The organism is Candidatus Accumulibacter sp. ACC003, from assembly GCF_907163085.1.
Classification (GTDB): Bacteria; Pseudomonadota; Gammaproteobacteria; order Burkholderiales; family Rhodocyclaceae; genus Accumulibacter.
In genome coordinates this window covers 114986-172656 of record NZ_CAJQTX010000002.1, presented here as the reverse complement: position 1 = coordinate 172656, position 57671 = coordinate 114986, and the positions used below count along the sequence as shown (strand labels likewise).

49 protein-coding genes, 2 tRNA genes, 4 pseudogenes and 2 CRISPR repeat arrays (2 of these 57 running past the window's edge) are annotated in these 57671 nt (G+C 59.9%); of the genes and pseudogenes, 32 read left to right on the top strand and 23 right to left on the bottom strand.

Annotated elements, in window-relative coordinates:
• Positions 1-1114: a CRISPR direct-repeat array (repeat unit 36 nt; unit sequence GTCAGTAACCAGCCCTGAAATCAAAGGGATTGAGAC) (it extends 40 nt beyond the left edge of the window).
• Positions 1115-1208: 94 nt separating this feature from the next.
• Positions 1209-2371: pseudogene (locus QZ656_RS04480) on the top strand (IS3 family transposase); the annotation flags it as partial.
• A 247-nt stretch (positions 2372-2618) separates the two neighbouring features.
• Positions 2619-3975: direct repeats of the CRISPR family, unit length 36 nt; unit sequence GTCAGTAACCAGCCCTGAAATCAAAGGGATTGAGAC.
• Positions 3976-3997: 22 nt separating this feature from the next.
• On the opposite strand, the gene QZ656_RS04475 reads toward QZ656_RS04480, so the two are convergent.
• Positions 3998-5095, bottom strand: coding sequence for an ISAs1 family transposase (locus QZ656_RS04475; protein ID WP_291991628.1), 1098 nt, complete (start codon positions 5093-5095; stop codon positions 3998-4000).
• A 412-nt stretch (positions 5096-5507) separates the two neighbouring features.
• Between QZ656_RS04475 and cas2 the strand changes: the two genes are divergently transcribed.
• Genes cas2 through QZ656_RS04460 form a run of 3 tightly spaced genes read left to right on the top strand, consistent with a single transcriptional unit; the run spans position 5508 to position 7142 of the window.
• Positions 5508-5795 (top strand): CRISPR-associated endonuclease Cas2, encoded by a 288-nt coding sequence (gene cas2 / locus QZ656_RS04470; RefSeq protein WP_291992255.1) that lies wholly within the window; start codon positions 5508-5510, stop codon positions 5793-5795.
• 14 nt (positions 5796-5809) lie between these two features.
• Entirely contained in the window at positions 5810-6856 is a 1047-nt protein-coding gene (gene cas1, locus QZ656_RS04465; protein WP_291992254.1) for a CRISPR-associated endonuclease Cas1, read from the top strand.
• The gene (locus QZ656_RS04460) at positions 6840-7142 is read left to right on the top strand and encodes a CRISPR-associated endonuclease Cas2 (protein WP_291992253.1); all 303 of its coding nucleotides are present in this window, start codon (positions 6840-6842) and stop codon (positions 7140-7142) included. Before cas1 ends, QZ656_RS04460 begins: the two co-directional genes overlap by 17 nt.
• 40 nt (positions 7143-7182) lie before the next feature.
• Here the strand turns inward: QZ656_RS04460 and QZ656_RS24050 are convergent.
• Positions 7183-7344, bottom strand: a pseudogene (locus QZ656_RS24050) (CRISPR-associated protein Csx16); the annotation flags it as partial.
• Positions 7345-7690: 346 nt separating this feature from the next.
• On the opposite strand from QZ656_RS24050, the gene QZ656_RS04455 reads away from it, so the two are divergent.
• Positions 7691-8422, top strand: a complete 732-nt coding sequence (locus QZ656_RS04455) for a hypothetical protein (RefSeq protein ID WP_291992252.1) — start codon at positions 7691-7693, stop codon at positions 8420-8422.
• 2 nt (positions 8423-8424) lie between these two features.
• Entirely contained in the window at positions 8425-8955 is a 531-nt protein-coding gene (locus QZ656_RS04450) for a PIN domain-containing protein (protein WP_291992251.1), read from the top strand.
• Between the two features lie 256 nt (positions 8956-9211).
• On the opposite strand, the gene csx16 is transcribed toward QZ656_RS04450, so the two are convergent.
• The 7 genes from csx16 to glnK form a co-directional block, all read right to left on the bottom strand.
• Positions 9212-9508 carry a CRISPR-associated protein Csx16 gene (gene csx16, locus QZ656_RS04445; RefSeq protein WP_291992250.1) on the bottom strand — a complete coding sequence of 99 codons (297 nt, stop codon included), beginning with the start codon at positions 9506-9508 and terminating at the stop codon, positions 9212-9214.
• Positions 9505-10767: a DUF1887 family CARF protein gene (locus QZ656_RS04440; RefSeq protein ID WP_291992249.1), complete on the bottom strand. Its 1263-nt coding sequence runs from the start codon at positions 10765-10767 to the stop codon at positions 9505-9507. Before QZ656_RS04440 ends, csx16 begins: the two co-directional genes overlap by 4 nt.
• Positions 10768-11009: 242 nt before the next feature.
• Positions 11010-11291, bottom strand: coding sequence for a type II toxin-antitoxin system RelE/ParE family toxin (locus QZ656_RS04435; RefSeq protein ID WP_291992248.1), 282 nt, complete (start codon positions 11289-11291; stop codon positions 11010-11012).
• On the bottom strand, positions 11288-11521 hold the full coding sequence (locus tag QZ656_RS04430; protein WP_291992247.1) for a ParD-like family protein: 234 nt from the start codon (positions 11519-11521) through the stop codon (positions 11288-11290). Before QZ656_RS04430 ends, QZ656_RS04435 begins: the two co-directional genes overlap by 4 nt.
• A 255-nt stretch (positions 11522-11776) precedes the next feature.
• Positions 11777-11852, bottom strand: a tRNA-Lys gene (locus QZ656_RS04425).
• 185 nt (positions 11853-12037) lie between these two features.
• A complete protein-coding gene (amt, locus tag QZ656_RS04420; protein WP_291992246.1) occupies positions 12038-13528 on the bottom strand; it encodes an ammonium transporter in 1491 nt (496 codons plus the stop codon).
• Positions 13529-13538: 10 nt separating this feature from the next.
• Positions 13539-13877, bottom strand: coding sequence for a P-II family nitrogen regulator (glnK, locus tag QZ656_RS04415; protein ID WP_291992245.1), 339 nt, complete (start codon positions 13875-13877; stop codon positions 13539-13541).
• Positions 13878-14153: 276 nt separating this feature from the next.
• Between glnK and QZ656_RS04410 the strand changes: the two genes are divergently transcribed.
• The 3 genes and pseudogenes from QZ656_RS04410 to QZ656_RS04400 all read left to right on the top strand — a co-directional run bounded on the left by QZ656_RS04410 (position 14154) and on the right by QZ656_RS04400 (position 16993).
• Positions 14154-14399: an accessory factor UbiK family protein gene (locus QZ656_RS04410; protein ID WP_291992244.1), complete on the top strand. Its 246-nt coding sequence runs from the start codon at positions 14154-14156 to the stop codon at positions 14397-14399.
• A gap of 82 nt (positions 14400-14481) precedes the next feature.
• Positions 14482-15141 (top strand): annotated as a pseudogene (locus QZ656_RS04405) (magnesium chelatase domain-containing protein); the annotation flags it as partial.
• Positions 15142-15169: 28 nt separating this feature from the next.
• The gene (locus tag QZ656_RS04400) at positions 15170-16993 is read left to right on the top strand and encodes a recombinase family protein (RefSeq protein ID WP_291992243.1); all 1824 of its coding nucleotides are present in this window, start codon (positions 15170-15172) and stop codon (positions 16991-16993) included.
• Between the two features lie 142 nt (positions 16994-17135).
• Here QZ656_RS04400 and QZ656_RS04395 read toward each other — a convergent pair whose 3' ends face one another.
• The 7 genes from QZ656_RS04395 to QZ656_RS04365 all read right to left on the bottom strand — a co-directional run bounded on the left by QZ656_RS04395 (position 17136) and on the right by QZ656_RS04365 (position 23884).
• Positions 17136-17711: a recombinase family protein gene (locus QZ656_RS04395; protein WP_291992242.1), complete on the bottom strand. Its 576-nt coding sequence runs from the start codon at positions 17709-17711 to the stop codon at positions 17136-17138.
• Positions 17712-18038: 327 nt separating this feature from the next.
• Positions 18039-18524, bottom strand: coding sequence for a hypothetical protein (locus QZ656_RS04390; protein ID WP_291992241.1), 486 nt, complete (start codon positions 18522-18524; stop codon positions 18039-18041).
• Entirely contained in the window at positions 18521-20167 is a 1647-nt protein-coding gene (locus QZ656_RS04385) for an N-6 DNA methylase (RefSeq protein ID WP_291992240.1), read from the bottom strand. Before QZ656_RS04385 ends, QZ656_RS04390 begins: the two co-directional genes overlap by 4 nt.
• A gap of 748 nt (positions 20168-20915) precedes the next feature.
• The gene (locus QZ656_RS04380; RefSeq protein ID WP_291992239.1) at positions 20916-21326 is read right to left on the bottom strand and encodes a hypothetical protein; all 411 of its coding nucleotides are present in this window, start codon (positions 21324-21326) and stop codon (positions 20916-20918) included.
• A 135-nt stretch (positions 21327-21461) separates the two neighbouring features.
• Entirely contained in the window at positions 21462-22103 is a 642-nt protein-coding gene (locus QZ656_RS04375) for a hypothetical protein (RefSeq protein WP_291992238.1), read from the bottom strand.
• A 522-nt stretch (positions 22104-22625) separates the two neighbouring features.
• Positions 22626-22892: a hypothetical protein gene (locus QZ656_RS04370; RefSeq protein ID WP_291992237.1), complete on the bottom strand. Its 267-nt coding sequence runs from the start codon at positions 22890-22892 to the stop codon at positions 22626-22628.
• A 470-nt stretch (positions 22893-23362) separates the two neighbouring features.
• Complete coding sequence (locus tag QZ656_RS04365) at positions 23363-23884, bottom strand: hypothetical protein (protein WP_291992236.1); 522 nt, start codon at positions 23882-23884, stop codon at positions 23363-23365.
• 553 nt (positions 23885-24437) lie between these two features.
• Here QZ656_RS04365 and QZ656_RS04360 point away from each other — a divergent pair.
• Together QZ656_RS04360 and QZ656_RS04355 are read left to right on the top strand one after the other, a co-directional pair.
• Positions 24438-25301 (top strand): annotated as a pseudogene (locus tag QZ656_RS04360) (YifB family Mg chelatase-like AAA ATPase); the annotation flags it as partial.
• Between the two features lies 1 nt (position 25302).
• The gene (locus QZ656_RS04355) at positions 25303-26556 is read left to right on the top strand and encodes a multidrug effflux MFS transporter (protein WP_366522099.1); all 1254 of its coding nucleotides are present in this window, start codon (positions 25303-25305) and stop codon (positions 26554-26556) included.
• Here the strand turns inward: QZ656_RS04355 and QZ656_RS04350 are convergent.
• Entirely contained in the window at positions 26506-27795 is a 1290-nt protein-coding gene (locus QZ656_RS04350; RefSeq protein ID WP_291992235.1) for an MFS transporter, read from the bottom strand. The two genes, QZ656_RS04355 and QZ656_RS04350, sit on opposite strands and share 51 nt — an antisense overlap.
• Before the next feature lie 225 nt (positions 27796-28020).
• On the opposite strand from QZ656_RS04350, the gene bamE reads away from it, so the two are divergent.
• The 8 genes from bamE (at position 28021) to QZ656_RS04310 (ending at position 34957) form a co-directional block, all read left to right on the top strand.
• A complete protein-coding gene (bamE, locus tag QZ656_RS04345) occupies positions 28021-28509 on the top strand; it encodes an outer membrane protein assembly factor BamE (RefSeq protein ID WP_291992234.1) in 489 nt (162 codons plus the stop codon).
• A gap of 84 nt (positions 28510-28593) precedes the next feature.
• Positions 28594-29004 carry an adenosylmethionine decarboxylase gene (speD, locus tag QZ656_RS04340; protein WP_291992233.1) on the top strand — a complete coding sequence of 137 codons (411 nt, stop codon included), beginning with the start codon at positions 28594-28596 and terminating at the stop codon, positions 29002-29004.
• Positions 29005-29062: 58 nt separating this feature from the next.
• Positions 29063-30427, top strand: coding sequence for a TrpB-like pyridoxal phosphate-dependent enzyme (locus QZ656_RS04335; protein ID WP_291992232.1), 1365 nt, complete (start codon positions 29063-29065; stop codon positions 30425-30427).
• A gap of 8 nt (positions 30428-30435) precedes the next feature.
• Entirely contained in the window at positions 30436-31143 is a 708-nt protein-coding gene (locus tag QZ656_RS04330) for an SPOR domain-containing protein (protein WP_291992231.1), read from the top strand.
• On the top strand, positions 31140-31763 hold the full coding sequence (gene coaE, locus QZ656_RS04325) for a dephospho-CoA kinase (RefSeq protein ID WP_291992230.1): 624 nt from the start codon (positions 31140-31142) through the stop codon (positions 31761-31763). Before QZ656_RS04330 ends, coaE begins: the two co-directional genes overlap by 4 nt.
• Positions 31764-31824: 61 nt before the next feature.
• Positions 31825-32571 (top strand): cell division protein ZapD, encoded by a 747-nt coding sequence (gene zapD / locus QZ656_RS04320; RefSeq protein ID WP_291992229.1) that lies wholly within the window; start codon positions 31825-31827, stop codon positions 32569-32571.
• 38 nt (positions 32572-32609) lie between these two features.
• Positions 32610-33818: an MFS transporter gene (locus tag QZ656_RS04315; protein WP_291992228.1), complete on the top strand. Its 1209-nt coding sequence runs from the start codon at positions 32610-32612 to the stop codon at positions 33816-33818.
• Between the two features lie 230 nt (positions 33819-34048).
• Complete coding sequence (locus QZ656_RS04310) at positions 34049-34957, top strand: flagellar brake protein (RefSeq protein WP_291992227.1); 909 nt, start codon at positions 34049-34051, stop codon at positions 34955-34957.
• A 112-nt stretch (positions 34958-35069) separates the two neighbouring features.
• Here QZ656_RS04310 and proB read toward each other — a convergent pair whose 3' ends face one another.
• The 4 genes from proB to rplU all read right to left on the bottom strand — a co-directional run bounded on the left by proB (position 35070) and on the right by rplU (position 38028).
• Entirely contained in the window at positions 35070-36191 is a 1122-nt protein-coding gene (gene proB / locus QZ656_RS04305) for a glutamate 5-kinase (protein WP_291992226.1), read from the bottom strand.
• Between the two features lie 2 nt (positions 36192-36193).
• The gene (gene cgtA / locus QZ656_RS04300) at positions 36194-37303 is read right to left on the bottom strand and encodes an Obg family GTPase CgtA (protein WP_291992225.1); all 1110 of its coding nucleotides are present in this window, start codon (positions 37301-37303) and stop codon (positions 36194-36196) included.
• 106 nt (positions 37304-37409) lie between these two features.
• Entirely contained in the window at positions 37410-37673 is a 264-nt protein-coding gene (gene rpmA / locus QZ656_RS04295) for a 50S ribosomal protein L27 (protein ID WP_291992224.1), read from the bottom strand.
• Between the two features lie 19 nt (positions 37674-37692).
• Positions 37693-38028: a 50S ribosomal protein L21 gene (gene rplU / locus QZ656_RS04290; RefSeq protein ID WP_291992223.1), complete on the bottom strand. Its 336-nt coding sequence runs from the start codon at positions 38026-38028 to the stop codon at positions 37693-37695.
• Between the two features lie 161 nt (positions 38029-38189).
• Here rplU and QZ656_RS04285 point away from each other — a divergent pair, with 161 nt between their 5' ends.
• The 6 genes from QZ656_RS04285 (at position 38190) to ampD (ending at position 43274) form a co-directional block, all read left to right on the top strand.
• Positions 38190-39158 carry a polyprenyl synthetase family protein gene (locus QZ656_RS04285; RefSeq protein WP_291992222.1) on the top strand — a complete coding sequence of 323 codons (969 nt, stop codon included), beginning with the start codon at positions 38190-38192 and terminating at the stop codon, positions 39156-39158.
• An 18-nt stretch (positions 39159-39176) separates the two neighbouring features.
• Positions 39177-39253, top strand: a tRNA-Pro gene (locus QZ656_RS04280).
• A gap of 246 nt (positions 39254-39499) precedes the next feature.
• The gene (locus QZ656_RS04275) at positions 39500-39736 is read left to right on the top strand and encodes a PP0621 family protein (RefSeq protein ID WP_291992221.1); all 237 of its coding nucleotides are present in this window, start codon (positions 39500-39502) and stop codon (positions 39734-39736) included.
• A gap of 6 nt (positions 39737-39742) precedes the next feature.
• On the top strand, positions 39743-41335 hold the full coding sequence (locus QZ656_RS04270) for an ATP-binding protein (protein WP_291992220.1): 1593 nt from the start codon (positions 39743-39745) through the stop codon (positions 41333-41335).
• Entirely contained in the window at positions 41326-42696 is a 1371-nt protein-coding gene (locus QZ656_RS04265) for a sigma-54 dependent transcriptional regulator (protein WP_291992219.1), read from the top strand. The genes QZ656_RS04270 and QZ656_RS04265 overlap by 10 nt, the downstream gene beginning before the upstream one ends.
• Complete coding sequence (gene ampD / locus QZ656_RS04260; protein WP_291992218.1) at positions 42693-43274, top strand: 1,6-anhydro-N-acetylmuramyl-L-alanine amidase AmpD; 582 nt, start codon at positions 42693-42695, stop codon at positions 43272-43274. The genes QZ656_RS04265 and ampD overlap by 4 nt, the downstream gene beginning before the upstream one ends.
• A 12-nt stretch (positions 43275-43286) precedes the next feature.
• Here the strand turns inward: ampD and QZ656_RS04255 are convergent, their stop codons facing one another.
• Positions 43287-44447, bottom strand: coding sequence for a pyridoxal phosphate-dependent aminotransferase (locus QZ656_RS04255; protein ID WP_291992217.1), 1161 nt, complete (start codon positions 44445-44447; stop codon positions 43287-43289).
• Between the two features lie 107 nt (positions 44448-44554).
• Positions 44555-46393 (bottom strand): phosphoenolpyruvate carboxykinase (GTP), encoded by a 1839-nt coding sequence (locus tag QZ656_RS04250; protein ID WP_291992216.1) that lies wholly within the window; start codon positions 46391-46393, stop codon positions 44555-44557.
• Between the two features lie 363 nt (positions 46394-46756).
• Here QZ656_RS04250 and QZ656_RS04245 point away from each other — a divergent pair, with 363 nt between their 5' ends.
• The 7 genes from QZ656_RS04245 to hemA all read left to right on the top strand — a co-directional run.
• Positions 46757-49057 (top strand): NADP-dependent malic enzyme, encoded by a 2301-nt coding sequence (locus tag QZ656_RS04245; RefSeq protein WP_291992215.1) that lies wholly within the window; start codon positions 46757-46759, stop codon positions 49055-49057.
• A 108-nt stretch (positions 49058-49165) separates the two neighbouring features.
• Positions 49166-50308, top strand: a complete 1143-nt coding sequence (locus QZ656_RS04240; protein WP_291992214.1) for a patatin-like phospholipase family protein — start codon at positions 49166-49168, stop codon at positions 50306-50308.
• A 125-nt stretch (positions 50309-50433) separates the two neighbouring features.
• Positions 50434-51549, top strand: a complete 1116-nt coding sequence (gene pbpG, locus QZ656_RS04235; protein WP_291992213.1) for a D-alanyl-D-alanine endopeptidase — start codon at positions 50434-50436, stop codon at positions 51547-51549.
• 298 nt (positions 51550-51847) lie between these two features.
• Positions 51848-52312, top strand: a complete 465-nt coding sequence (locus QZ656_RS04230; protein ID WP_291992625.1) for a hypothetical protein — start codon at positions 51848-51850, stop codon at positions 52310-52312.
• Complete coding sequence (locus QZ656_RS04225; RefSeq protein WP_291992212.1) at positions 52293-53498, top strand: hypothetical protein; 1206 nt, start codon at positions 52293-52295, stop codon at positions 53496-53498. The genes QZ656_RS04230 and QZ656_RS04225 overlap by 20 nt, the downstream gene beginning before the upstream one ends.
• A 9-nt stretch (positions 53499-53507) precedes the next feature.
• Positions 53508-56369 carry an EAL domain-containing protein gene (locus QZ656_RS04220; RefSeq protein WP_291992211.1) on the top strand — a complete coding sequence of 954 codons (2862 nt, stop codon included), beginning with the start codon at positions 53508-53510 and terminating at the stop codon, positions 56367-56369.
• A 143-nt stretch (positions 56370-56512) separates the two neighbouring features.
• Positions 56513-57671 carry the 5' portion of a glutamyl-tRNA reductase gene (hemA, locus tag QZ656_RS04215; protein ID WP_291992210.1) on the top strand. It continues 104 nt past the right edge of the window, so 1159 of the gene's 1263 nt are visible here — the first part of the coding sequence; the start codon lies at positions 56513-56515; its stop codon lies beyond the right edge, outside the window.

Below are 57671 nucleotides of genomic sequence, written 5' to 3'. Positions count from 1 at the left end.
GGCAGGCGCTGGCTCTCCTGAACCTTCTGTCAGTAACCAGCCCTGAAATCAAAGGGATTGAGACGTCGCACGAGCGACCGATTCCGCCGCGGAGTCGAAGAGTCAGTAACCAGCCCTGAAATCAAAGGGATTGAGACATGTTAGCCAGAACCTGCGTGTTGTTTGTACGTGGTCAGTAACCAGCCCTGAAATCAAAGGGATTGAGACTGGGCTTGTGTGCTCATGCGACCTCGGATTGGGTCAGTAACCAGCCCTGAAATCAAAGGGATTGAGACCCTCCGTCTGGGTGCTGGTGGAGGTCGTTGAAATGTCAGTAACCAGCCCTGAAATCAAAGGGATTGAGACCTATACGAATTAATCGGTACGCGATCGTCGAGGAGTCAGTAACCAGCCCTGAAATCAAAGGGATTGAGACCATTCGTCCCTGCTCGACTGCACGGCTCCGCGTAAGTCAGTAACCAGCCCTGAAATCAAAGGGATTGAGACCAAGCCGAGCGCCGCGGGGATTGGTGTGGTCAGTCAGTAACCAGCCCTGAAATCAAAGGGATTGAGACTTTGGGTCGCTGCTTCCATGTCGCTCTCCTATTGTCAGTAACCAGCCCTGAAATCAAAGGGATTGAGACGATTCTCGCCGCCGTACCAGTGCGGCGACAAGGAGTCAGTAACCAGCCCTGAAATCAAAGGGATTGAGACCTATTTTGGTTGAAGCATGCTTCTGCAAACGTCCGTCAGTAACCAGCCCTGAAATCAAAGGGATTGAGACGCGACGCTTCTGATTTTCAAGCCATCAACGATTTGTCAGTAACCAGCCCTGAAATCAAAGGGATTGAGACGGCGATGGCAAGGGCCTCTTGCGTGTAGCGAAGGGGTCAGTAACCAGCCCTGAAATCAAAGGGATTGAGACTCCAGCTCGATGTTCGCTGCCGTAAGCCGAGCCATGTCAGTAACCAGCCCTGAAATCAAAGGGATTGAGACGGCATCGCGGCGCCCATTACAGGACGCTCCACGTCAGTAACCAGCCCTGAAATCAAAGGGATTGAGACTCATGTCATCACTCCTATTTCGCGAATAATTTTCAGTCAGTAACCAGCCCTGAAATCAAAGGGATTGAGACGCGATCAGCTGCGCCTTTTCGCGAGACGGATTATAGTGGTCCCTGGAAATCAGACAGTGGTTTAAGCTGTGCTCCATCATAGGAGCGAGAAGCGATGAGTGAAGCAACGACGCGGAAGGTACATACGCCGGAGTTCAAGGCCAAGGTTGGTCTGGAGGCGGTGCGCGGGGTCAAGACGATCAACGAGATTGGGCGGGAATACGGCGTGCATCCTGTGCAGGTTGGGCAATGGAAGAAGGCCATCCAGGAGAATGCCAAGACGCTGTTCGAAGGCAAGCGCGGCCCCAAGCCGGCGGCGGCGCACCGGGAGCCGGAGCTGTTGTACAGCGAGATCGGCAAGTTGAAGATGGAACTGGACTGGCTCAAAAAAAAGTCTGGGATCAGCCTGCCGTGATACGGCATGCGTGGATTGACCCCGGCGAGGCCGTCGCCGTGGTGCAGCAATGCGCTCTGGCAGGCTTATGCCGAGCCACGGTCTACGCGCAGCGCCGGCCGACGGTGGTCGATGCCAACGATCTCCTCCACAGTCGGCTGATTGACGAGGAGTACACGCGGCACCCGTTTTACGGCACCCGCCGGATGGTGATCTTTCTTGAGAACGTGGGGCACACGGTCAATCGCAAGCGCGTGCAACGCCTGATGCGACTGATGGGGCTGTCGGGCATGGCGCCGGGGCCGAACACCAGCCGTCCGCGCCCAGAGCACCCGGTCTATCCGTACCTGCTGCGTGGCGTTCCTGTGGTCAGACCCAACCAGGTGTGGAGCACGGACATCACCTACATCCGGCTGGCCCACGGCTTCGCCTACCTGGTCGCCGTGATCGACTGGTATAGCCGCAAGGTGCTCAGCTGGCGGATCAGCAACAGCATGGAATCGGTGTTCTGTGTCGATTGTCTGGAGGAGGCCCTGCGTAGCCACGGCAAGCCAGAAATCTTCAACAGCGATCAAGGCGCGCAGTTCACCAGTGAAGCCTTCACCGGGGTGCTGAAACGGGAAGGCGTGGTCATCAGCATGGATGGGCGGGGGCGGGTATTCGACAACATCTTCGTCGAGCGCCTCTGGCGCAGCGTCAAGTACGAGGACGTGTATCTGAAGGGCTATGCCACGATGGGCGAATTGATGCTTGGCCTGAGCGAGTATTTCGCCTTCTACAACGCAGAACGTCCGCACCAGTCGCTGGGCAACACGGCACCCGCCGTCGTCTATCGAAACGGCATAGGTGGCGGGGCGTTGATCCTCGACAAGTTTGGCCGCGCGGGTGGGGCATCGCCTGTTCCGCTACGCTCCACAGGCGATGCCCCACCCGCAAAGGCAGAGTCAAAGGCAGAGTCAAAAGCAGAGTCAAAGGCAGAGTCAAAGGCAGAGTCAAAGGCAGAGTCAAAGGCAGAGTCAAAGGCAGAGTCAAAGGCAACACCGGGGCAGCGCCGTCCAGCTGCTAGCGAAGTCAAATGCACAACTTAAACTGGGTTGATATTTGTCTTGACTATGGGGACCACTTTAGATCGTCAGTAACCAGCCCTGAAATCAAAGGGATTGAGACTTGCACTGTTTCCGATTTCACCGGAAACACAGGGTCAGTAACCAGCCCTGAAATCAAAGGGATTGAGACTTGGTTACAGCTTCCACTCGACCCACTGCGACAGTCAGTAACCAGCCCTGAAATCAAAGGGATTGAGACCCACGTTCAGGTACTTACCCACGGTCAGGTACTCGGTCAGTAACCAGCCCTGAAATCAAAGGGATTGAGACAGGTAGCAAGGTCGCACAGCGCGCTTGCACGCATGTCAGTAACCAGCCCTGAAATCAAAGGGATTGAGACGTGTCCATGATTCGGACAAGGTGCGGAGTTAGGTCAGTAACCAGCCCTGAAATCAAAGGGATTGAGACGCCGTGTCGGCCGCCGTGTCGTCAATGCGCGTGGTCAGTAACCAGCCCTGAAATCAAAGGGATTGAGACCTACGGCCCATTGGCCGGTGTCGTTGGCGACCGCGAGTCAGTAACCAGCCCTGAAATCAAAGGGATTGAGACCCACAACTTCCGGCGACAGGTCTATCTGCATGGTCAGTAACCAGCCCTGAAATCAAAGGGATTGAGACGAAGGCAATACGCTCGTTGGCGATGGCCAGGGGGTCAGTAACCAGCCCTGAAATCAAAGGGATTGAGACGCTTGTTACGTGTCCCATGTCGTCCTCCGGTTCGGTGGTCAGTAACCAGCCCTGAAATCAAAGGGATTGAGACCCACCCCACTCTGTCCATGGCTCGTCGCCGTCCAGTCAGTAACCAGCCCTGAAATCAAAGGGATTGAGACCGCGGCATTTGCGGCCACTTCGGCCCCAGGATCGTCAGTAACCAGCCCTGAAATCAAAGGGATTGAGACGGCTTCTCGGCAGTCTTTTTCACGCGCTGGCGGGTCAGTAACCAGCCCTGAAATCAAAGGGATTGAGACTGGCCGGTCATGCCGATTTCCGGATCCCACGTCAGTAACCAGCCCTGAAATCAAAGGGATTGAAACCTTGCGCAAGAGCGCGTTTTCGTCATCGATGCGGTCAGTAACCAGCCCTGAAATCAAAGGGATTGAGACCGATCAAAACAGCCGACTTGGCGGTCATGTCGAGTCAGTAACCAGCCCTGAAATCAAAGGGATTGAGACTGACTGCAATCGCCCGGCTTGATGCCGCGATCTGTCAGTAACCAGCCCTGAAATCAAAGGGATTGAGACTGACCCTTGTCGAGCGATGCTAAGGCGCACAGAAGTCAGTAACCAGCCCTGAAATCAAAGGGATTGAGACGTAGCGTTAAGGGTTTCTTCTACTCGCGTCTGTCCTGTCAGTAACCAGCCCTGAAATCAAAGGGATTGAGACCCAGGGCCTCCGCACTCGGCTGTCATAGCGGTGTGAGGCCCAGCATCGTCATCCGGACATCGTCATCCCAAGCAGCTCCTTTGCGCTTCAAGCGTAAGCTGGCTTTAGTCTTGTCGGTCGTATCCAGACGAATCAGGTTGAGAACGATTTTCTTCAAGAGGGAGAGGTTCTGTGGGGCGTTGTCCTTGCGTACAGTGCTGGCATCTTCACGAAAGCTGACGTCGAGCACCCAGTGAAGGCGGTTTTCTACGCCCCAATGGCCTCGCACCGCGGCCGCCAGCTCTTCGGCGGTCAAGGCACGAGAACTGATGTAGTAGCGTCGCTCGAAGTTCGATTCCTTGTCGCCAACCTTGCGCAGGGAGTCGACCAGGCCGATCGTCTGGCACTTCGGCCAATCGGCCAGATCAACGAGTCCTTGCGCAGGCAAGACCGAGGCGATCTGTCCGACGATTCGACCATGGGACTTGCGGGCCTGACGGTGGCGATCAACGGCCTCGGATTGATACTGGTCGATGAACTCGGTCTCGATGGCTTCCAGCAACGTCGGCTGGTTGCCTTTGACCGCCAGCAGGTAGTCACCGCCTTGATCCGTGATCTGCCGAGCAATAGTTTTCTGGCAGCCCATGGCGTCGATGGTGACCAGCAACCCATTGATATACAGTGCCTTGAGGAGTTCCGGGATGGCGGTGATCTCATTACTCTTGCTGGCGACCTTTTCCTGGCCGAGGACAATACCCAATTCCGTAGCGAAGGCGCTGACCATGTGAATCGCGGTTTCGCCACCACTGCCGGAACCTCGCACCGTCTTGCCATCGAACGCGACGCTGCCTCGCAAGGCGCCGACCACCCCGGCCACCCAGCGGCGAAACGCGACCTCAAATTGCTTCGGGTCAAGCGCTCGGAACACCCGCAGAAACGTCTCCGTGGAGGGAACCCCGTTCTTGAGCACCAGGAATTCACGCAGCCATTTTTCTTTCCGGCGCCCCCAGTAGGCGATGTCTTCGATGGTGTCACAATCCGAGAGTACCCCTGCCATGGCAATCACCAAAATCTCCTGGAAGTCATGCAGCGTCCCGTTGCTGGGTCTGCGCGGGTCGTCCACTTCCCTCAAGCAGCACATCAGGCTCACTCCCGTCGTCACAGTCATTTCGTTCGTCCAAAAGACGAGAGTAGACCTGATTTCAACAGGGTTTACAAGTGGTTGTCATAAGCCCATGAATGTTAACGATTTTCCGCTGATCGAGTATGACAACAAGCACTATGCTATCCGAGTGCGGAGGCCCTGGATTGAGACCCAGGCGTTCTTCCCACATGCAGTCGTGGTTCTGTCAGTAACCAGCCCTGAAATCAAAGGGATTGAGACAGTGCCTTCCACACTTGTTTGCGCTGTGGGTTCGTCAGTAACCAGCCCTTAAATCAAACGGCTTGAGACAAAATCGTCAACGTCGAATCGCGGTGCCGGTGATTGTTTCTGGTTTTTCGGCAAGCTTGCCGCGCCTGACACGGCGGCCCTGGCCGTCTATCGTGGCGACATGAGTGATGTGGCGCGAACGCTGTTCCTGGTCTGCTACGACGTCTGCGAGGCGAAGCGGCGGCGGCAGGTGCAGCGCTACCTGATGGCTTACAAGATCGGCGGCCAGAAGTCTTTTTTCGAGTGTTGGCTGACCGCCGCCGACTTGCGCGACGTCCGCCGCACGTTGGCCGATCTGCTCGACCTGCGTGCGGACCGCGCGCACATCTTCCAGCTCGATCCGCGCATGCGGCGCGACCTGTTGGGGCGGGCGACGCAGCCGCCAACTGATCTGTTCCTGATCGTTTGACAAGGAGAAAGTCGATGACCAGTCTGTACGTGGACCGCCGATGCGTGACGCTGAAGGCCGACGGTGAGGCGCTGGTGTTCTACGAGAACGGCGAGCGCATTGGTACGGTGCCGCTGGCGCCGCTGTCGCGCGTCTTCATCCGCGGCGACGTGACGCTGTCGTCGTCCTTGCTCGGCAAGCTCGGCGAGCGTGGCATCGGGGTGGTCGTTCTTTCCGGCCGCAAGGCGCTGCCGACGATGCTGCTGGGCCGGCCGCACAACGACGCCGCGCGGCGCGTGGCGCAGTACCGGCTGTCGCTCGACGGTGATTTCTGTCTGCGCTTTTCGCGTGCCATCGTTGAGGCCAAGTTGCGCGCGCAGGCCGACTTCCTCGGCGTCCGCCGCGACAGCGAGCCGCATTCCCGCTACCTGCTGACGCTCAGCCTGAAGCGATTGGCGACGTGCATCGCGGCGGTCGACGAACAGCAGTCGACGGCCTCGCTGCGCGGCCTCGAGGGTGCCGGCGCGGCGGCGTATTTCGAAGGCTTCGCCGACCTCTTTCCCGAACGGCTGAAGTTCTCGGGGCGCAACCGCCGGCCGCCGCGCGATCCGGTCAATGCCGTGCTGTCGCTGGCGTACACCTTGCTGCACGCGGAGGCTGTGCTGGCCTTGTACGGTGCCGGGCTCGATCCCTTCGTCGGTTTCTACCACGCCCTGGATTTCGGTCGCGAGTCGCTGGCCTGCGACCTCGTTGAGCCGCTGCGCGTCGAGGTCGATCAGCACGCGCTGATGCTGTTCCGTTCGGAGAAGCTGCGCGCCGACGATTTTTCGCGGACCGACAGCGGCTGCCTGCTCGGCAAGGCCGGCCGCGCGCGCTTCTACGCCGAGTGGGAGCCGCTGGCGGCGCGCCTGCGCAAGCTGCTGACCGAGAGCGTCAGCGACGTCGCCGCGGCGATTGTGCAGGCCGGCGCGGTCGGCGCCGCGTGCGCCGAGGCGGGCGCCGCGCCGCTGCCGGCAGAGCTCGGCGACGAAGAGCGCGAGAGCGCCGCGGTCGAGGCCGACGACGATGACTTCGACGACTAGCTTGCTGGCCTTCGTCATCGGCTACGACATCAGCGATCCGGCGCGCCTGCAGCGCGTTCATCGCGAGATGTGCAAGCACGCGTCGCCGCTCGAATACAGTATTTTTCTGCTGGTCGGCAGCGACGCCGCCAAGGAGCGTTGCCTGGCCGAGATTGCGACGCTGATCGAGCCGGTCGACGATGTGCGCTGCTATGCCTTGCCCGAACGCGGCTTTCAGGGCCGCGTCGGGCGCGCGAGTCTGCCCGAGGGAATCGTCTGGACCGGGCTGCCGGCGGCGATCGCCTGAGCGGCTGCGAGTGGCAGGTCAGCGGCTTGCCAGTGGCAGTTCAGCGACACTTCAGCGCTCGAGCTGCTGGAGGAGCTAGGGCGCAGACTTCGGCGCCGAGGTCGATCGGCAGCGGGCCAATGACGGTGTCGCCGCTGGCGACCTGCGGCGGGTCAAGGCGCTCGATTTGGCGATCGAAGGCGATCCCTGGCTGAGTACGCCAATTGGCGCTGCGGTCGCTCCGGTGGCGTTCTGGACTGCCGCGTCGCTGCGCTCCTCGCCGTGACGGGGTGCGTTGCGACCGTCATTGCGAAGGTAGTGAAGCAATCCAGAGCGAGCGGAGGCCGCGGCCAGGCGCTGGCCAGCGCGGCATGCTTGAACAGGACGAACGCGTTGTGGGCGATGACGCCGATGCGGAAAAATGCGGCGTTGGCGGCAAACTGTCCGCAGGGCATGCGCTCCATGCCGAAGCCGATCTTCAGTCCATGGAGTCTGGCCACGCCACTGCTTGCCCCTCGGCCATAGAGGTTCTACCCTTGATGTTTCGCCGTAGATAGAGGGCCCTGATCATGGACGATTGCGCCGAATTTGAGTTTCGCATCACCGCGTACACGCCTGAAACGATCCCGATGGATCGTCTTGCGCGGTACATGCTCGAACTTGCTGCTCTCATGGGCAGCTCGACGCATGTCCACTTTTGCCGGCTGCTCAAGGGCAGCACTCGCCTCCGCGCGCGCGTTGAACCGGAAGATGTTTCGCATGTCAGCAGGCGCATCGCGGTTGCCACGCGTAGCGATGCGCCTGCTGACGTAGTGAAGGCTGTGCGAAGCATCAATGCCCTGCTGCGCGACGATGGAGCAACAGGGGTGCTCAAGCACGGTTCGGCGAGAATCCATACGTTTCCGGGGGCGAAAGAGTCGCTGCCTCAGCGCATTGGCCCGATCAAGGAAGCCTGCGTTCTGGATGGCGAGGTCCTTCGTGTTGGTGGCAAGGACAAGACGATTCACGTGACGCTCCTTGGGCCGGATGGCCAGGACTACAAGTTGGTGACGACCAGTCGTGATATGGCCAAGAGCATCGCCAGCCACCTCTATAGCCCGGTGCGCGTCACCGGTACCGGCACCTGGAATAGAACCGAAGACGGGAAGTGGGAGCTTGACAGCCTGGCTTTGGAGGGGTTTCAGCCTATCGACGATCGGAGCCTGATCGAGGCATTTGCAGCCCTGCAAGCGGTAGAAGGAAGTGACTGGAAGAAGATGGATGATCCGCTTGCCGCGTGGCAAAGGCTGCGGAGCCACTGAGCGTGACTGTTCTTTTCGATACCAGCACGCTCTTGCTGGCGCTCGATCCGGACGCCAGGCCGCCCATTGACCCCGCGACGAAACAGCCGCTTGAGCATGCCAAGCAGCGCGTTACCTATTTGATCAAGGTTTTGAGCAAGGCTCGGACCAAGGTGATCATCCCCGCTCCGGTACTCTGCGAGGTGCTCGCAGGGGCTGGCGCCGCGGCGAATGACTACATCAAAAACCTCACACAGAGCCCCTTTCGTGTCGCGCCGTTTGATACGCGCGCCGCGATCGAGTGCGCAAACGCCATTGCCCCAAATGGGATGAGAAAAAAAAGCCCAGCAAGCCCACGTGCCAAGATCAAGTTCGACCATCAGATCGTTGCAATAGCGATTGTTGAACAGGTGGCAGTGATCTACTCGGACGACGGCGATATTTTCAATCTGGCCAAACGGGTGGCGTTGAGAGTGGTTCGTTCGTTCGAGCTTGAGCTTGATCCTGGGGACAGGCAATTGCCTTTGGAGTTGCCGGAAGGCGACGATACCTAGCCGGCGGTGAGTCCGACAGGCTGCGAGCGGCGGCAGGAAAAATACGACCTGGACTGCCGCGTCGCTGTGCTCCTCGCAGTGACGGCGCGTGTTGCGGCCACCGTCATTGCGAACGTGGTCAAGCAATCCAGAGGGGTGGCGATGAGCATGGTCGATGATCGGGCGACTCTGCAAGCGGTCAGCCTCTTCCGGCATCGTCTCTCGGTCGGCGAGCAACGAGGCCGCGGCGATCTGCCGAGCGGCGACGAGCGGCAGGTCAGCGTTCGAGGTGCTGGACCAGATAGGGCTCCAGTCGGGCGCCGAGTTGTTCGAGCTGGTCGGCGCTGAGTTCGGCGCCGCGTAGTTGTCGCGGCACGCGCAGCACGAGGTGCTGGTAGCGGGCGCCGCGGGCGCAGACTGCGGCGGCGAGGTCGATCGGCAGGGTGCCAATGACGGTGTCGCCACTGGCGACCTGCTGCGGGTCAAGGTGGTCGATCTGGCGATCGACGGCGATGCCTTGCCGGGCGGCCCAAACGATGGCGCCAGCGTGGCGCGAGACGAACCAGGTGGTCATGTGCTGGTCGCTGCGCTGGTCGACTCTGGGCTTTCCTCGATGCGCATCCAGCGGCGGATTTCGGCGCGCAGATGGATCAGCTCCTGGGGTTCGATGAGGCGGATGCGGTAGGCGCGGGCGCGTTCGCGCGCCGCCGAGCCGGCACCCGGGTAGAGTTGCCTGGCGGTGAGCAGCCAGGTTTCGCCCATCGTGCCGCCGACGTGCCGGCGCAGGCTGTCGAGGCGGTTGAGAATCGCCTGGCTGCCGCCTTCGGTGCTGATCTGGACGCCGGTCTTGCATTCGAGCACCACCAGCTGGTTGCGCCAGACCAGCGCGGCGTCGAGTTCGTTGCCGGCCGCTTCTTCCTGCGTGCCCTGGCCGGAGTCGGTGCGCACGTTGGTGCCCCAGTGGCCGTCGGAGATCAGGCCGTCGGCCTGCAGCCCGGCCAGCGTCAGCCACGCCCATTCTTCGAGCCAGCCGCCGCCGGCGTAAGTGGCCGTCGCCTGGCTGGTGAATTCGAAGCGGTAATCGCCGTCCCAGCGCCAGATCTCGGCCTGCGCAAAGGCCTGCGCGAACGGGTGTTGGTTGGCGAACAGCGCTCGTTCGGCGAGCACTTCGCTCTGGAACGGCCGCAAGAGGCTGCCGTCCGGACGGTAAAGCGGCAGCGCCGCGCGGCTCAGGCGGTTGACGTAACCGAAGAAGCCGCCGAGCTGCGCGGCGGTGCGCGCCAGGTGTTCGGTGAGGCCGGCGCGTGCCGCGGCGGCGCGCGCGAAGTCGGGGTGCCAGGTTGGATCGGCGACGACGCGATAACCTTGCATTTGCAGCAGGGCGGTGAGCGTCAGCATGTCGGCGGGCAGTTCGAGCGCGCGGCCGCCACCGAGATGTTCGAGCAGGCCGTGCCGGGTGTCGCAGTACCAGGCGTCGCCGAGGCCGGCAAAGGCGCCGACGAAGCCGAAAGACATCACCTTGGTGCCGCCGCTGGCGTTCAGGTCGATCGGCAGGCCGGGATGATCGCGCTGCAGCGTCGCCGCCAGCTCGCGCGCGTAGGCGGTGATCAGGCCGAGGTCGTGATCGGGCGTGTGCGGGACGACGCGCACGGCGTCGGCCGGCCAGCCGGCTTCCTGAAGAACCTGGCAGAGGCGCAGCGCGCCCGCGCGAACGACCTCGGAATCGCTGCAGGCGATGACCACCTGCGCGGGTCGCAGGCGCAGGGCGGGCAGCGTGTTCTGCATGATCTGCTCGGACGCCAGGCAGACCAGCAGGCGATCTTGAAACGGCATGGTTTGATCCCGGGGTGGCGCAAAGCACCATTGTGCACCGCTTCGCGCGATCTTGTTGCGGCCGGCCAGGAGCGCGCGCGGCAGCGGCGAGGCGATGGGGGTGGCTACACAGCGCCGGCGAGCATCGAAGCAAAGATCGGCCAGGCTCATGGATTCGCACAATTGAGCCTGGCTGCTTGCTCTAATTTGCCCGCCTGCCGATTCCGGGAGAAGCAAGCCGTCAGGGGAGGCGACGAACGCGGCTACGAGCGTTTGAGATCTCGATAGAAATTCTCCTGGGGGCCTACGGCTTCGAGGTAGACCAGGCGAACGTCCTCGTCGATCGTATAACCGAGCAGGTAAAGCTGGTTCTGGCTGCGGAATTTGTAGACGATGAGGTCGGCCAGGTCGCCCTTCTTGCGCTCACCGATGGTCGGATCATCGGCCACGACCTGGGTCGCTGCATCGACATCGGCGGCAACCTTGTCGTGCAGCTTCTTGTAAGCGCGGGCGAAACGTCGGGTCTGCCTGAGCGAATAGCTCATGTCCGCCGAGAGCGCGGCACGAAGGCGGTGGCTTCTTCGCGAGGCTCGGCCATCGACGCCAGCGATTCGGCGATGAAGCTGGCCGGCAGATCGGGATTGTCCAGCGCGGCACGACCGACCTTGGCCCAGTACTCGACCTGACCGGCGATGCTGCGATGTTCGGCCATGGCTTCAGTGCGGGCCTGATCGTAAAGCGTCTGATCAATACGAATTGATGTCGATGCGGTCATGGAAGCTCTCCGAAAGATGTCCGCTCAATGGAGCGCAGAAATCTTGCCACAATTGTGGCGCCGCCGCCCAAGAGCTGATAGTGACAAGTGTGCGGCCAAGCCGGCCCGCGCCGCTCGCAAATACGCCGCCCAGCGCCGGGGTGTTCTCGGCACGGACTTGATCCGTAGCGCGCGAATCTGCCTACTTGCTGGCTACCCGAAAGCCAGACGACAAAAAGCCCGACCTTGTGAGCCGGGCTATCTGCTTGATTTTCATGGTGGGTCGGGTGAGGCTCGAACTCACGACCAATGGATTAAAAGTCCAGTGCTCTACCGACTGAGCTACCGACCCCCGAAAAACGCCGAATTATAGGGAAGGCACCGAGGTGTGTCAATGCGAATGACGAGAAAAGACGTTGTTTTCTGCGGATGAAGTGGCTGCTGCGGCCGCCGTCCTGGCTGCCGAGGATTGAAAAAAGTGGGCGCCACGTGGGCGCCCAAAGGGGAGAGTCTGGTTGCAGCCTGGTGCTGAATCGCTCAGTAGTGGTAGGCCGATTCGCCGTGCGAGGTGATGTCGAGGCCTTCGCGTTCTTCGTCTTCAGGTACCCGCAGACCGATCAGCATATCGACCAGTTTGAAGGCCACCAGGGAAACGACAGCCGACCAGACGACCACTGTGCCAACGCCCCACAACTGGCTGATGACCTGCGCACCCATGTCGTACTCGCCGACGGCGTTGGCGACGTAGTCATAGACGCCGCTGCCACCGAGCGCAGGGTCGGCGAAGACGCCGGTCAGGATGGCGCCCAGGATGCCGCCGACGCCATGCACGCCGAAGACGTCGAGCGAATCGTCAGCGCCGAGCACGTGCTTCAGGCCATTGACGCCCCACAGGCAGATCACGCCGGCGAGCAGGCCGATGACGATGGCGCCCATGACGCCGACGAAGCCGGCCGCCGGGGTGATCGCCACCAGACCGGCGACGGCTCCCGACGCTGCGCCGAGCATCGACGGCTTGCCCTTGAGCATCCATTCGGCGAGCATCCAGGACATCGTCGCACAGGCGGTTGCCAGCCAGGTATTGACCATTGCCAGCGCCGAGCCACCACTCGCTTCGAGTGCCGAGCCGGCGTTGAAGCCGAACCAGCCGAACCACAGCAGCGAGGCACCGATCATCGTGAAGGTCAGGCTGTGCGGCGCCATCGACTCGCGGCCGTAGCCGATTCGCTTGCCGATCATGAAGGCCCCGACCAGGCCGGCGACGGCGGCGTTGATGTGCACCACGGTGCCGCCGGCGAAGTCGAGCGCGCCTTTCTGGAACAGGAAGCCAGCCGTCTTGCCGGCCGCTTCGCCGGTGGCTGCGTCGAGATAGGCATCCGGACCCGCCCAGTACCACACCATGTGCGCCATCGGTGCGTACGAGAACGTAAACCAGATCACCATGAAGAGCAGAATGGCGGCGAACTTGGCGCGTTCGGCGAAGGCGCCGACGATCAGGCAGCAGGTGATCGCCGCGAAAGCGCCCTGGAAGATGACGAAGGTGAACTCGGAGATGAACACGCCCTTGGAGAAGGTGGCGCCCAGCGAATCGGCGGTGACTCCCTTCAGGAAGACCTTGTCGAGGACGCCGAAGAAGCTGCCGCCCTCGGTGAATGCCAGCGAGTAGCCGTAGACCACCCACAGGACGCTGATCAGCGAGAAGGTCACGAAGACCTGCATCAGGACCGAGAGCATGTTCTTGGTGCGCACCAGGCCGCCGTAGAACAGCGCCAGGCCGGGCAGCGACATCAGGATGACCAGCGCGGCGCAGACCATGATCCAGCCGTTGTCGGCCTTGCTCAGCGTCGGCGCTGCGCTGGCCGCAGCAGCGACCACTTCAGCGCTGACCGCCGCGGTGGCGGCTGCTGCCGGTGCCGTTACGGCGCTGCTGATCGTGGCGGTCGCGGCGGCGGGGGACTCGGCGGCCCAGGCCGGTGCGCCGAAACCGACGGCACCGAGCAGGGCGAGAGTGGCGAGGATGCTTTTCATCGATGGCTCCTTAAAGTGCTTCCTCACCGGTTTCGCCGGTGCGGATGCGAATGACTTCTTCGATGTTGGTGATGAAGATCTTGCCGTCGCCGATCTTGCCGGTGCTGGCGGACTTTTCGATGGCCTCGATGACCTGCTCCAGGAGGTCGTCGCGGATCGCTGCTTCGACTTTCACTTTTGGCAGGAAGTCGACGACGTACTCGGCGCCACGGTAGAGCTCGGTATGCCCCTTTTGCCGTCCGAAGCCCTTGACTTCGGTAACCGTGATGCCCTGGACGCCGATCGTCGACAGCGCTTCGCGTACTTCGTCAAGCTTGAAGGGCTTGATGATGGCGGTAACGAGTTTCATGTTGCACTCCATATCAGGGGAGCATGCGGCCTCCCCGGTTGAACGAATGAATGTCTGGTTTCTACTACTGAACTGTCTTGAGCACTTTCCGTGCCAGATTTTGTTTGTTGTTGATATACAGTGCCTTGATGAATTTGTCGGCTGCTGCGGCAGCCATGCTGCACTGCGATTGCGCAGCGCCGGCAGGTCATGCACCGCGATGGTGCGTGACCTGCCGGCGTGTGCGGCTGTGCTAGACTCGCTGCACCCAGAAACCATAGTGCCGCGGTGATTGCCATGCTCGACCCCAGAATTCTTGAAGACCTTGGCGCTCGATTGAGCGGCATCATTGCCGCCAGTCCGGCGGCGGACATCGAGAAGAACGCGCGCACGCTGCTCGCCAGCTTCTTCAGCAAGCTTGATCTCGTCAGCCGTGAAGAATTCGATATTCAGACGCAGGTTCTGCAGCGCACGCGGGAAAAGCTCAAGGCGCTCGAAGGACGCCTGGACGTCCTGGAAAACCCACCCGACAAGTCGCTCTGAGCGGCCGGCGCCGGCGCTGATCTGGCGGCCTTCGCTAGCCTGTCTGCGGCCCGCCTTGTGACGGCCTCGACGAGCACCGGCGATGCCCCTGGCGATCGTTCATAGCCGCGGACTCGACGGTCTGTCGGCCCCCGAAGTCGCCGTCGAGGTGCAACTGGCGCGCGGGCTACCGAGCGTTACCGTCGTTGGCCTGCCCGATACCGAGGTCAAGGAAGCGCGCGATCGGGTGAGGGCGGCGCTGCAGAACTCGGGCTTCGAGTTTCCCGGCAAACGGATCACGATCAACCTGGCGCCGGCCGATCTACCCAAGGAGTCGGGCCGCTTCGACCTGCCGATCGCCCTCGGCATCCTCGCCGCGTCGGGTCAGGTCGCCAACGCGGCGCTCGCCGACCATGAATTCGCCGGCGAACTGTCACTGTCGGGCGAGTTGCGACCGATTCGTGGCGCGCTGGCGATGGTTCTCGCCGCCGGTAGCCAGGGGCGTAGCTTCGTTCTGCCGGCGAGCAGTGCGCGCGAAGCGGCGCTGGCGGCGCAGGTCCGCGTCCTGGCCGCCAATAGCTTGCTCGAGGTCTGTGCGCATCTGAGCGGACAAACGCCGCTGAGCGCCTGCCTGGCCGGCGACGAGTGGGGCGACCCGGCCGGCGAGCGTGCCGACTACCCCGATCTCGCCGATGTGCGTGGCCAGGCGCAGGCCAAGCGCGCGCTGGAAATTGCCGCCGCCGGCGCGCATTCGATCCTCATGTCGTGTACAATTGTTGTATCGATCAACCGTGCAAGAAAGCTGGTTAGCAATGGTGCGCAAAGCATATTCCTATATCCGAATGTCTACAGCCGTTCAGCTAAAGGGAGATAGCCTTCGTCGGCAACTTGAACTTTCTGAAACATACGCTGCAGAAAACGGTCTCGAACTTGTTAAGAGCATCGAAGGAGTATCGCTGCAAGATATTGGGGTTTCTGCCTATAAAAGCAAAAATTCGGAAATCGGTGTACTAAGAATTTTTCTTGAAGCATTGAGAGAGAACAAAATTGAATCTAATAGTTCGCTACTCATCGAGAGCTTAGATAGATTATCCCGAGACAAAGTCTCTTCCGCTCTCTCGCAATTTCTCGAAATTCTTGCCTTTGGCATCGAAATTGTTACCTTAATCGACGGCCAAAAATACACTCAAAAATCCATCGATGAGAACATAGCGCCTCTCTATATCAGCCTTGCAATTATGCTGAGAGCCAACGAAGAGTCTGCGACTAAATCAAGAAGAATCAGAGCCGTATGGGAAAACAAACGAAGTAAAATTGAGACGAACAAACTCACCAAAGTCTGCCCTGGGTGGATGTCCTATGATGAGGACAAGAAAAAGTTTTTGCTAATCGATGATAAAGCCACCGTTGTAAAATTAATATTTGAAATGTGCAGCAAGACCTGCGGGGTGCTAGGTATCGTAAAATATCTTAATTCAAACAACGTTCCCGAATTTGGCCGCGGGAAAATGTGGTACAGGTCTTATCTGATCAAGATACTTAACAACAGAGCGGTTCTGGGAGAGTTTCAGCCGGGAACTCGTAAAGACGGAATTCAACTGCCTATTGGCGCCCCAATTAAAAACTATTACCCAGCGGTAGTCACAGAAGATGTTTTTCTAGCTGCTCAAGCAGCCATTAAACGTAGAACGCAAGCCACTAGAGGTCCGAAAGGTCCCACTTTTCAAAACATATTAACAGGGTTAGTGTTTTGCAAATCATGTGGCGTCACGATGGCATACCGCAACAGAGGACAATTGCCAAAGGGTGGCCAAACCCTACTGTGTACCAACCGAGCGAATGGAAAATCGTGCACAATGTCCGAATGGAAATACGAAGACACCGTAGAGATTATTCTCAAGCACCTGCATGAAATAGACTTCAGCAGTTTGACGACAGCAAATGATACTGAACAAAAGAACATAGAAGGACAACTAGAATCAATTCACTTAAAAATAGAAGACCTAATCAAACAAGAATTAAGACTCATACAAATGCTATCAACAGAAGATTGGAACGACCGCGCCAAAGCCCAATTTTCGCAACGACTAGACGAGATTGCTACGGAGATAGACGAAAAAACAAAGGAATCAAACAATTTAAAGTCGTTGAAAGTCGAGCAGGAGGAAGCTCAAGCAGTGCTGAGAACAACCGCCTTGAAGGAGCTCCTTGATAACTTTGAAAGCAAGAAAGCCGACTATTATTGGAGATCAGCCGTTAACGAACTACTCAGAAAAGCAATAACTAGAATTGATCTTCAAGAGTTACCTTATGTATTCCAACCATGGGACTTTACAAACAAAGACCCAGAGGTTACCAGCTATAGGAGATCGTCAGTAGAGAAAAGCACGTTACCGTTTGCAGAACTCATTGCCCAAAAAGCTTTCAAAGAACACTGCAAAAAATTTACGAAACGATTGTTTATCAAATATAAAAATGGGAGCACACGTATTGTCGGCTACGGCTATGGCACTGACTCATCCATGTACCAAAACTCAGTAAAATCGAAGAACAATATGGTGAATTGTGACATTCCGCCCAAGGGCAGCCCCCCACGCACACCTCATTCCAAATGAACGCCAATAGCTCCAACCATGGCGAATTACAAGCCACTCCATAAACATAGGAGAAAATAGCATAAATGCCAAAAGTTTAGCCACATTACCCATGTTACTTACAAATTAACCATGCCCAACGCATCGCGGATAAGAAAATGCCTTAAGCCTGTCTCAAGTAATTGTAAAGCGTCTCTCGACTGATCCCATATTCCAAAGCAACTTTAGTTTTAGAGACACCTTGAGAAACGCGATCTAGCATCTCTTTAGCCTTTGCTGCAGTAAGACAAGGCCTCCGGCCCTTATAGGTTCCCTTGTCCTTTGCAACTGCGATTCCTTCTCTTTGTCTTTCACGAATTAGTGCACGCTCAAACTCCGCAAATGCGCCCATAACAGAAAGCAACAACTGAGAGATTGGGGAATCTTCGCCAGTGAAAGTCAGTGACTCTTTCACGAATTGAACACGAACGCCACGCGTTGTCAGCTCTTTGACTAGCTTACGAAGGTCGTCAAGGTTACGTGCCAGTCTGTCCATGGAATGAACAATAAAGGTGTCACCTTCACGCAAATGAAGCAGTGCTGCTTGCAACTGTGGTCGTGATACATCTTTGCCGCTGGCATGGTCAATGAACACGCGGTCAAGCGAAAACTCACTCAACTGGTCCTCCTGCCTAGCAGTGTTTTGCTCCACAGTTGAAACACGGATATAGCCCACCAACTGGCCTTTGGAAATAGTCATGTGCTTTGCCCAATCGTGTGATTGTAAAGATAGCCTCTTTAACCCACAGGGCCTATTGTCAGACAATGCACAATCCCACCCTATCCTGACACATTTTAGCACACAACTTAATGTACACCTAGGGTGTAGCCTAATCTGACACTGAATGATCTTGGCCGCAGCATCGTCAATGCTTCCCGGCAGCCTGAATTTTTCGCTTACGAGACCTGCGTCGCACGGAGTCCAGAAAACCAACAGTTCGAAATGCTGGGCATTTATAATGCCTCACAGTTGGAAGTCAGGAGCACCGCGCGGCTCGATCGCCTAGGCCTAGTGAATTGATATAGGTTAGCCGTCTCGGAGCTGCGCTTCCTTCTCGGTGAGGAGGACGCTCATCATTTTGTTGTTCGCTTCAATCTCGACCAATAAATTGATTGGCGCTTCACTGAGTAGAGGTGTCATCACAAGGTTTTCAATACGCCTACGGCTTGTCTTCCGTCCAAAAGAGAAACGCCAACCGTGCAACGTGTTAAAGAGCGCCGCGTAGTACAGAAGCCCTGACTTCTTTACTGCTTCCATAGGCTTTAATATCGTGCAAGAGTCGCCACCGTTCCCCTTGGGTAAGAACTGCCCATAATGCACAGTTGCGTAGCCTAATCCAGAAATGCAAATTGCTGGACCTTCAAAGACTCGGTCGTCGTCAAATGGTTCGACATACCGAACAATCCCGTTATTGATCTCCGCGTTTGTGACGAATGGAACGTCGCCCGCAAGATAATCGTCAGTGCTCTTTGATTTTGCGACAGCAACGATAAATAGCTCTTTTACTTTCATTGCCGAAGCCCTTTGCGAATTTCCTGAAACACCAATTCGGATTGAATAGTACTAAGTGCCGATCGTAGCGCGTCAGAGCCTAGTTCAACGTTATCGAGATATTGTTGCGGTATAAGCTCCAGGTGTGGATCAGAAAGATCAACTGCTTTTTTCTGAATAAGACCATTAACTTCATGGCATTCTCCGCCGTGAATAAAGTTAAATATGTTGTCACGTAGCACCTGTAGTTCATTTTGGCCACCATGCGGCAACCGTCTTTTCTTTAGTTTTACAAAACCATCGTCAGATATTCTAACAAATAAGCAATTTCCATTTTGCTCATGCGGAACACCTTTCCGAATTACGACAATGACGGGTTCGACTGAGGCTTGGGGGTAAAACAGGTCATTCGGAAAGCCGATCACCGCAAGCAACGTATTCCGCTCGAGGAGCTGCCGTCTCCATACGAGTTCTCGCCCACCGGAGTACATGACAGAGACCGGGAGGACACTGAGAAGCAATCCCTCATCAAGCATCTGATCCAACGCGTGGTCAATGAATGTGAACTCTTGTTCATCATCGCGCCTCAGTGCGAAGGGTGGATTCATCAGAACTTTGCCCACAGCCCTTCTCTCGCTCGGCTCCCTCTGGTACTCCGCACTAGCCTCGCCATTTCTAAGCTTTCGATTCAAATTGATGGAGAGGCAATCCCCATTGATGATGTTGTTCTTACCATCGCCACGAAAAATCATATTAACTATAGCAAGTGCAGCGACGTTAGCTTGTTGCTCCACGCCGAAAATTCGATGCTTCTTAAACATCTCGACCTTTTCGGGCTCATTTCGACGAACGCGATCATATGCTGCAACCAAAAACCCACCCGTCCCGCATGCTGGATCGTAGACAAGGTCAGATGCTCTGATGTCAAGAATCTCAGCAGAAAACTCTGTAACATGTCTTGGAGTTAGGACGATTCCAATGTCTTTGGCACCGTTCCCGTACTTCAGGAAAACCTCGTAGAACTTTCCTAGCAAATCCTGACTGCCATCCATGGCAGCTTTAACGTTTATCTTTCGCAAGAGGAAGAACACGCGGACTACCGCAGCCTTGTATTTGCTCTTTGCGGCATCTTCTTGCGGCAATCTCAACTCAACATACTCCGCAAACTCCCGCTTTGAATGATGTATAAGGACATCTTCAGCGCGATTGTTTATATCTTTGACGAAGACATCTGGAGATCCGTTGAAGTTCGGAAGAGTGTCGGAGACCATTGACAGCAAAACCGCTGACATCACGGTGGCTCGAAGGTCCTTATTTATTGATGCCCGATGCAGTTCTTCGTTAATACTTTCGGCAATTGACAAGAGAAGAACTTCGCTTGTTACGAGTTCGTTTAAGTCTGACGTCTCGTTGTCAACTAGGTAACGCGCTTGGTCAGGCGAGAGAAAACCAGTTATCTTCCGATTGTTGAATTTAACTGGCGACACACTTCCATCTGACTGGATAAAAGAGGTGTTTACGAGGTATCCGTCTTCGTCGTTTCCAGCGACGCCAGTAATTAGGCGAGCCTTGATGAGTTTCGACTTGTTTATATCCTCAGCGTAGCCGATTGCCTCGCCGACTGCGATATCAATTTTTTCGTGCGCCCCTTTTGCTTCAATCACCCAAAATACGTCTTCGTGCACCTTTACGACGTACTCGGGTCGCTGGCGATTCAATCCGGCTGCGATTTCTGGATGATCGAGGCATTCCTGCTGCGTATAAAGCTGCCCGCTGTCCGATCGTGAAGGATTCCTTGTGTTCCAACCCATATTGACCAGGTCATTTTTAATAAACACGTAGGAAGAGAATTCTGATTTTCTTGGCATGTGGTATGAACGATCGCGCTAACTTAGTGAGATTAATGTTCCAGCACAATATCCGCTGGAGATTTAGTTGCATCTTAAGGAACCGCTGCACAATTGACTGCCGATGCCCCCTTACCTATGAGGCGCACCTTGGTCATCGAGCGCTAATAGTCGCCGCTTGGGCACGCTCTTGCTACCTCGGTTATCGAGGAGACGCGGAGAATCAGCGAAAACAGGCGTAATCCTACCACAACGTACAAGGGTACTCGCAAGAGGCTTCCAGCGCGCTTAAGCAGCGTTGCCGTGCGTTACAGCCCTGGTCTGTCGTGCAGGGAGCTCTGTTGATCTGTTCGACGCTGGTTGCTCTGTGTCCTTCGAGCGGAGCAACGTTCGCTTCATGGGCGTGGCCACCGTAAAGCGAGTTAAAAATATGGCACGTCATCAGTTATGGGAAACTGCCTTCCTACGATTTTTGGTGCTATGGAGTGACCGCTATTGAGTTGGCTGTCATCCAAACCACACATGTAGAGACCGTCTTCTAAGTTTCTGTGGCGGCTTTTTCACTTCACGCAAGAATTTTTCTCCCTGCACCACGAGGGTTGCTAATGTTGCCATTTTCGACAGCTAGTAAATATCCATTTTTTTCAATACTGGATTGTGCTGTCTGGTACACAGCATCTCCTCGAACATCCTTCTCTATCAGTTGACGGTATTCAGAATCGTCTAGATCCAATGCAATCGTCGAAACGCCGCCGTAATAGTACTCAGCAACCTGTTCTATTTTTTTTCGAACATTCGGATCTTCGTGCTGTCGATAGAGATGACGCAGTGCCAAACGGTAGGAAACGAATATTGCTCTGCGATCAATATCGTCCCTTTGTCTTTTCTCTTCATCCGCCCTTTCGCTATATACCAAGAAAATATATCCACCGATGGCAATCAAGCTAATCAGTCCAACTATTTCAAGGAAATTCATACTTGCTCCACCAAACAACAACTAACAGAGTGAAACAGAACGGCAAATGACTCACTCGCTTGCAGGGCAACGCTATTCGTTAGATCGTCACTGCACACAACCTAACCGAGCTAACCTTCTTCCTTAGAAGACAACCTACTCTGCTTCACGAACTATTACCCCTCTTTTGGAGAATTTTAACCCGATACTATTCAGCAGTAAGTGCGTAATATTTACGAAGGCCCTAGCGACTTCAAATGAGAGGTCAGAGGCGTCGCACGCGCAGGGCTTAGCTTGATGAAGTATGGCATTTCGCACCTCTTGGATATTGGCGTGCTCTACCAAAAGCGGAGTTCTGCTGCCATCACGACAGTAATTCTTAATTCCATTCGGGAACTCTATTTGATTATCCAATATTTGGAAAACTAAGCCCTTGAGACGATCGATTCCAACTTTGCGCACCAGACCGCTTGCAATTAGCTCTGCCAGCGATTCCGTATGCACCAGACCGTAAACGATCGGCTTTAGGATGACGGTCTTTAACAACACTTCTGTGGTTGTGCACGAAAACAGAAGTGACGCAACTGGATCGGCTTCCCGATAAAACTTAGCTTTTTTGAAAAAAACTAGTGCCTGTTCAGAAATATTTGGATGCTCTAGGTAGTACGAAGCAAGCCTGTCGCTTACGAACGCTTCGATTGCTCGTTGCCTGTGTTCCTCGTACAGCTCGGCGGCAAGTGAATCAACAAACTCTGAATACGCTTCTTCTTGCTCCGCCTCATACCAATCTGTGGACATCGTAGGAGTTTCCCAAAACTGTGTGTCGAGCCAAACCTTTTCAGCCCCTCTTCAACAGACTTGGGACCATGTTTGCTAACAAAGAACGGTACCCATCAAAGCGCTCATTGGGTCACATCGCAATGTGGGACGATGGCTTAAAACCCAGCGCGCCTCAACAGCCGCTATAGAGGAAACTCGCCACCGCCCGCTACTGGCGCTTAGCTGCCGCTTGGACATGCTCTTGCAACGTGGCTAAGGGGCTGGAGTCTGCCCCGCAGACGCACAGGGTCCCGCGTAAACAGGCGTAATCCTACCACAACGTACAAGGGTACTCGCAAGAGGCTTCCAGCGCGCTTAAGCAGCGTTGCCGTGCGTTACAGTGCTAGTCTGTCGTGCAGGGAATCTTGTTGATCTGTTCTACAGGTGCTGCTCTGTTTTCGTCGACCACATCGACCGCAGTTAGCGCTAAAGCGAGTCATCATTTGGCTTTGTTATTCGCAATAAACAGCCTTAAATACATGAGACTCCGCAGATGCCAGCTCAATCGATTGCCCAGCCAGCGGCGATCACCTCATCTACGGAAGCGTACTCGGTTGAAACGTTGGTATCTTTATCCTGAAGGATGTATTTCTCATTAATCAGATGTGACAAGCTCAATTGTGCATAACGGCCGTTGAAGTTTTTCATGTGTACAAAATTGCCAACTGGCGCAAAGTCTAAATTCAATACAGCACGGGTTTGTTCGATCAACGTATCTGACCAACCATTACTCATAATAAACGTACTCCCCATGAGAATCGGATGCATTTAAATAACATGCTCTTCAACTATTTTTTTACCAACCTGCTCCTGCACTGCCTTTCAATCACTTTACTGCTCTTGGTTACAAATAACAAGAATGACTTACGTTCAATAATTTGCTAGAACCATAATTAGTTGTCTATGACTTCAGCTAACCATACCGTGCAGCGTTAAAACGTTGCAGTTCGACTTTGTGCTTCTGTGCATTTGGTATCTGTTCATCTGATTGCCTGTCTGTTCCTTTTTCTTTTTTTCCTTTTTCTCTATAGACTAAATATTTATTTATTTATTTTTTGGAAGTATGCGTTTAGCATACGTATAGACGTAAGCGTTCACTGCAGCCTGTTTCGAACAAAAAAATTAGCATCATACGTACCAGCCTTATTGCAGTATAGCTTCGTATTCATCATGCTCCAATTGTAATGCTTTTTGACTTTAGCTTCTGTTGTCGCCAAACCGGAAAACAACCGCTTTGCTTAATAACACATATACGGACTAAAGTCGTTACAGGACATCTGCCAGTTGAATTCTTTACCGGCGTAGTCAATAGCACCTTCTAAACTGTGTATCGGTTTTACATCTGTACTGTGGTCACGTCTTCCGAACCCTACATATTTTTTACTCATAACTGAGCTTCCATATTTATTGGCCAGAAGGAGCGTCCATTTTTTATCAAAAAAGTCTGCTACCCATTCTAAGGTACGAGTAGGTTTATTCTTAAGCGCCAAAATCAGATGGGCGTGGACTATCCCACTGCTTGGTCCTTCTTCATAGAACGCAAATCCGCGACAGAGATCGTTACTGCGTTGCTGCCTGCTACCTAGTGTAGCTTTTCTTAACCAATCCACTGTTACTCCTGTTCTGCCTTGAATGCAAATCATACTTGTCTCTGTGAGACGATATGGTTTGGCGTCGTTAAGAGTAATAAAGTAGCTTGGGACGAAACCTTGTAAATATGTTTTTGCTTCAGACCTTATTTTGTTCAACGTAAGAACCATGTTAACACCTCTTCATTTGCCGTATAGTGGTTAGGGCCTCAACCTTTCCAATCTTGTCATATAGTTATTTATATGCAAGAGGAGTCAAATTTTGCTTAAAATAAATGTTTTTTGTAACTGTTTGTAATAGAAAAGAAGGGGCTGATCTTGTCTGCTAACAGAATCGACGAGATTTATATTGTTTATATCTTTTTACAAACCCCTCTCCTGATTGCAGCCGTTAGTTTACTGGGTCGATTGTGAATTCGCAAATTTTTGGGTTCTTAAATACTAATTCGGTTAGCTTTTAGATAGTGTTTCTAAAACAGGGGTATTGCTCTACCTTGTAGGTGATTATAGAAACAGTGATTTATTTTAGAGATTCCAGAAAAGAAATAGCCCACTTCTAAGGTGGGCTATTTGGTAATACTGGACTGTCTTGCATTGATTGTTCACACCTACTCCAGTCCGCATGTACGCCCAAGCAATGAGGGCGCCATGCGCGTCGTTGATCTACGTTGGACAGGAGAAAATTTGACGGATGCTAGAGCAGGCAAAGCGTCAAGTATTTGTACACAACATGCTGCTGGCCGGTCCGCCGGGCACCGGCAAGTCGATGCTCGCCAGCCGGCTGCCCGGATTGCTGCCGCCAATGACGCTCGCCGCCGCGCTCGAATCGGCCGCCGTGCTGTCGCTCGCCGGCCAGTTTCGCGCCGAGAACTTTCGCCGCTACCCCTACCGGGCGCCGCACCATACGGCTTCGTCGGCGGCGCTGGTTGGCGGCGGCAGCGTGCCGCGTCCCGGCGAGATCTCCCTGGCGCATCAGGGCGTCCTGTTTCTCGACGAGATCGCCGAGTTTGACCGGCGCGTGCTCGAGGCGCTGCGCGAGCCACTCGACAGCGGCCGCATCCACATCTCGCGCGCTGCCAGGCAAGCCGAGTTTCCCGCCCGCTTTCAGCTGGTCGCGGCGATGAATCCTTGCCCCTGTGGTTATCACGGCGACGCGCGCGGTCGCTGTCGGTGCACGCCGGAGCAGGTCCGGCGTTATCGCAGCAGGCTCTCGGGGCCGCTGCTCGACCGCATCGATCTGCAGATCGAGGTTCCGGCGGTGCCCGCCGAGGTGCTGCAACAGGCCGCCGACGGCGAAGCGTCGGCGCTGGTGCGGGCGCGTGTCGCGGTCGCTCGCGACCGCCAGATGGCGCGCCAGGGCAAGGCCAATGCGCTGCTGACGACGTCGGAAATCGACCAGCACTGCCAGCCGGTAGCGGCTGCCGCGGCATTGCTCAAACAGGCGATCAGTCGTTTCGATCTTTCGGCGCGCGCTTACCACCGACTGCTAAAGATTGCGCGTACGATTGCCGATATAACAGGCGGCGGTGCCATTCAGGCACAGCATGTTGCTGAAGCCGTGCAGTACCGCCGGTTCGCGAAAGAATGACGTGCTTGACTCGGAAAACTTGCCTGCGCCGCGCGGCATTGCCCCGGTATTGGCCGCGATGGCCGCACTCGGCCCTTTCTCTATCGATACCTATCTGCCGTCGTTCGGCGCTATCGGCGAGTCGCTGCTGGCGACGCCGCTGCAAGTCCAGCAGACGCTGACCGCGTACCTGCTGCCCTTCGCGCTGATGACCTTGTGGCATGGCGCGATCGCTGACGCGCTTGGTCGGCGGCGGGTGATACTGGTTGCCGTGGCGCTGTTTGCGGCGGCCTCGGCGGCGTGCATGTTCGTCACGAGTATCGAAGAGCTGTGGCTGCTGCGGGCGCTGCAGGGGATGACCGCGGGTGCCGGGATGGTCGTTTGTCGGGCGATTGTCCGTGATTTGTACGATGGCGCGCAGGCGCGGCGCCTGATTGCCAAGATCACCATGTTGTTCGCGCTGGCGCCGGCGCTGGCGCCGGTGCTCGGCGGCTGGGTGCAAACCTGGTTTGGCTGGCGCGCGGTGTTTGCCCTGCTGGTGCTGCTCAGCGTTGCCTTGTGGCTGGCGTGCTGGACGCTGCTTCCGGAAACGCTGCCGCGCCACCGCCGGCAGTCGCTGCGCCTCGGCTATCTGGCGAAAGCCTACCGCAAGGTATTGACGTCACAAGATTTTTTGCTGATCTGCAGCGCTCTGGCGCTCAATTTTGTCGCCTTCTTCATTTATGTGCTGTCGGCGCCGGTCTTCCTGGTGCGCCATCTGGGAGTTTCGTCCACCGGTTTTCTCTGGCTCTACGGGCCGTCGATGAGTGGCCTGCTGATCGGCGCTGCGCTGTCGGGCCTCGTTGCCAGCCGGCTGTCGCCGTTTCGGACGATTGTCGCTGGCTATCTGGTGATGGGCGTTGCGGCAGCGTTCAACATCGCCTTGAATCTGTTCGGGCAGCCGACGCTGCTGTTGAGCGTGCTGCCGCTCTTCGGCTTCACGCTCGGTATGTCACTGGCGATGCCCTGTTTGACGCTGGCGGCGCTCGATCTCTTTCCCGAACAGCGCGGCCTGGCTGCCTCGTGCCAGACCTTTGTGCAGGCCACGGGCAACACGCTGGCGGCGGCGCTGATCGCGCCGCTGCTGTGGGGATCGACCTTGAGCCTGGCCGGCGGCATGGCCGGCCTGCTGCTGCTCGGCGCCGTCGCCGCGGCGCTCTACTACCGCCGGCTCAGCACCGGCGCGTCATCGGGTTTGCTGGCAATAAGTTTCTTTGGCAAACGGGATCAGGCATAGCGAGATCAGCAGACAAACGGCCATCAGGCTGAAGGCGCTTTGATAGGCGGTGGCGTCGTAAATGCGCGCACCGTTGGCGCTGGCTCCCAGCCAGTTACGGTCGAGCATCCAGCCGACGGCCGGTTGTAGCAGCATGCCGCCAAGCAATGGCCCCATGTTGCAGATTCCCGAGGCGGTGCCCATCAGGCGCAGCGGCACCGATTCCTTGGCAAAGGCGAAGCCGATGATCAGGTTGCCCGAGACCAGACCGGTAAACAACAAGGTGACGATCAACAGCCAGACCGGAATCGGCGCGAAGATGACCACCGTCCAGCCGGCGAGTGCCGCCGCGGTGGTCCAGACATAGAGCGGCCGGCGGCGGCCCATGCGTTGCGAGAGCGTGCCGAGGAGCGGTCCGCCGACTGCCCAGGCGATCAGCAGCAGCGAGGTGATTGCTGCCGCGGTCCTGGTTTCCAGGCCATGCACCTGGCGCAGATACGGCACGCCCCACAGCCCGGCAAAGGTGAGCACCGAGCCGGCCAGGCCGATCGGCGTCAGCAGCAGAATCCAGGTGTTGCGGTAAGAGAAGACCTCGAGCATGCCGTGCAGGATCGACGCATGCGGCTCGCTGGTGACGTGCGCATGGCTGTCGTAGCCCCAGTCGGCGGGGTCGTCGCGGACGCGCAGCCAGATGGCGATGGCCAGCACGCCGGTGACTACCGCCGAGACGCCCATCACCGGGCGCCAGCCCCAGGCTTCGAGCAGCATCCGCAGCGGCACGCCGGCAATCACTCCACCGACGACGCCGAAGACCAGCGCCAGGCCGCTGGCCAGGGCGAAGTGCTGCGGTGCGAACCAGTGGCTGGCGAGCTTGAGCATCGAGACGAAGGCGACGGCTACCGACGCGCCGACCAGCAAGCGCCCACCGCTGGCCCACCAGAGGTCGGGTGCGTAGGCAAAAACGGCGCTGCCGATGGCCGCGACCGCGGCACCGGCGGTCAGCAGACGGCGCGGTCCCCAGCGGTCGGCGATGACCCCGGTCGGGATCTGCATCGCCACATACGAGTAGAAATAGAACGCCGACAGATTGCCGAGCTCGGTGGCGCCAATCGCGAAATCGGTCATCAGCCGGTCGGTCATCACCGCTGGCGCGACGCGCTGGTAGAAGGCGATCAGGTAGAGCAAAGCCCCCAGCCCCCAGACGCTCCACGCCAGGACCGCCGGTGGATAGCCGCGCTGACCCGGGTTCAAGGTGTTCAAGAGCGTGCTCCGGCGCAGCCGTCAGCGCGGCCGCGAGCGGCGTCGGCGAGGGCTTGCCGGTGATCGTGCCGCCGCCAGCGCTGTCGCTGGGCGGTCGGCAGCGGCGCTACGCGCCGCTTGACTCTCGGGGGGCTGGTCGCTTGCACGGGACTCCTTGTTCGGCCTTGGTTTATACTCGCGGCTTGCTGGAACGATTCTAGTCGCAGTCAGTGGAGCACGGTAGACATGTCCAGGAAGCTTTTCGCCGGCATTTTCGTTTCCGGGCTGATCGCCTTCGTGCTGTCGGCGTGCGACGCCGACACGCTGAGCAAGCTCAAGCCGGGCAGCAGCAGCGCCGACGAAGTCCGCCGGCTGATGGGTCAGCCGACGCTGGAGTGGGTGGAAGCCGACGGGACGCGCGTCTGGGAGTATCCTCGAATGCCCGAGGGAATCGTCAACTATATGCTGGTGATCGGTCCTGACAACGTGCTGCGCGAGGTGCGGCAGGTGCTGACCGACGAAAACTTCGCCAGGGTCAGGCCGGGAATGAGCACTGACGAAGTGCGTTACCTGCTCGGGCGACCGGCGCACGAGCGCTATTTTTCGCTGGCGCAGGAAACGATCTGGGACTGGAAGACCAAGGTCGAGCCAGGGATGACGTGGTATTTCAACGTGCACTTCAACAACGACGGAGTGGTCAGCAAGACCAGCACCAACTTCGTGCCGAAGGGCTGAGCGCAGCGGTTCCAGCGAAGGTGCTCGGTGGCGGCTGTTTGCCGCCCGGGATCGACACCGCTCACGCCCGCCACGGGACTTGCCATGCATGGCCTGCACCTCATCGCCGAACTCTACGATTGCCGCTGCGACCCGCCGCTGCTCGGCGATGCGCGAGCGCTGCAGGAACTTTGCCTGGCGGTCTGCTCGACGCCCGGACTGACGCCGGTCGGGCTGCTCTTCCACCAGTTCGGTAGTGCTCTGCAAGCAGCCGGCGCGACCGGCGTGGTGGTGCTGGCCGAGTCGCATCTGGCGGTACACACCTGGCCGGAGGAGAAGGCGGTGACGCTCGACCTCTATGTCTGCAACTTCAGCCAGGACAACAGCAGCGCCGCCCGCGTCGCCTGCCAGCGACTGATCGCTGCCTTCGCGCCGTCGCGCCTGCTGCAGCGCGAGCTTGAACGCGGCGTGCCGGCGCTTGCCGCGGCGGCACTGAGCGGCGGCGGAAGTGATTAGCGCGGATTTCCCGGGGTATACTCGGCGGATTCGATAAGAAAAGACGCTGGGAGGCTTCGTGGAATCGTTGCGCATCACGCTCGAACAATCCGAGATTCCGACGCACTGGTACAACGTCGTTGCCGACCTGCCGACGCCGCCCGTGCCACCGCTAGGCGCCGACGGCAAGCCGGTCTCGGCCGCGCAGCTGGCGGCGATTTTCCCGGCGGCGATTATCGACCAGGAGATGTCGGCCGAGCGCTGGATCGCGATCCCTGAACAGGTACGCGAAATCTATCGACTGTGGCGGCCGTCGCCGCTGATTCGCGCGCGGCGCCTGGAAGAAATGCTCGGCACGCCGGCGCGAATCTATTACAAGTACGAGGGCGTTTCGCCGGCCGGTTCGCACAAGCCGAACACCGCCGTCGCGCAGGCCTTCTACAACCAGCAGGCAGGGATCAAGCGCATCACCACCGAGACGGGCGCCGGCCAGTGGGGTTGTTCGATGGCCTTTGCCGGCCAGATGTTCGGCCTTGAGGTGCGCGTGTACATGGTCAAGGTCAGTTTTCAGCAGAAGCCTTTCCGCCGCTCGATGATGCAGACCTGGGGCGCCGAAGTATTTGCCAGCCCGTCGGCGATGACGCAGACCGGCCGTGACCTGTTGGCCAGTGACCCCGACAACCAGGGCTCGCTGGGAATCGCCATCTCCGAGGCGGTCGAGGAAGCGGCGGCGCGCGCCGATACCAGTTACGCGCTGGGTTCGGTGCTCAATCACGTCGCCCTGCATCAGACGATCATCGGTCAGGAAGCGAAGAAGCAGTTCGAGAAGGTCGGCGACTGGCCGGACGTGATTTTTGCACCCTGCGGTGGCGGTTCGTCATTCGCTGGCATCGCCTTTCCGTTCGTCGCCGAGAACGCTTCCGGTGGGCGTCATGGGCGACCGACGCGGCTGGTCGCCGTCGAGCCGAGCTCGTGCCCGACGCTGACCCGCGGCGCCTACGCTTACGATTTCGGCGATGCCTCGGGTTTCACGCCGCTGATGAAGATGTATACGCTGGGCCACGATTTCATGCCCCCCGGCATCCATGCGGGTGGCTTGCGTTACCACGGCGATTCTCCGCTGGTCTCGCAGCTCTACCACGAGGGCCTGATCGAGGCGCTGGCTGTCGGCCAATTGGCGACCTTCGAAGCGGGCGTTCTGTTCGCGCGCGCCGAGGGGGTGATCCCGGCACCCGAGTCCAACCACGCCATCCGGGCGGCGATCGACGAGGCCTTGCGCTGCAAGGAGAGCGGCGAAGCGATGACGATTCTGGTCAATCTCACCGGTCACGGGCACTTCGACATGGCCGCCTACGACCGCTATTTCGCTGGCCAGCTTGAAGATTTCGAGTATCCCGCTGAAGCCATTCGAGCTTCGCTCGAACATTTGCCGAAAGTCGGATAATCGCCGCCATGCGTATTAGCGTCTTCCTGCTGCTGCTCGCCAATCTGCTGCTCTTCGCGTGGACGCATGCCTACCTGGGCATGCCGGCCAACGCCGACGCGCGCCGTATCGAACAGCAGTTGTTGCCCGAGAAGGTGACGGTCGTCGCGCGTGGCCAGCCCGCGCGGGCTAACGGCAAGAAGGATGCGGCGGCCAAAACGGAAAAGCTGGAAACGGTTGAGCCGGTGGCCGAGAAGAGCGCCGCCGAGAGTTGCCAGTTGTGGAGCGATCTGGCCAGCGCCGACGCCGACCAGATCGAACGTCTGCTCGCCGAACGCTTTGCGGCGTTCAAGGCCAAGCGCGAAACGACAGGCGAGACCAGCGGCTACTGGGTTTATATTCCGCCGCTGGCCAGCAAGGACGAAGCAAGCCGGAAAACGGCGGAGTTGCAACAGCTGGGGATCCAGGAGTTTTTTGTCGTTCCCACCGGCGCCAACGCCCTGGCCATTTCGCTGGGTCTCTACCGCAACCAGGAAGCCGCCAGGACGCGGCTTGAGAGCCTGCGTGCCAAGGGCGTTCGCTCGGCGAAAATCGGCGAGCGCAAGGGCAAGTCGGCACTCAGCACGCTCGAGATCCGTGGCCCTGAAGCGCAGGCGGTGGCGCTGCGCGAGGCGATTGTCGCGCTGTCGCCGAAGGCCAGCCCGGCGGCGTGCCCGGCCGGGGAGAGAACACCGTGAGTTTCATTGTTGGCCTGACCGGCGGCATCGGTAGCGGCAAGAGCACGGTCGCCGACCTGCTGGCGGAGCGCGGTGCGGCGCTGGTCGATACCGACGCCATCGCGCATCAACTGAGCGGCCCACACGGTGAAGCGATGGCGGCGATCACGGCAAGCTTTGGCGACGCCGTGCGGCGCGCCGACGGCGGCCTCGATCGGGCCGCGATGCGTCGTCTGGTGTTCGCCGATGCGGCCGCGAAAGCGCGGCTCGAAGCGATTCTCCATCCGCTGATTCGGCAGCGCAGTGACGCTTGCTGCGCGGCCGCCGCGGCGGCACCGTACGTCGTGCTGGTGGTCCCCTTGCTGGTCGAGTCGGGCAGCTATCGCCGGCGTGCCGACCGGGTACTGGTCGTCGACTGCGACGAGGCGGTGCAGATTGCGCGGGTCATGGCGCGCAGCGGTCTCAGCGCCGAAGACGTCAGGGCGATCATCGCCACGCAGGCGACGCGCGAGCAGCGGCGGGCGGTAGCCGACGACCTGGTGTGCAATGATGGCGAACTGGCGGCGCTGTTGCCGCAGATCGATGCTCTGCATCGGTGTTATCTCGAGTTGGCCGGCGGCAAACTTAATGCCGGGCGTTGAGGTTTTGCTGCAGATGCTTCAGAATTATCGAAAATTTTAGTATTTTGACGTTGGCGGAAGTGTGATCACCTACGAATATCCTTTCAATGAACGCATACGCACGCTGTTGCGCCTGGAGGATCTCTTCCAGAAGGTGAGCAACTTCATGGAGAGCGACGGCTCGCAGGAGCATCACATTGTGCTGCTGACGCTGTTCGAGATCCTTGATGTCGCCGGCCGTGCCGATCTGAAAATGGATCTGATCCAGGAGCTCGAACGCCAGCGCCAGAGTCTGCTCGCGTATCGCGACAATCCGGAGATCTCGGAAGAAGCACTGTCTGGCGCGCTCTACGAGATCGAGCAGGCGTCGGCGGCGCTGCTCGGCATGGCCGGCAAGATCGGCCAGCATCTTCGCGACAACGACTGGTTGATGAGCATCAAGAGTCGCGCCAGCATCCCGGGCGGTGTCTGCCAGTTCGACCTGCCGTCCTACCACTACTGGCGGCATCAGGGCGCTGCTGCTCGCCGCGAGGCGCTGCTCGCCTGGCTGCAGCCGCTGCAGCCCTTGCGCGACGCGCTGGCGATCGTCCTGCGCTTGTTGCGCGCCAGCGGTCGCTCCGAGCATTATGTGGCCACCAACGGTGCTTTCCAGCTGATGCTCGGTGGCAGCAGTTCGCAGATGGTGCGTATTTCGCTCAAGATGGACGACCCCTACATCCCGGAAATCAGCGCCAACAAGTATGCGCTGAACATTCGCTTCACGCGCCCCGACAGCGATCACCGGCCGCGTCAGTCCGACAGCGACGTCCAGTTCGACCTGTTGCTGTAATTTTGTAAGCCGCAGACCGTCGCGGCCGGCATCGGGCGATGTTCCGAACTCTCAAACAGCCCGGCGCGTGGGTGATCACGCTGGCGGCCGCCGGCATTCTGATGGTGACCATGGGTGCCCGGCAGTCGCTCGGGCTATTCGTCTCGCCGCTCGATTCGAGCACCGGCCTTGGCGTCGTCGCGATCAGCCTGGCGATGGCTGTCGGCCAGTTCGCCTGGGGTGCCATCCAACCGCTGGCCGGTGCCGTCGCCGACCGTTACGGACCGGGGCGGGTGCTGTTTGGCGGGCTGTTGCTGCTGGCGCTCGGCAGCGCCATGACGCCGTTCATGGACAGCACCAGCGGGCTGATCGTTTCGCTCGGACTGTTCTCGGCGATCGGCTCTGGCGCCGGCAGTTTTTCGGTGCTGATCGGTGCTTCGAGCCAGCGCTTGCCGCTGGCTGCGCGGGCTGCCGCTTCCGGGGTGATCAACGCCGGTGGCTCCTTCGGCCAATTCGTCTTTGCGCCCTTGCTGCAGGCGCTGATTCAACTGTTCGGCTGGATGGCTGCGATGTGGTCGTTGGCGGCGATCACGCTGGCCGCGACGCCGCTGGTGCGCGTCCTGGCGAAACCGCTGGCACCGCCACCACCACAGGCAGTCGCTGACGTCGGTCTATGGCACAGCGTGCAGGCGGCGGTCGGCGACCGCAGTTATCAGTTGCTCAACCTCGGTTTCTTCAGTTGTGGCTTCCACATCGCTTTCCTGGTAACGCACTTGCCGGGCGAGGTGGCACTTTGTGGTCTGCCGTCGGCGGTGGCCAGCTGGGCGCTGGCGATCATCGGCCTGGCGAACGTCTTCGGCAGCCTCTATGCGGGTTCGTGCGTCGCCCGCTATCGCAGCAAGTACGTGCTGTTCTGGATGTACGCTTCGCGGGCGCTGATGATCGTCTTTTATCTGCTGGCGCCGAAGACCGATCTGACCTTCTATGTCTTTGCCGCCGGGCTGGGCTTCACGTGGTTGGCAACCGTGCCGCCGACCGCCGCGATCGTCGGCAAGTTGTTCGGCGTTCGCTATCTGGGCACGCTGTTCGGGATGACGCTGCTCGCGCATCAGATCGGCGGTTTTTTTGGCGCCTACCTTGGCGGCCTGGCGCTGACGCGTTTCGGCGACTATGGCTGGATGTGGTACGCCGACATCGCCCTGGCTGCCGCGGCGGCGTTGGTGAACCTGCCAATCAGGGAAGCGGCACTACCGCATGCGGCCGGCTGAGCGCCAACGGGCAGGCGCGGCGGCGCGCCACAAGATCCTCGACGTCGGGTCGGCGCGCTGCATGTCGGCGGCGGCTGATCGTCGTTACGGAGTATCATCGCGGGATGCTGAAGAAGATTGCCGGCGGCTGAAGTGGTCAGCGGCGACAATCAGCGCTGCGCCGGCACAAGCTGCGGGTCCGGCGGCGTATCCGCCAAGCAAACGCAGATGACTCAGAGCGCCAACGTCAGATGATGGCCCCAGACAGTAGCTACATGCCGGTTCTGCGAGACGATATCGTGCTCGGGAAGCCTCTGCCATGGGCGGTTTTTGACCGTCAGCGGAAGCTCGTCCTGGCGCCTGGTTCGGTCGTCACCGGACCGTCGCAGCTCGACGCCTTGCTCCTTCAGGGGCTCTGCCGCGAGCGGCCGCCGACGATGGCGGCGGCCGATTCACGGCGCGAGCGAAGGGAAACCGGAGCGGCTGCCAGCGAGGCCGCTGGCGAGCGCGCTGTGCCGCTCGATGACATCAAGCTGGGCATCGGCGATCCCTTTCAGATCCAGACGCAGGGGGAGCGCGCGGAAGCGCGTTACTACGTCAAGCTGATCGGCTATCTCAAAGGCAAGAGCGTTCTGGTGACGCTTCCGGAAGTCGATGGCCGACTTTGTCTGGTGCGTGAAGGGCAGGCATTTGTCGTTCGCTTTTTTGCCGGCCAGAGTGCCTATGCGTTCACCGCCAGTGTTCTGCGATCATCAAGCATTCCTTTTCCGCACATGCACCTCAGCTATCCAGCGCAGGTGCGCGGTCTGGTGGTACGCACCGGTGAGCGCGTTGCGGTTCGCATCATCTGCGCCATTGTCATGCGCGAAGATACGCGGACGGTCAACGCCGCAGGGGTGCTGACCAATCTCAGCGTCAGCGGTGCCTTGCTGTCGGCCAAGCAGCCGCTGGGCAAGACGGGCGAGTTGCTGTCGATCAAGTTTCGCGTCGACATCCGGGAGATCGCGTTTTTCGCCGCGGTTGACGCGACGATCCGCTCGGTGTCGCGCGATGACTCCGGCGAGTTTCTGCACGGCGTGCAGTTCGCTGGCTTGCCGAACGAAGTGGCGATTGCGATGACCGCTTTCGTCTATCAGAAACTTGCTGAAACTTCGCGCTGAGCCGTCGTCTTCGAAAACTGAACAGGCGCGCAGGGGCGACGGCGTTGGGCTCGGCGATCAGTGATGATCGCCGGTGCACGGGTGGCCAAGCCGCTGTGCCGAATCCTGACGCTTACTCGGTGAGGATCAGGTTGTCGCGATGGATTATTTCGGGCTCGTCGATGTAGCCGAGGATGCTTTCGATGTCCTGGCTGGCGCGACGGGCAATGCGCCGCGAATCGCTGCTGCCGTAGTTGATCAGGCCGCGGGCAATTTCGTGCCCCTCGTCGGCGATGCACGCCACCGCGGCGCCGCGCTCGAACTCGCCGCGGACGGCGACGACGCCGATCGGCAGCAGGCTTCGGCCTTCGCGTAGCGCATTGATCGCGCCGCTGTCGAGAACCAGCCTGCCGTTCAGTTGCAGGTGGTCGGCGAGCCACTGTTTGCGCGCCGTCAAGGCCGGGGTTTCTGAAATCAGCAGGGTGCCGAGTCCTTCGCCGCGTGCCAGGCGGGTGATGACATCCGGCTCGCGGCCGCTGGCGATCACGGTGTGCGCGCCGCTGCGCGCGGCACGCTTGGCGGCGATCACCTTGGTGATCATGCCGCCCTTGCCGAATTGACTGCCGGCGCCGCCGGCCAGCGCCTCCAGTTGCGGCAGTCCGGCGCGCGCTTCGCTGATCAGCGTGGCGTTTGCGTCCTTGCGCGGATCGGCCGTGAACAGTCCCTGTTGATCGGTGAGGATGATCAGGCAATCGGCTTCGACGAGGTTGGCGACCAGCGCCGCGAGCGTGTCGTTGTCGCCAAACTTGATTTCGTCGGTGACCACGGTATCGTTTTCGTTGACGATCGGTACGACGCCCAGGCGGAGCAGCGTGCTCAGCGTCGACCGCGCATTGAGGTAGCGCTTGCGGTCGGCGAGGTCTTCATGGGTCAGCAGGATCTGCGCGGTATGTAGCGAGTAGCGGGCAAAGGCCCTCTCATAAACCTGCACCAGACCCATCTGGCCGACGGCTGCCGCCGCTTGCAGTTCGTGAACGGCGCGCGGGCGCTTGCGCCAGCCGAGGCGCTGCATGCCGCAGGCGATCGCCCCGGATGACACCAGAATGACCTGCTTGCCGGCTTGCCGCAACTCGGCGATCTGCCGGGCCCATTCGTCGATGGCCGCCAGATCGAGGCCTTCGCCGTTGTTGGTGATCAGCGCCGAACCGGCCTTGATCACCAGTCGGCGGGCGCTAGCGATGCGGGCGGTGGTCATCCTCAGTCGCCTTGCGGGTCGTCGGCGAAGAAATGGTCGGCAAAAGCCGTTGCCGATGCGGTGGCGGCCGGCGTGGCCGCAGACGTCGCGGCGGGTAGCGCTTGCAGCGCTTGCTGCAACTTGCGAGTCAGTTCGCGACAGCCGTCGCCGCTGATCGCGCTGATGCGAAAACACGCGCTGGCAGCAGCGCCGGCCCGGCTGGCGTGCAGGAAATCGGCGACGCGCTGCTCACGGTCTTCTTCGGCGATCAGGTCGAGCTTGTTGAGAACCAGCCAGCGTGGCCTGGCAGCCAGTTCGGGATCGTATTTTTCGAGTTCACGGATGATGGTCTCGGCGTCCTGGACCGGGTCGGCGGCCGGGTCGAGTGGCGCCAGGTCGACGATGTGCAGCAGCAAGCGCGTCCGCGCTAGGTGCTTGAGGAAGCGGATTCCGAGGCCGGCACCTTCGGCAGCGCCGTCGATCAGGCCGGGAATGTCGGCGATCACGAAGCTTTGGTCGTGGTCTACGCGTACCACCCCGAGCTGCGGTTGCAGCGTCGTGAAGGGGTAATCGGCAACCTTGGGACGCGCCGCCGATACAGCACGCAGGAAGGTGCTCTTGCCGGCATTGGGCAGTCCCAGCAGGCCGACGTCGGCGAGCAGGCGTAGCTCAAGGCGCAACTCGCGCTGCTCGCCCTGATCGCCGCGCGTGCATTGGCGGGGCGTACGATTGACGCTCGATTTGAAATGGATGTTGCCGAGGCCACCGCGGCCGCCTTTGGCCAGCAGAACTTTCTTGCCATCGACGTCGAGGTCGGCAAGCAGTTCATTGCTGTTGATATCGGCGATCGTCGTGCCGACCGGAACGTGTAGCGTCAGATCCTTGCCTCGTCTGCCGTAACAGTCGCTTGAGCCACCGTTTTGCCCGCGCTGCGCGTTATGCCGACGCGCGTAGCGATATTCGATTAGCGTATTGATATTACGATCGGCGACGACGTGCACGCTGCCGCCGTTGCCACCATCGCCGCCATCGGGGCCACCTTCAGGCTCGTACTTGTCGCGCCGGAACGAGGCGATGCCGTTGCCGCCGTCGCCAGCAGCAACGACAATTTTCGCCTCATCGATAAATTTCATGACTGTCTTCGTCCGTCTTGCCAGATGGCAACGAAAAAAGCCCTATCGCCAGCGATAGGGCTTGCTGCCGGGCTGGCTTGCTGCGCCAGCGGCTGTGCCGACGCCCTCAGGCGGCGGCCGGAATGATGCTGACCGTGCGGCGGCGCAGTGCGCCCTTGATCGCAAACTGGACGTGTCCGTCTACCAGTGCGAACAGCGTGTGGTCCTTGCCGAGGCCCATGTTGTCGCCCGGGTGAAAGGCTGTTCCACGCTGGCGAACGATGATGTTGCCGGCGCGGACGAGTTGGCCGCCGTAGCGTTTGACGCCCAGGCGTTTTGCTTCCGAGTCGCGGCCGTTGCGTACGCTGCCGCCTGCTTTCTTGTGTGCCATGAGTCAGGTTCCTCTCTAATCAGGCTGAAGGTTCAAGCGCAGCGCCGTCCGCAATCGCGTCGATGCGAATTTCGGTGTAGTTCTGGCGATGTCCCTGATGCTTCTGTGAGTGCTTGCGGCGGCGAAACTTGAAGATTCGAACTTTGTCGTGACGACCTTGCGAGAGCACAGTGACCTTGACCGAAGCGCCGACGATGATCGGCGTACCGACTTTTACGGTCTCGCCTTCGCCAAGCATGAGAACCTGGTCAAGGGTGATTTCTGCGCCAACGTCTGCCGGTATCTGTTCTATTTTCAATTTTTCGCCGCTGACAACGCGATACTGCTTGCCACCGGTTTTTATGACCGCGTACATGTTGGACTCCAAAGAACTGAACGAAGTGAAACGAAGAAGCGCGCATTATACGGGCTTTCGCCTGTTCGTCAAAAGGTTTGCGTTCGGCCGCGGCATCGGTCGCTTGACGCAGCACCGGTCGACGCCTAAGATTCCACGGTTTTGTGCCAGGGTGACGTGTCGTGAGAATGGAGCAGTTGTACAGGCTGATTGGATCGGATATGAAAGCCGTCGATGCGGTGATCCGCCAGCGCCTCCATTCCGAGGTGGTTCTGGTCCGTCAGGTCGCCGAGTACATCGTCCAGGGCGGCGGCAAGCGGTTACGTCCGGCTCTGGTCCTGCTGTCGGCTGGCGCCATGGCTTACCGGGGAACGCACCACCACGAACTCGCGGCGGTGATCGAGTTCATCCACACGGCGACCCTGCTGCATGATGATGTGGTCGATGGTTCCGACCTCCGGCGCGGGCACGAAACGGCCAACGCCATGTTCGGCAACGCGGCCAGTGTCCTGGTCGGCGACTTCCTCTATTCGCGCGCCTTCCAGATGATGGTCGACGTCGACGACATGCGCGTCATGCGCGTTTTGTCGGATGCGACGAATGTCATTGCCGAGGGCGAAGTCCTGCAGTTGATGAACTGCCACGACGCCGGCATCGATGAAGAGGGCTATCTGCAGGTCATTCGCTACAAGACCGCAAAACTGTTCGAGGCGGCCGCCCAACTCGGCGCGATCATCGGTGGTGGCAATGCGGCTGTCGAGCGGGCCATGGCCATCTACGGTCTGCATCTGGGGACGGCCTTTCAGTTGATCGACGACGTGCTCGACTACTCCGGCGCGGAGGGTGAGACCGGCAAGCATCTCGGCGACGATCTGGCGGAAGGCAAGCCAACGCTGCCGCTGATATTTGTCCTCCGCAACGGCAATGCGCAACAGGCCGCTTGCGTACGACGGGCCATCGAGCGTGGCGGGCGAGAAGACTTTCCCCTGGTGCTGGCGGCGATCCGCGAAACCGGCGCGCTGGAATACGCCAAACAGAAGGCGCAAGCAGAGGCGCAGCTCGCCGCGACTGCGCTAGATGTCGTCGCTGCTTCTCAATACAAGGATTCCTTGCTAGAATTATGCCTCTTCGCTGTTGCTAGAAATTATTAGCGCAGTTGTTGCATCGGTCGGGGCGTAGCTCAGCCTGGTAGAGTACTGCGTTCGGGACGCAGGAGTCGGAGGTTCGAATCCTCTCGCCCCGACCAACCGTTTTCATCGCGCTTTGTGGCGCGATCGTTTTTTAGTCGTGATCGTGTTTCCACGTCGTGGTCGTGTTTCCCGTCGTGATCGTCATCGCTCATCCTGGCAGCCTCTGCAAGTATCGGCTGCTTTCGGGCGCCTGCTGAAACAGATCGCCGCAGCCGTTTGACTCGTTTTGGCCAATCCAGAGGTGGACCGCTGTTCCCGCGCGCATCTGCTATCCTTGACCGCTCGGCAGGACTTCTCTGGCAATGAGCAAATACCTACTACTGTTCGGACTGGCCTGCGTTTTCTGGTGGCTCTGGCGCAAGTCGCGGGGCTTGTCGCGCGACCATTCTGAAAGCAGCACCGTCGAGCGCGACGCCGAAAGCATGGTGCAGTGTGCTCGCTGTGGCGTCAATCAGCCAATCAGCGAGAGCATTCTGGCCAATGGGAATTACTACTGCTGTGCTGCCCATCTGCGTGCAGCGCGCTCCGACGACGCCTGATGAGCGATGCTGACCGGCGCCGAGCCTGCTGAGGAGCAGTTCTCCGAGACGCACTGGAAGTCGCTGCGCTATTTCAACCTCTATCGCCTGGTTGTCGCCGTCCTGCTGTTCTTTTCGGCGCTGTTGTATCCCTCGGTTTTTCTGATATCCGGCCCGGACCATGGTCTGCGGCATCTGGCGCTGGCCGGCGTTTATCTGATCGGCACCGCCGCCGCAGTGCTCCTGGCGTATCGCCATCGTCAGCATGCGACCATGCAGTTGACCGCCAGCGTCGTCGTCGATGTGCTGGTCATGACCTTGTTGATTCATCTCGGCGGCGGCCTGGGTAGTGGCCTCGGTTCGATGCTGCTGGTGACGCTGGCCGGTGCTGGTCTGGTCGGGCAGGGGCGTCTGGTCTTGTTCTACGCGGCGATGGCGACGCTGGCGGTACTCTTTGAGCACTCGTATCGGGCGCTGGCGACTGACGTCGATGCGGCCAGCTTCTTTCAGGCGGGGGTCTTCAGCGCCGCGTTCTTTGCGGTGGCGATTTCGGCCAGATTGCTGGCGCGCCGGGTGTTGGCCAACGAGGCACTGGCGCGTCAGCGCGGGCTTGATCTGAAGAACCAGACGGTGGTCAGCCAGCGCGTCATCGAGGAGATGGAGGACGGTGTGCTGGTCCTCCGACGCGACGCCAGTGTCCGGCAAAGCAACCCGCGTGCCCGCCAACTGTTGGGACTCGACGGTGACCAGGAGTACCGCTTGGCCGAGTATTCACCGCAACTGGCAGAGAACTTCGTCGATTGGTGTCGGAGTGGCAGCGACGAAGTCGTGCTGGTGCGGGTGCCGGCGAGTGGTTTTCGGCTGCGCGCGCGGTTTGCTGCAACCGCGAGTTCGGAAAGCGACGTGCTGGTTTTTCTCCAGGATATGGGCCACCTGCAGGAGCAGGCGCAGCAGTTGAAACTGGCCGCACTCGGACGACTGACTGCCAGTATTGCGCACGAGATTCGTAATCCGCTTTCGGCGATCAGTCACGCCGGCGAACTGCTGCACGAAGAGCGGCGTGGCGAGACCTACGAGCGTTTGCTGCGCATCTTGTTGGATAACACCAAGCGTCTCGAACGGATCGTCTGCGAAGTGCTCGAACTCGGGCGCCGCGATCGCACCTATCGCGAATTGATCGATCTGCAGGTGAGCTTGCCGCCGTTGATCGACGAGTACCTGGCCACGGAGGGGTTGCCGGCCGACGTGGTTGCCCTCGAGTTATCGGCAGGCGCCACGCTTTGCTTCGATCGTTCCCATTTTCATCAGGTGCTGGGGAATCTTCTGGGTAACGCGCTGCGGCATTCGCAACGCCGCAGCGGCAGCGTTCGGCTGCTGGCCGCTGCGGCCAAAGTGGCCGGAAAAACCGAACTGCAGGTGATCGACGATGGTGAGGGAGTGGACGAGGAGTGCCGCGAGCACATCTTTGAGCCATTCTTCACCACGCATCATCGCGGTACTGGTCTGGGACTGTACATTGCGCGCGAGTTATGCGAGGCGAACGAGGCGCAACTCGAATTGCTGGGCTCTCGGCAGGGCGCCCATTTTCGTCTCTTGGGGAGGGCTTCAGGGTGTCAGTAGTCAAGACGGAGCGTCGCCCACGTGGTGACTTGGCAAGGGTTCTGGTGGTCGATGACGAGGCCGATATTCGTGAATTGCTGGATTTGACACTGGCTCGCATGGGACTGTCCGCGGATTGTGCGGGGAGCGTCGCCGAGGCCCGGCAACTGCTCGAACGGCAGCGCTATCAACTGTGCATCACCGATATGCGCTTGCGCGACGGCGAGGGTCTGGAGATCGTCAGGTTGATTGGCGAGCGCTACGGGCAGACGCCGGTAGCGGTGATCACCGCTTTCGGCAGTGCCCAGAATGCGGTCGCGGCACTGAAAGCGGGGGCCTTCGATTATCTGGCCAAACCCGTCGCACTGGAGCAGTTGCGTAGCCTGATCAAGTCGGCACTGAGCTTGCCGCAGCAGAGTGGTGAAGTGAGCGGCGCGTCGTCGACAGCGACCGGCGGGCCGTTGATTGGCGACTCGGCAGCAATCGAGAACGTTCGTCAATTGATCGACAAGCTGGCCAGGAGCCAGGCGCCGGTCTACATCTCCGGCGAGTCGGGGACGGGAAAGGAACTCGCCGCGCGCCTGATCCACGATCGAAGTGCGCGTCACGCGGCGCCGTTCGTGCCGGTGAATTGTGGGGCGATTCCGGAAAACCTGATGGAAAGCGAGTTCTTCGGTTATCGCAAGGGCGCCTTTACCGGCGCCGATAGTGACCGCGAGGGTTTCTTTCAAGCGGCCAAAGGGGGGACGCTGTTCCTCGACGAGGTGGCCGATTTGCCGCTGGCGATGCAGGTCAAGCTGCTACGTGCGATTCAGGAGAAGAAGGTTCGCAAGGTCGGCAGCGCGGCCGAAGAAGTGGTCGACGTGCGCATCCTGTCGGCGACCCACCGGGCGCTCAAGGGATGTGTCGATGAAGGGCTCTTTCGTCAGGATCTCTACTACCGATTAAACGTCATTGAGCTACGGATGCCGGCGTTGCGCGAACGCCGCGAAGACGTCGCGCCGCTGGTCGAGGCTTTGTTGCAGCGCATCTGCGGCGCGCAAGCACCGCAGATGCAGCCGCCAGCGCTGCAAGCGCTGGCCGCGTACAGCTTTCCCGGCAATGTCCGGGAACTCGAAAATATTCTCGAACGCGCGACGGCGCTGTGCGCCAACGAGGCGATCGTCATCGACGACCTGCAACTGGCGCCGGCCGCGGTGGCTGGTGGCAGCGTCGGCCGGGACGGTGAGGCGCTTGACGAGTACCTTAACCGCCTCGAGAAGCAGGCGATTCTCGATGCCTTGACGAAAACGGCCTTCAACCGTACGGCAGCAGCAAGGCTGCTTGGCGTCAGCTTCCGCTCCTTGCGCTATCGAATTGAGCGGCTGGGTATCGAAGAGTGAGCGGCTGCTCTCGCGACCCGGGCCTGCGGCTGCGCGACGATGGCTGGCTTGATGGCGCCCGCCAGATAGCGTCGCCGAACTGCGATCGGCGTCCCGAAGGCGAAGCGCTGTCGCTGATCGTCGTCCATGCGATCAGCTTGCCGCCAGGACAGTTCGCTGGCGACGCCATCGCGCGGCTATTTACCAATCGGCTGGATGCGGCGGCTCACCCCTACTTTGCGCAGATCAGTACGCTGCAGGTGTCGGCGCATTTCCTGCTTCGACGCGATGGCGAGTTGATCCAGTTTGTCTCCTGTCGGCAGCGCGCCTGGCATGCCGGCGTGTCGTCGTGGAACGGGCGTTTGCGCTGCAACGATTTTTCGCTGGGAATCGAACTCGAGGGTTGCGACGACTTGCCCTTCGCCGACGTCCAATACCGCCGTCTGCTCGACCTGCTCGGTTTGCTGTGTGCGCACTACCCGATTGAAGCGGTGGTCGGGCACAGCGACGTCGCACCCGGTCGCAAGACCGACCCGGGGCCTCATTTCGACTGGCAGCGTCTGGCATCGGTCGGCGACCTGCCCGGTTCTTGCCGCTGAGCAGCGGCGCCGTCAGCCGAGAAAACGGCCGATTCGGTCGACCGCTTCGGCCAGCCGTTCGACGCTGGCTGTATAGGCAAAGCGCAGGTGTTTTTCGGGCGCGTTGCTGCCGAAGTCCAGTCCCGGCGTAATCGCCACGCCGGTCGCTTCGAGCAGCTGGCGCGCGAAGCGATCGCTGTTATCGGTCAGCCGGGCGCAATTGGCATAGAGGTAGAAGGCCCCCCCCGGCTTGCCTGGCAGGACGAAGCCGAGGGCTTCGAGCGCGGGCGCAAGAAAGTCACGACGTCGCCGGAACTCGTTTCTTCGTTCCTCGAGGATGGCGATTGTCGCCGGTTCGAAAGCGGCTAGGGCGGCGTGTTGTGCGGGTGTCGATGGCGCTATGAAGAGATTCTGGGCGAGCTTTTCGATGTCGCGAGCGAAGCGTTCGGGGACGACCAGCCAACCGAGCCGCCAGCCGGTCATGTTGAAATACTTGGAAAAGCTCTGAACGACGAAGATGTCGTCGCCGAATTGCAGGGCCGTTGAGGCCTCGCCTTCGTAGGTCAGCCCATGGTAGATCTCGTCGACGATCAGTTGCCCACCCTGCTGCCGGATGAAGCCGGCGATCGCCGCCAGGCTGGCGTCGTCGATCAGCGTGCCGGTGGGGTTGGCTGGTGACGCCAGGAGGGCGCCCGCGCTGCGCTCGTTCCAGTGTTCCTGGACGTCGGCGAGCGTCGGCTGAAAGTTGTTTTGCGCGTGCACCGGAATGCCGACCGGTCGCCCTTCGAAGCTGCGCACGAAGTGGCGGTTGCAGGGGTAACCCGGGTCGCTGAGCAGCCACTCGCTGCCGGGCTCGGCGAGGCATGCCATGGCCAACAACAGTGCGCCCGAAGCACCAGCGGTGACGACGATGCGCGAGGCGGCGACGCTGAACCCGTAGCGCGTGCTATAGAACGCAGCGATCGCCGCGCGCAGTTCCGGAAGCCCGAGTGCCGACGTGTAGAACACTCGGCCGCCGGCCAGATGCTGCTGTGCGGCGGCGAGCACCGGCTCGGGTGTCGGAAAATCGGGCTCACCGACTTCCATGTGGACGATGTCGCGGCCCTCGGCTGCCAGGGCTCTGGCGCGCGCCATCAATTCCATGACGTGGAAGGGCGCGATGTCGGCGAGGCGGCTGGCGGGAAAGGTCGGCATGGTTGGTCGGTAGCTGTTCGTCGGAGCGAAGCAGTTTACTCGCAAGGCGCGCCCGAGGCGAAAAAAAGGCCGCCCGCAGGCGGCCTTTCGATGATCAGCGCCGGTACTCAGGCGGCCTGGAATTCCTTCGCCAGCTCATTGCGGATGTCTGCGAGCTTGGGAGGCAGTTTGTCGCCCATCTTGGCAAACCACTCCTTGACGCCTTCCAGTTCGCTCTTCCACGCCTGCTGGTCGAGGCTGGTGACGCCAGCGAATTGCTCCTTGGAGAAGTCTGTTCCGGACCAGTCGATATCCTCGTAGTTGGGCATCCAGCCGAGGGCGGTCTTGCGCGCTGAAACCGTGCCTTCGCAGCGGTCGATGATCCATTTGAGGATGCGCGCATTGTCGCCGAAGCCGGGCCAGGCGAAACCGCCCTGTTCGTTGGTCCGGAACCAGTTGACCATGAAGATCGGCACTGCCGTGTCGGCGGCTCCACCCATCTTCAACCAGTGGCTGTAGTAGTCGGCCATGTTGTAACCGCAGAACGGCAGCATGGCAAAGGGGTCGCGACGAACGACACCCTGCTGGCCGAAAGCGGCCGCAGTCGTTTCCGAACCGAGCGTGGCGGCGGCGTAGACGCCGTGATCCCAGTCGACGGTCTGGCAGACCAGCGGCACCGTCGAGGCGCGACGGCCGCCGAACAGGAAGGCCGAGATCGGCACGCCTTCGGTGCTCTCCCACTGGTCGTCGATGCACGGGCACTGCGACGCTGGTGCGGTGAAGCGCGAGTTCGGGTGCGCGGCCTTGGTGCCTTTCTCTTTGGCGATCGCGGGCGTCCAGTCGTTGCCCTGCCAGTCGATGGCGTGCTCGGGCGCCGGGCCCATGCCTTCCCACCACACGTCGCCATCGTCGGTCAGCGCGACGTTGGTGAAGATGGTGTTCTCGGCGAGCGAGGCCATGGCGTTGAAGTTGGTCTGATCATTGGTGCCCGGCGCGACGCCGAAGAAGCCCGCTTCCGGGTTGATCGCGTACAGACGGGTGACGCCATTCTTGTCCTGGCGCGGCTTGATCCAGGCGATGTCGTCGCCGATGGTGGTCACTTTCCAGCCGCCGAGGCCGGCCGGCGGCACCAGCATCGCGAAGTTGGTCTTGCCACACGCCGACGGGAAAGCCGCGGCGACGTAGTGTTTCTTGCCTTCAGGCGATTCGACGCCGAGGATCAACATGTGTTCGGCCATCCAGCCGTCATCGCGCGCCATGTTGGAAGCGATGCGCAGGGCCAGGCACTTCTTGCCGAGCAGCGCGTTGCCGCCGTAGCCTGAACCGTAGGACCAGATTTCGCGGGTTTCGGGATAGTGGACGATGTACTTGGTGGTCGGGTTGCACGGCCAACGTGGGTCCTTCTGGCCGGGCTCTTTCGGAGCGCCGATCGAGTGCACGCACGGAATGAAGGTGCCGTCGGTGCCGAGAACCGGGAACACCGCCTTACCCATGCGGGTCATGATCTTCATGTTGACAACAACGTAGGCGCTGTCCGTGATCTCGACGCCGATCTGGGCGATTGGCGAGCCAACCGGGCCCATCGAGAACGGGATCACGTACATCGTGCGGCCCTTCATGCAGCCCTTGAAGGCGCCGTTCAAGGTCTGGCGCATGGTGGCCGGGTCTTCCCAGTTGTTGGTCGGGCCGGCGTCTTCTTTTTTCTCGGAGCAGATATAGGTGCGGTCTTCGACGCGCGCCACATCGGAAGGGTCCGAAAATGCCAGGAACGAGTTCTTGCGCTTTTTCAGCTTGGTGAAGGTGCCGGCTTCGACCAACTCGGCACAAAGACGGTCGTACTCTTCTTGCGAACCGTCGGCCCAGACCACCTGGGCTGGTTCGGTAAGGGCCGCAATGTCGGCAACCCATTGCTTCAGGCGTTCATGTTTGACGTAGTCCGGGGCATTTATGGAAACAGGCTGGTTCATGGTAATCACTCTCGAAGGAAGGTGGAGGAGCGGAACTTACCGTGGCGTGGCGCGCGCAGAGTCTGAACAACGGAGCCTGGACCCGGAAGGGTCCATCCAGCCCAGTTGGGGGCGACGCGTCGGTCGCGGCTGGCGAAAAAGAAACCCGGTGCAGCAGGAGGGCATTGGCATACTGAGTGGTGGTGCTACAAGGTTGTCGGGGTTTGTGTAATTATGCCACAGGTCAAAGCCGCACTGGCGACCCGTCGATGAGTGGTAGGCAGCCGTGAGGCTTGCGGGGGCGCTTGGGAGTCCGTCGACGATTGACCGTTGGGGAGCCACAAGCAACCGCTTTGGCTTGATATTTTGCCAGGAGAAAAAGTCATGAATAAAGACAAAGACCAGTTGCGTACTGCCGCCCTGGCCTATCATCGCAAACCACGACCGGGCAAGATCGCAATCCAGCCGACCACGTCGCTGACCAACCAGTACGACCTGTCGCTGGCGTATTCGCCAGGAGTGGCAGCGGCTTGCGAAGAGATTGTTGCGTTTCCGGGTGAGGTCAGTACGCTGACTTCGCGCGCCAATCTCGTTGGCGTGATTACCAATGGCACGGCGGTACTGGGTCTCGGCGCAATTGGCCCGCTGGCGGCCAAGCCGGTGATGGAAGGTAAGGCGGTACTGTTCAAGAAGTTCGCCAACATCGACGTTTTCGACCTGGAGATCGAGGAGCGCGACCCTGATCGCCTGGTCGATATCATCGCGTCGCTGGAGCCGACCTTTGGCGGTATCAACCTCGAGGACATCAAGGCGCCGGAGTGCTTCTACGTCGAGAAAAAACTCCGTGAACGGATGAAAATTCCGGTCTTCCACGACGATCAACACGGTACGGCGATCGTCGTTGGCGCGGCGATCCTCAATGGCCTGCACCTGCAGGGCAAGGAACTCGATCAGGTGAAGGTGGTCACCTCGGGCGCTGGTGCTGCGGCGCTGGCGTGTCTGGATCTGCTGGTGATGCTGGGTATTCCAGTCGAGAATATCTGGGTGACCGACATCAAGGGGCTGGTCTACGAGGGTCGCGTCGAGGATATGGACGAGATCAAGGGACGTTACGCCAAGCAGACGGACGCGCGCACGCTTGATGATGTCATCGGCGGTGCCGACGTCTTCCTCGGGCTGTCGGCCGGCGGCGTTCTCAAGCGTGAGATGGTCGCCAAGATGGCCGCGTCGCCATTGGTCATGGCGCTGGCCAACCCCAACCCGGAGATCACACCAGAAGACGTCAAAGCGGTACGTAGCGATGCGATCATCGCTACCGGGCGCTCGGATTACCCCAACCAGGTCAATAACGTGCTGTGTTTTCCGTTCATCTTTCGCGGCGCGCTCGACGTCGGCGCGACGACCATAACCGAAGCGATGAAGCTCGCTGCGGTCAAGGCCATCGCTGAGTTGGCGCGCGTCGAGCAATCGGAAGTGGCGCTCAGGGCGTATGGCGAGAAGGTCGCCAATTTCGGCCCCGAATACCTGATTCCAAATCCTTTCGACCCGCGCCTGATCGGCAAGATCGCGCCGGCGGTCGCCGAGGCCGCCATGCAATCGGGCGTCGCGACCAGGCCGATCAAGAACATGGAAGCCTACGAAGACAGCCTTGACGAGTTCGTTTATCACTTTGGCTTGATCATGAAGCCGGTGTTCTCGCAGGCCAAGCAGGCGCCCCGCCGGATCGTCTTTGCCGAAGGCGGCGACGAACGCGTGCTACGCGCGGTCCAGGTGATCGTCGATGAAGGTATTGCCAAGCCCATTCTGATTGGCAACCCGATTGACATTACGCACAAGCTCGAGGCGGCGAACCTGCGCGTCCGTCCAGGTGTTGATTTCGACATCGTTTGTGCCGGCCACAACGACTTCTACGACAACCATTTCGAGATCTACTGGCGAGAGTATCGGACGATGATGGAGCGCAAGGGCGTTTCGGCCGATTTTGCCAAGCGCGAGGTGCGCCATCACCCGTCCTTGTTTGGCGCGCTGATGGTGCGTATGGGCGACGCCGACGGCCTGATCTGTGGCACCTTTGGTCGCCATCATGTGCATCGCGACTATGTCGAGAACGTCATCGGCCTGGCGCCGGGCGTCCAGAGCCTCTATGCGATGAGTGTGCTGCTGCTGCCGGATCGTACCCTGTTCATCGCCGATACCTACATCAACTACGAGCCGACGGCTGAGCAGTTGGTTGATATGACCTTGCTGGCGGCCGACGCCGTACGCCGCTTCGGCGTGACGCCGCGCGTCGCACTGCTGTCGCATTCATCGTTTGGTACCGAGAATACGCCGACGGCGCTGAAAATGCGCGAAGCATTGCGCGTGCTGAAGGAGCGCGCGCCGCGCCTCGAGGTCGAGGGCGAGATGCACGGTGACGCGGCGATTGACGATCAGATTCGACAGCGCGTCTTTCCAGGCGATACGCGTCTGAAGGGTCAGGCCAACCTGCTGATCATGCCCACCCTCGATGCCGCCAACATCTCGTTCAACCTGCTCAAGATCGCTTCGGGTGACAGCCTGACCATCGGACCGATCCTGCTTGGCGCAGCGCAGCCGGTACATATTCTGACGGCGACGGCGACCGTTCGTCGCTTGGTCAACATGACCGCCCTGGCGGTCGTCGATAAATTGATGAACGAGCGCTGAACAAGTCGCTTCGCCTCGCCGCCAGCCGACCCGCTGGCGCGCTCGGCTGCGTGCCTGCTTCGCATCGCTTGGCTGGTGAATCTCGGGGACAGGGAACGTTGACAGCCGATGGCAAACGGTAGAATTGCTCTGATTCTGGGTGGTGGGGGCGCGCGCGCCGCGTATCAGGTTGGCGTTCTGCGCGCCATCCGCGACTTGCTTGATGACGGTCGGCAGAACCCGTTTCAGATCTTGTGCGGCACTTCGGCCGGTGCCGTCAATGCCGCGACTCTGGCGTGTTATGCACACAATTTTAGCGACGCGGTCGACGCCATGGACGACGTCTGGGCCAATATGCACGCCGGCCAGATTTATCGTGCCGACCCACTCGGAATCAGCCTGGCGGTGCTCCGTTGGCTGAGCGCGTTCTTGTTCGGTTGGGCGCTCAAGCGCAGTCCGCGCTCGCTTCTCGACAACCAGCCGCTGCGCCATCTACTTGAGAAGAAACTGCATTTCCGCAACATTGAGCGCTCGCTCGCCAATGGTACGCTATATGCTATAAGCATTACGGCATCGGGGTACGCGACGGGCGACGGCGTCAGCTTCTTCGAGGCCTGTCCCGAGGTGACGAGCTGGCGGCGCACGCAACGCGTTGGTTGCCGAACGCAATTGTCGGTCGAACATTTGATGGCTTCGAGCGCGATCCCCTTCATCTTTCCCGCCGTGCATCTCAATCGCGAGTATTTTGGCGACGGGTCGATGCGGCAACTGTCGCCAATCTCGCCGGCAATCCATCTCGGGGCTGACAAGATCCTGGTGATCGGTGTCGGCAAGAAGAGTGAAGTGAGTCAGCGGCAAAGCTCCCGCAGCTACCCGACCCTGGCCCAGATAGCCGGGCATGCGCTATCGTCGATCTTTCTCGACAGTCTGGCCGTTGACATCGAGCGAATGGAGCGTATCAATCGAACCTTGGCGAGCCTTCCCGGCGCGCTACGCGAAGGCGGCGAAGTGGGCCTGCGGCCGATCGAATCACTGATCATCGCGCCATCCGAGAGTCTCGATCAGCTGGCCGCGCGCCATGCCAGGGCGCTACCGTGGGCGGTCCGACTGCTGCTGCGCGGACTCGGGGCAATGAACCGGCGCGGTGGCGCGCTGACCAGCTATCTGCTCTTTGAACAATCCTATACCAGCGCGTTGATCGACCTCGGTCACCGCGATGCAATGGCTCGCCAGGATGACGTCAAAGCCTTCCTGGCGACCGAACGTATTTGATGTGCTACATTATGTAGTCTACCTATCCCCTTATTTTCCCGAAGTTATGGTTCTCCCGGAAGAAAGGTTGCGATAGAATTGTGAGAAATCGTAGTGGTCGATCGTGCGGGAGGTTCATGATGCGGATGATGCTTAGGGCAGTGTTGTTGGTGGGTACCCTGTTGGGTACCAGTTTGATGGCGATGGACGCGGCGCACGCGGTGGACAAGGCCAAGAGCAAGGAGGAAGCGCAGAAAAGCAAGGCGCGAGCAACGCCGAAGGCGCAGCCGGTAGCCAAGAAGAGCGCAACGGTGGCGGCAAAGCCGAAGGCGCAGCCGAAAGCGCAGCCGAAAGCGGCGAAGGCCAAGTCAACTCGCGTCGCCAGGAGCAGCAAGTCTGCGCCGGTGGCGACGACCGGCAAGAACAGCGCCAGCGTTCACAAGAGGAATGTGAACCGGGCCTTCGCCCATGACGTGGACCTGTGGCAGGAACCGGGTCGCCTGGCCGTGCAATCGGGTTCGGCACTGGTGATCGCCGAGGACGGTTCGGAGACCCTGTACGAGAAGAATGCCACGACCGTCGTGCCCATCGCGTCGATTACCAAGGTCATGACGGCGATGGTCGTGCTCGACAGCATGCCGAACTTGCAGGAAGCAATTACCATCACCGACGACGACGTCGATTATTTGAAGGGCAGTCGTTCGCGCCTGCAGGTGGGCAGCGTGCTGACCCGCGAAATGGCCTTGTTGCTGGCGTTGATGTCGTCGGAGAACCGTGCGGCGCACGCTCTCGGACGTAACTACCCGGGCGGCTTGCCGGCGTTCATCGTCGCCATGAACCGCAAAGCGGTATCGCTGGGAATGGCCCGGACGCATTTCGAGGATCCCACCGGGTTGACCAGCAACAACGTGTCGACGGCGCGCGATCTGGCGCGAATGGTTGCTGCTGCCCACCGCTATCCCCTGATTCGCGAGTTCTCAACGACCTCCGGAGCGACTGCCGAAGTGAAAGGGCGCGAGATCGAGTACCGCAATACCAATCAGCTGGTCAAGAGCCCAACCTGGGAGATCGGTCTGTCGAAGACCGGCTACATTCAGGAAGCTGGCAAGTGTCTGGTGATGCAGGCGCGCGTCGCAGACCGACCGGTGGTGATTGTGCTGCTCGATTCGGCTGGCAAGCAAACTCGTATCGGCGATGCGAATCGCATCAAGCGCTGGATGGAGAGCGCGGCAGCGTCTGGCAAGCATCCGACGCCTGCTTGAGTCGCGCCGATGAGTCACTGGCCACGGCACGCCGTGGCTTTTTTTTGTGGCGACGGCAAGCCGTTGGGCGTTCGCGTCTGCGGACACGTGCGCGAGCTGCCGAGGCAGCGGAATTCGTCGGACGCTGGCTTCGCCAGGAGTCACCTCGCCTCTGGCTGAAGTTGCTGGCGCACCCGTCGGCGATCTCGCTGGCTGCTTCGCCTGCTGGGCTGTTGGGGCGCCGCGTTGATGAACTGCGGCCAGCGAAGAGAGCAAGGGTTTCGGTCGCGTTGTCTGGTAGGATGCGCGCGTGATAAGAATGCTTCTCGCCATTAAATTCGGGGCTTCGCTTGGTCGGGCCCTCGCGCTCGGCCTGCTGACGGCGGCCCTGCTGATGGCCAACGCCCATGCCCAGACGGCCGAGTCGTCAATGGTGGTCATCACGCATCCGGCGACCCGGGAAGAGGCGATTCCCCGCGCGTCCTTGCGTGCGATCTTTGGCATGCTCCTCCAGAAATGGCCCGCAGCCACCCCAGTCAAGGTTTTTGTCTTGCGCGACGATGCGCCCGAGCACGCAACCTTCAGCAAGAGCGTGCTACAGGTGTTTCCGCATCAATTGCGGATGGCTTGGGACCGGCAGGTCTTTTCGGGGCAGGGACAGTACCCCGAGCAGGTCGCCTCGACGCAGGAGATGTTGGCTCGCGTGGCAGCGACGCCAGGCGCCATCGGTTACGCCAAGGCGAGCGAGGTTAATGAGAATGTGCGTGTACTCAAGATTCGCTAAGGCGGCATTCGCCGTTGCCCTGATTGGCGTGCTGGCGCTGCTGGGACGGCCAGCGCGCGCCATCGATTTGTTGGACGGCGACCTGCAGGTGCACGGATTTGCTTCGCTGACGCTGGTGAACACCTCTGACAATAACTTTTTCGGTCATAGCGACGATCGCATCAGTAAGGATTTCAGCGAGATCGGTGTCAATGCGTCATGGCGCTTGACACCGGATGTGCAGCTATCGGCCCAACTACTTTCACATACCGCCGGTGGCACCGATGACGGTGGCGTGCGCCTTGATTACGGGCTGGTCGACTGGACTGCGGTGTCCAGCGAAGAGGGGCGGGGTGGCATTCGCCTCGGACGAGTGAAGACCGCCTACGGTTTGTACAACAAGACGCGCGACGTTCCTTTTACCCGACCGAGCATCATCCTGCCGCAATCGATCTATTTCGACCGGACGCGCAACCTGACGGTGTCGGCCGACGGTGCGGAGATCTACCTTGAAAGCTACGACGAAGCCGGCACCCTGTCCGCCAGCCTGGCGCTCGGGCAGCCGCAGACGAACACCGAAGCGGCCACGGTGGCGCTGGTTGGTCTCAATCCGCCCGGTCATCTGGATGCCAAGCTGGCGCCCGATTTTCAAGCCATCTACGAGGGAGCTGGCGGCAAGTATCGGCTGGCTTTCACCGCCCTGCATCTCGATCTGCGCTACAAGCCGGGCTATGCCGACCGCTTGGCAGCGGGGCGCTTCAAGCTGACGCCACTAATCTTTTCTGCCCAGTACAACGCCGAGAACTGGAGTCTGACCAGCGAATATGCCAGTCGTCGAACGTCGGTCAAGGATTTCGGGCGCTTCTTCTACAACGGCGACGCGACCGGCGAGAGCTATTACCTGCAGGGCACTTACCGCCTGGCGCCAAAGTGGGAAGCGCTGGTGCGTTACGACGCGTATTACGCCGACAAAGGCGATCGCGATGGCAGCGACTTTTCCGCGGCGACGCGTCTGCCGGGTTTTACGCGCTTTGCCAAGGACTGGACGGTCGGCGTACGCTTCGACGTCACTCCTCAGTTCATGCTGCGCGCCGAAGCGCACCGCGTCAATGGCACCGGCTTTCTGGCCGTGCAGGACAACCCCGCGGCAAGCGATCTGCGGCAGTACTGGGATAACTTCATGTTGCTCGGCTCGTTCCGTTTCTAGTATTTCCCGATGCTCGATAGTTCATCTCCAGCAGCAGCGCGCGGCGGCTTCCGATTTCTCAGTCTCAAGTGGAAGATATTGCTGACCCTCGGTGGCGTGATGCTGTCGGTGAACGGTGCGCTGTCTTTGCTGCATTATCACGATCTGCGGAGCCGCTTCGAAGTGCAACGGACGGCGACCAGAGAGCGCCTGGTCGCGCAGGCGTTTGCCCTGCGCACCGATTCCGGTTTGCGCTTGCAGGCCTTGGCCGGCATGCTCGCCGCCCTCGACTCGGTTGGCGTCAGCCTGTTCCAGACACCGGCCGGCAACGCCCTGCTGCGGCAGCACTTTGACAGCTACTGGTCGGTTCTGCAGCTTGATTTGGGTCTTGACTCACTGCAGGTGTACGCCAGGAGCGGCCAAGCCCTGGCGACCTGGCGGACCGATACGCTCAGCGCATTGAATCACGATGCGCAGGTGCGTACCGTTATTGCTGACGAGCGGGCGATGCAGTGGACGCGCTGCCAGGATCGCTGTACGCAGTTTGCGGCAGCGCCGATCCTGTCGGCTGGTCAGGTGGCCGGGGCGGTTGTCCTCGGCAGCTCGCTGGCCGACGTGGTCGTCTCGTTCTTCCGCTTGTCGGGCGCTGATCTCGGCGTGCTGGTCCCGGCGGTCTCTCCAGAAGGCAAGAATATCCTGCCCCATCTGGGCTTGCGCGCTATCGGGCTGAGCAGCGCCGAACGAAACCTGCCCTTGCTCGAGCAGTTGAGCGAGGTGCCGCCGATGCCCGGTGGACGCGCCTGGCGTTTGCTGTCGTACGGCGGCAGGCAGTTCGAGTTGTCATTCATGGCTCTCGATGCGCTTGACGGTGCGTCGTCGCCAGCGCTGCTGGTCGTTATCGACGATCTGACGCAAGCGCTGGCGGACATCGAAAATTCGGTCTTGAATCGCTTGTGGGGAGAGTTGCTGGCCTCGCTGTTTTCCTTGCTGTTGCTGGCACTGCTGGTGCACGCGCCGCTGCAGCGGATGACCCAGGCCGTGCGCGCCATTCCGCTGCTCGGGCGCAGCGCGTTTGCCGAGGCGCGGGCGCGCATTTCACCGCGGTCCCGGCGGCTGGTTGATGACGAAATCGACAGCCTCGACGAGGCGGCGATCGATCTGTCGTATCGGCTCGAGACCCTGGAGCGAGACGAAGCCGCGCATGCTGAGCAGATGCAGGGCATGCTGCAGCGGATTTCAGTCGAACGCGACTTCAGCAAGAGTCTGCTCGATACCGCGCAGGTGATCATTCTGACGCAGTCCGTCGACGGGCGGATCCTGAGCTTGAATCGTTATGGGCGCCTGTTGTCGGGCTGGGCCGAAGAAGATCTATCGGGCAAGCGCTTTTGCGAGCTGCTGTGCTCGGACGGGTCGTCTGAGCTGGCGATTCAGCAGGCGGTGCGCGACATTGCCGCGGGCGATCGTCAGCACGTTCACCTGGAGTCGATTCTCAAGAGCGCCAATGGTCAGTCCTACGAGATTACCTGGAACCACTCGCGTCTTTCCGAGCGCACTGATGATGCGGTGATGATCCTCTCGGTCGGCATCGACCACACCGAGCGCAAGCGTGCTGAATCGCACGTCAGTTATCTGGCCGAGTACGATCCCTTGACCGGTTTGGTCAATCGGCAGCACTTTCAGAACGGACTCGATCAGGCTCTGGCCAGCGCCCGGCGTTTGGCGCACGACGGAGCGCTGCTCTACCTCGACCTCGATGGCTTCAAGTACGTCAACGATCTGAGCGGACACCAGGCGGGTGATGCACTCTTGCGGGTCGTCGCCGACGAGGTGCGTAGCGTCGCGCGGGCCAGCGATCTGCTTGGCCGCCTGGGTGGTGACGAGCTCGGTATCCTGCTGCACGAATGTGACCGCGAGGGTGCGATCCAGGTCGCCGAGAAGATCAACGCACGACTCGCAGAAATTAAGTTCCCCGGCCTGGCAGCAAACCATCGTGTTTCCGCCAGCATCGGCATCGTCGTCTTTTCGGAGGCGCTGATGGACGTCAAGCAGTTGCTCGCCAACGCCGATATCGCGATGTATCAGGCCAAGTCGAAAGGGGGCGCGGGCTGGCATCTCTACGCCGAGGGCGAGGGCGTACAGGAGAAGATGCAGAACCGCCTGTACTGGGAGGAGATGATCAACCGCTCGCTGACCGACCAGCGATTTGTCGTTCATTACCAGCCGATACTCGATATCCGGGCGAAGCAGGTCAGTCACTACGAGGCGCTGGTACGCATGCGCGCCGCGGATGGCTCACTGATTCCGCCTGGCATGTTCATGGAGGTGGCCGAGAACGGCGGCCTGATACGCGACATCGATCGCTACGTGATTCATCACGTGTTTGGCAAGATGCTGGAACTTTTTGCCGCCGGCAAGCACTACAGCTTCTCGATCAATCTCTCCGGCGTCAGCATCAACGATTCGCGGCTGCTGGCGTTCATCCGTGATGAGCTGTCGCGCAGCCCGCTCCTGCCAAGCCACGTCGTTTTTGAAATCACGGAGACCGCAGCGGTATCGGATTTTTCCGCCGCCCGCACGTTCATGAATGCTGTGCGGGAACTGGGTTGTGCGTTTTCACTGGACGACTTCGGCGTCGGCTTTTCCTCGTTCAATTATGTCAAGCAGTTGCCCGTTGATTACGTCAAGATCGACGGCTCGTTTGTGCGTACGCTGGTTGACAGTCCGGACGATCAGGTCTTTGTGCGGGCCCTGGCCGAGGTGGCGCGTGGCTTCGGCAAGAAGACTGTGGCCGAGTTCGTCGAAGACGAGCGCGCGCTGAACATGCTGCGGGCCTTCGGTGTGGACTACGCGCAAGGCTACTATATCGGCAAACCGGCGCCCGACGTCGCCTGACCGCTTTGCCGCTCGCTTTCGGCAACGGTCATCAGCGCTGCGCAGTGCGCAGTGCGCAGTGCTCAGGGCTCCGGGAGGCCGGCAGCGTGGGTGATATAATCGGCCGCTGACTTGCCACCCCCATTGCCCACCCTCTGTCACGCATGGCGCTGTTTACCCTTGGCATCAACCACCACACAGCGCCACTCTCGGTTCGCGAGCAGATCGCGTTTCAGCCCGGCACGGTGCCGCAGGCGCTTGCCGACCTGACACGGGGCAAAGCGGTCCAAGAGGCGGCGATTCTGTCGACCTGCAACCGCACCGAAATCTATTTTTGCAGCGACGTGTCGGAGCTGGCCAGCCAGTGGCTGGCCGACTATCATCGCCTGCCGCAGCACGAGGTCGCACCCTACCTCTACACCTATCCCGAACGCGACGCCGTCCGGCATGCCTTTCGTGTCGCCAGTGGGCTCGACTCGATGGTCCTCGGCGAGCCCCAGATTCTGGGCCAGATGAAGGACGCACTGCGCCTTGCCGAGGAGGCGGGGACGCTCGGAACGACCTTGCACAAGCTTTTCCAGCACTCCTTTGCGGTCGCCAAGGAAGTTCGTTCGACGACGGCGATTGGCGCCAATATCGTTTCGATGGCCGCCGCCGCCGTGCGCCTGGCCGAACGCATCTTCGAGCGTATCGCCGACCAGAAGATCCTGTTCATTGGCGCCGGCGAAATGATCGAGCTCTGCGCCACCCATTTCTGTGCGCAGCATCCCAGGCTGACGGTGATCGCCAACCGCACGGTCGAGCGCGGTCTGCTGTTGGCCGAGCGCATCGGCGGCCAGGCGATCAGGCTCGAGGAAGTCGGCGACCGACTGGCACAGTTCGATATCGTCGTTTCGTGCACCGCCAGCCCGCTGCCGATCATCGGCCTGGGGATGGTCGAGCGGGCGATCAAGGCTCGCCGTCACCGGCCGATGTTCATGGTCGACCTGGCGGTGCCGCGTGACATCGAGTTCGAGGTTGGCGAAATGGACGATGTTTTTCTGTATACCGTCGACGATCTGGCGCAAGTGGTCGAGTCGGGGTTCGAGTCGCGCCAGGCGGCGGTGTTTGACGCCGAGGCGATTGTCAGTGAGCGCGTCGATGGCTTTCTGCGCTGGTTGGCGACGCGTGGTACAGTGCCGATCATTCGTTCGCTGCGCGATGCCGCAGAGCGAGCACGTCGGCACGAGATGGAACATGCGCTGAAGTTACTGGCCAAAGGGGACGACCCGGCGCGAGTGCTCGAGAACTTCTCGCATCGTTTGACCAACAAGTTCCTGCACG

Bases quoted from the DNA above. Each gene is read 5' to 3' on its own strand.
- QZ656_RS04310 (WP_291992227.1), top strand. From the start codon at position 34,049: ATGATGGCCCCAGACAGTAGCTACATGCCGGTTCTGCGAGACGATATC.
- QZ656_RS04440 (WP_291992249.1), bottom strand. From the start codon at position 10,767: ATGCCGTTTCAAGATCGCCTGCTGGTCTGCCTGGCGTCCGAGCAGATC.
- QZ656_RS04270 (WP_291992220.1), top strand. From the start codon at position 39,743: ATGCTGACCGGCGCCGAGCCTGCTGAGGAGCAGTTCTCCGAGACGCAC.
- QZ656_RS04245 (WP_291992215.1), top strand. From the start codon at position 46,757: ATGAATAAAGACAAAGACCAGTTGCGTACTGCCGCCCTGGCCTATCAT.
- QZ656_RS04250 (WP_291992216.1), bottom strand. From the start codon at position 46,393: ATGAACCAGCCTGTTTCCATAAATGCCCCGGACTACGTCAAACATGAA.
- rplU (WP_291992223.1), bottom strand. From the start codon at position 38,028: ATGTACGCGGTCATAAAAACCGGTGGCAAGCAGTATCGCGTTGTCAGC.
- rpmA (WP_291992224.1), bottom strand. From the start codon at position 37,673: ATGGCACACAAGAAAGCAGGCGGCAGCGTACGCAACGGCCGCGACTCG.
- QZ656_RS04220 (WP_291992211.1), top strand. From the start codon at position 53,508: ATGCTCGATAGTTCATCTCCAGCAGCAGCGCGCGGCGGCTTCCGATTT.
- QZ656_RS04410 (WP_291992244.1), top strand. From the start codon at position 14,154: ATGCTCGACCCCAGAATTCTTGAAGACCTTGGCGCTCGATTGAGCGGC.
- QZ656_RS04475 (WP_291991628.1), bottom strand. From the start codon at position 5,095: ATGTGCTGCTTGAGGGAAGTGGACGACCCGCGCAGACCCAGCAACGGG.
- QZ656_RS04390 (WP_291992241.1), bottom strand. From the start codon at position 18,524: ATGAAAGTAAAAGAGCTATTTATCGTTGCTGTCGCAAAATCAAAGAGC.
- bamE (WP_291992234.1), top strand. From the start codon at position 28,021: ATGTCCAGGAAGCTTTTCGCCGGCATTTTCGTTTCCGGGCTGATCGCC.
- amt (WP_291992246.1), bottom strand. From the start codon at position 13,528: ATGAAAAGCATCCTCGCCACTCTCGCCCTGCTCGGTGCCGTCGGTTTC.
- glnK (WP_291992245.1), bottom strand. From the start codon at position 13,877: ATGAAACTCGTTACCGCCATCATCAAGCCCTTCAAGCTTGACGAAGTA.
- proB (WP_291992226.1), bottom strand. From the start codon at position 36,191: ATGACCACCGCCCGCATCGCTAGCGCCCGCCGACTGGTGATCAAGGCC.
- pbpG (WP_291992213.1), top strand. From the start codon at position 50,434: ATGATGCTTAGGGCAGTGTTGTTGGTGGGTACCCTGTTGGGTACCAGT.
- QZ656_RS04365 (WP_291992236.1), bottom strand. From the start codon at position 23,884: ATGGTTCTTACGTTGAACAAAATAAGGTCTGAAGCAAAAACATATTTA.
- QZ656_RS04395 (WP_291992242.1), bottom strand. From the start codon at position 17,711: ATGACTATTTCCAAAGGCCAGTTGGTGGGCTATATCCGTGTTTCAACT.
- QZ656_RS04455 (WP_291992252.1), top strand. From the start codon at position 7,691: ATGGACGATTGCGCCGAATTTGAGTTTCGCATCACCGCGTACACGCCT.
- QZ656_RS04330 (WP_291992231.1), top strand. From the start codon at position 30,436: ATGCGTATTAGCGTCTTCCTGCTGCTGCTCGCCAATCTGCTGCTCTTC.
- QZ656_RS04255 (WP_291992217.1), bottom strand. From the start codon at position 44,447: ATGCCGACCTTTCCCGCCAGCCGCCTCGCCGACATCGCGCCCTTCCAC.
- QZ656_RS04435 (WP_291992248.1), bottom strand. From the start codon at position 11,291: ATGAGCTATTCGCTCAGGCAGACCCGACGTTTCGCCCGCGCTTACAAG.
- QZ656_RS04275 (WP_291992221.1), top strand. From the start codon at position 39,500: ATGAGCAAATACCTACTACTGTTCGGACTGGCCTGCGTTTTCTGGTGG.
- QZ656_RS04460 (WP_291992253.1), top strand. From the start codon at position 6,840: ATGACTTCGACGACTAGCTTGCTGGCCTTCGTCATCGGCTACGACATC.
- cgtA (WP_291992225.1), bottom strand. From the start codon at position 37,303: ATGAAATTTATCGATGAGGCGAAAATTGTCGTTGCTGCTGGCGACGGC.
- speD (WP_291992233.1), top strand. From the start codon at position 28,594: ATGCATGGCCTGCACCTCATCGCCGAACTCTACGATTGCCGCTGCGAC.
- QZ656_RS04430 (WP_291992247.1), bottom strand. From the start codon at position 11,521: ATGACCGCATCGACATCAATTCGTATTGATCAGACGCTTTACGATCAG.
- QZ656_RS04230 (WP_291992625.1), top strand. From the start codon at position 51,848: ATGCTTCTCGCCATTAAATTCGGGGCTTCGCTTGGTCGGGCCCTCGCG.
- QZ656_RS04240 (WP_291992214.1), top strand. From the start codon at position 49,166: ATGGCAAACGGTAGAATTGCTCTGATTCTGGGTGGTGGGGGCGCGCGC.
- QZ656_RS04375 (WP_291992238.1), bottom strand. From the start codon at position 22,103: ATGTCCACAGATTGGTATGAGGCGGAGCAAGAAGAAGCGTATTCAGAG.
- csx16 (WP_291992250.1), bottom strand. From the start codon at position 9,508: ATGACCACCTGGTTCGTCTCGCGCCACGCTGGCGCCATCGTTTGGGCC.
- cas2 (WP_291992255.1), top strand. From the start codon at position 5,508: ATGAGTGATGTGGCGCGAACGCTGTTCCTGGTCTGCTACGACGTCTGC.
- QZ656_RS04380 (WP_291992239.1), bottom strand. From the start codon at position 21,326: ATGAATTTCCTTGAAATAGTTGGACTGATTAGCTTGATTGCCATCGGT.
- cas1 (WP_291992254.1), top strand. From the start codon at position 5,810: ATGACCAGTCTGTACGTGGACCGCCGATGCGTGACGCTGAAGGCCGAC.
- QZ656_RS04370 (WP_291992237.1), bottom strand. From the start codon at position 22,892: ATGCATCCGATTCTCATGGGGAGTACGTTTATTATGAGTAATGGTTGG.
- QZ656_RS04315 (WP_291992228.1), top strand. From the start codon at position 32,610: ATGTTCCGAACTCTCAAACAGCCCGGCGCGTGGGTGATCACGCTGGCG.